This window comes from Brevundimonas sp., from assembly GCF_013912005.1.
Taxonomy (GTDB): Bacteria; Pseudomonadota; Alphaproteobacteria; order Caulobacterales; family Caulobacteraceae; genus Brevundimonas.
In genome coordinates, this window is the sequence record NZ_JACESB010000010.1 from 1 (window position 1) to 56,064 (window position 56,064).

Consider the following 56,064-nt stretch of genomic DNA (forward strand, 5'->3'; position numbering starts at 1 on the left):
GCCCTGCGCGGGGCCTACGCCGACTTCCTCGCGCGCGATCGCCACCCGGCCGCCGTCCTCTTCCTCGAGCTCGACCCGCTCTACGTCGACGTCAACGTCCACCCGGCCAAGGCCGAGGTGCGCTTCCGCGATCCCCAGCTGGTGCGCGGCCTGATCGTCGGCGCCCTGCGCCACGCCCTCGCCGCCGCCGGCCACCGCGCCTCGACGACCGTCGCCGCCGACGCGCCGGCGTGGGGGCGGAATCCCGCCAGCGCGCCCGCCTTCAGCCCCTCCGCCCCCTCGGCCCAAGGCTGGTCCGGCTGGCAGGGCTGGGCCGCGCCCGCCGCCGCCGCCGCCCAGGTCCTGCCGGGCCTCAACGAGCGGTCCGCCCGGGTCGAGACGCTGGAGGCCGAGCCTCCCTCATCCCTCATCCCGGATCCCTCATCCCTCCCGGCCGACCTGCTCGACTATCCCCTCGGCGCCGCCCGCGCCCAGCTGCACGGCACCTACATCGTCGCCCAGACCCGCGACGGCCTCGTCGTGGTCGACCAGCACGCGGCCCACGAGCGCCTCGTCTACGAGCGGATGAAGGCGCAGATGGCCGAGGGCGCCGTGACCCGCCAGGCCCTGCTGACCCCCGAGGTGGTCGAGCTCGACCCCGCCGAGGCCGAGCGCGTCGCCGCCCGCGCCGACGAACTGGCCGAACTCGGCCTCGTCGTCGAACAGTTCGGGTCCGGCGCCGTCCTCGTCCGCGAGACCCCCGCCCTGCTCGGCGACACGGACGTCCAGGGCCTGATCCGCGACATCGCCGACGACCTCGCCGAACACGGCGCCGCCCTGTCCCTGAAGGAGCGCATGGCCGAGGTCTGCGGAACCATGGCCTGCCACGGCAGCGTCCGCGCCGGCCGGGTGCTCAGCGCTCCGGAGATGAACGCCCTGCTCAGGCAGATGGAGGCGACCCCGCACTCCGGCCAGTGCAACCACGGCCGCCCGACCTATGTGGAGCTGAAGCTGGCGGATCTGGAGCGGTTGTTCGGGCGGCGGTGAGCAAGGCGCGTTGCGGCGGCTTTGCGCCAAGGGCGGACAGCGGTCCCGGCGCCTGAGGGGAACGTCGGATGCGCCCCTAGGCCGGCACGGGGCCAGCGGGGCAGACCCGGGCGACATAGTCGCCGTGATCCGGCATGACGGCGACGCATTTGCGGATCACCCCCTCGACATTGCCGAGGAAGGCCTCGATCTCGGCGTCGGTCTTGAGATCGACCAGGGGATCGTAGCCGCGCGGGATCACGCCCTGGCCGAGGAAGACCTGGATCCAGCTTTCCTCGGCGAACAGCTCGTCGTCCTCGCGAAAGATGCGGCCGTTGGCGGCGAACAGGTCGATCTTGCGCTGCAGGGTGTCGGGGACCTCCATGTCGCGGCAGTATCGCCAGAAGGCCGTGTCGTCCCGCGCCGTCGCCTTGTAGTGCAGGATGATGAAATCGCGGATCCGTTCGAACTCGAAGTCGGTCTGGCGATTGAACTCGGCGATGGTGGCCAGGTCGAAACCGGCGTCGGGCAGCAACCGGACCAGGCGGATGACGGCCGACTGGATCAGGTGAATGCTGGTCGACTCCAGGGGTTCGAGAAAGCCGCTGGAAAGGCCGACGGCGACGCAGTTTCGGTTCCACGTTCGCCGGCGCTTGCCGGTGACGAAGCGGAGGCGGTTCGGTTCGGCCAGTTGCGCCCCGTCGAGGTTGGCCAGCAGCAGCGCCTCGGCCTCGGCGTCGTCCATGTACCGGCTGGAGTAGACGTGGCCGTTGCCGGTGCGGTGCTGCAGCGGAATCCGCCACTGCCAGCCGGCCGGCCGCGCCGTCGACCGGGTGTAGGGCGTGAACGGCTCGACGCGGGCGCAGGGCACGGCCATGGCGCGATCGCACGGCAGCCAGTGCGTCCAGTCCTCGTAGCCGGTCTTCATCGCCTGTTCGATGATCAGGCCGCGGAAGCCCGAGCAGTCGATGAACAGATCGGCCTCGATGACCTCGCCGTCCTCCATGGTCACCGACCGGACGAAGCCGTCCTCGCCGCCCAGGGTCACGTCGGCGACCTTGCCCTCGCGGCGCCGCACCCCCCTGCCCTCGGCGAGGCCGCGCAGGTAGCGGGCGTAGAGGCTGGCGTCGAAATGGAAGGCGTGGGCGATCTGGCCGATCGGCGAGTCGACCATCTTCGGGTCGGCCCGCATGAATTTGTTCTCGAGGGCCGCGGCGGTGTTGATCGAGAAATTGGCGAAGTCGGAGGCGCGGCCCAGGCCCTGCATCTTCAGCCAGTACTGGTGACAGCGCAGCCACCCCAGATCGCGGCCGATCAGGCCGAAGCCGTGGATGTAGCTGCGACCCGGTTTCCACCAGTCGACGAACTGGATGCCCAGCTTGTAGCTGCCCTGGGTCTTGCGCATGAACTCGGCCTCGTCGAGGCCGAGCAGCTCATTGTATTTCTTGATGGCCGGGATGGTCGCCTCGCCGACCCCGATGATGCCGATGGCCTCGGACTCGATCAGGGTGATCTCGTAGCGGCCCTCGAAGAGCTTCGAGAACAGGGCGGCGGTCATCCAACCGGCCGTGCCGCCGCCGACGATCAGGATCTTCTTGATCTGCTGCATGCCTCCCCGCCGTCGGCTCCCTAGGTGTCGGGACCTTCGCAGGCCGCGGGCGTCGCCGGCGCAGGCAGGCGGCCGACCGGCGCGGGCGCGGCGTAGCTGAGGCCATAGCCCCGGGGGAACTGGACCAGGTTCCCCGGACCGTCACCGGTGCTGCAGGCCGAGCCGGGCCAGGCGAAGGACAGCCGGCCGGTGAAGTCGTGGGCGCCGCCGACCAGGACATCCGCCAGCCCGGCCGCCTCGGTGCCCGGCAGGAAGGCGGCGACGAAGGCGTCCGACAGGTTGATCAGGTCGTTGGCGTAGGCCGGGCGGCCGGAATAGAGGACCGTGACCACCGGCGCTCCCTTGCCCGAGACCGCCTGCAGGGCGGCCAGGTCGGCCGGGTGCTGAAGGCTGTGCTGGACCGGCGTCGGGAAGCGGACGTCGCCGTTGTATTCGGCGTAGGGGGTCTCGCCCAGCACCGCCACCACGGCGTCGAAGTCCGACACCTCGACGCCGGAGCCGTCAGCCGAATAGACGACGTTGTCGGCGCCGAGCGCCTGGCGCAGGGCGGCCAGCAGGGTCTGGCCGGTGGCGAAGTCGGCGTTGACGTTCTCTGTCCCCTGCCAGGTCAGCGACCAGCCGCCGGTCTGGTTGGACAGGCTGTCGGCGCTGGCCCCGACGACGAGGACCTTGCGGCCCGCCCGCAGCGGCAGGGCGGCGTTGTCGTTCTTCAGCAGGACCACCGACTTGCGCACAGCCTCGCGCGCCAGGGCGGCGGCGTTGAGCGCCTCGGCCCGGCCGGTCAGGGGGCTGGCGTCGGCCGGGCGGTCGAACAGGCCGGACCGCATCTTGACGCGCAGGATGCGGGTCACGGCGTCGTCGATGCGGGCCTCGGGGATGCGGCCCTCGCGGACGTCGGCGACGGTGTTGGCGATGAAGGCGCGCCAGTCCTCGGGCACCATGAAGACGTCGATGCCGGCGTTGACCGCCTGGGCGCAGCGGTCCTTGGCGCAACCGGCCACCTGTTCGATGCCGTTCCAGTCCGAGACCACCAGGCCGTCGAAGCCCAGCTGGTCCTTGAGCACGCCCGCGATCAGGTCGCGGTTGCCGTGCATCTTGCCGTGGTCCCGGCCGGCGGCGGTGTCGTACCAGCTGCTGTAGGAGATCATCACCGTCTGCACGTCGGCGTCGAGCGCGCCGAGATAGCCGGCGCCGTGGCGTCCCAGCAGCTCCTCGCGCGTGGCGCGGGTCTGGCCCTGGTCGACGCCGTTGAAGGTGCCGCCGTCGCCCAGATAGTGTTTCGCCGTGGCCAGGACGTCGGCGTCGCCGGTCAGCCCGCCCTGAAGCCCGCGCACCATGGCCTCGCCATAGGCGCGCACCTGGGCGGGATCGCTGGACCAGCTCTCATAGGTGCGGCCCCAGCGGCGGTTCTCGCCCACGGCCAGGGTGGGGGCGAAGGCCCAGGTGACGCCGGTGGCGCGCACCTGCCGCGCCGTGGCCCGACCGATCCGTTCGATCAGGTCCGGATCATGGGCGGCGCCCAGGCCGATGTTGTGCGGGAAGAGGGTGGCGCCCGAGACGTTGTTGTGCCCGTGCACGGCGTCCGTGCCCCAGAGCAGCGGGATCTTCACCGTCATGTCCGTGGCGAGGGCCGCCTCGGCATAGGCGTCGGCCCAGGCCGCCCAGTCCGCGACGGTCGAGCGCTTGTCCATCTCCGGCCAGGCGCCGCCGCCGTTCAGCACCGTGCCGATGTAGTATTGGCGCACCTCGTCCGGGGTGATGTAGCGGACGTCCGGCTGGGTCATCTGCCCGACCTTCTGCTCCAGCGTCATGCCGGCGACGATGGCGGCGATGCGCCGCTCCATCGCCGGGTCGAGCGCCGGGGACGCCGCCACCGCCGCCGGAGTTACATGGGCGGACGCCGGAATCAGGGCTGTGGGGGCGCAACCGGCCAGCAGCAGGAGCGAAAGCGAGAGCTTCAGGACGGGGCGCTTCATACGTCTACTCGACTGCACACGGGGGGAGGAAGGCCGCCGTGGCGCGGGGCGACGAGGCGCCCCGTCCACGGCGGGTCAGGTTCGGCGCGTCGGAAGGCGCGCCGGCGGTCAGAACCGGTAGTTGACGCCGAACAGGAACTGGCGGCCGTACTCCTCGTAGGTTTCCGGCAGGAAGCTTCCGTCCGCGGTGGTGGTGCCGCCGCCGTCGATGCCGAGGCGCGTCCGGTACGGCGAGTTGGTCAGGTTGTTGACCTGGAACAGCACGCCCAGGCCTTCCAGCCGACCGTCTTCGAAGGTGTAGCCGATCTGGGCGTCGATCTGCTCGTCGTCCATGATCTCGGTCTGGCCGCGGGTGGCGAACAGCTGCACCACCTCGCCCTTGAAGGCTTCGCGGAAGCGTTTGCTGATGCGCGCCTGGAAGCCGCCGCGCTCATAGTAGGCGGTCATGTTGTAGACCATGCCGGACAGGCCCGGGATGCGGACCGGGGACCCGTCCGGACTGGGGTTCAGGTCGGATTCCGTGAACGAGACGCTGCCCAGTACGCCGAAGCCGTCCAGGGGCTCCCAGACCGTGCCGAAGTTCAGGGCGCCGCTGATCTCGATCCCCTGGATCGTGCCGCCGTCGCCGTTCGCCGGCAGGGTGATCTGACCGATCGGGCTGATCGTCACGCCCGGCGGGATCTGGCTGGCTCCCGAAGGCAGGGGAATGCCCGTGAAGTCAAAGGTGCCGGACTGCTGGTAGATGTAGCTGTCCAGCTCCTTGTAGAAGCCGGCGATCGACAGATAGGTCGTCGGGTCGACGTACCATTCATAGGCCAGGTCGAAGGCGGTGGCGCGCCATGGCTCGAGGTTCGGATTGCCGCCGCTGGCCGACCACGGGTTGACTGTGGCCCCGGGCGGGCAGGGCTGGGCCCCGCTGCAGACCAGCGCATTGAAGCCGGGCGTGACGTTGGCGCGCATCTCGTCCATGCGCGGCCGGGCCATGGTCTTGGACGCCGCGAAACGGATGCGGTGACCGCCGCCCAGATCATAGATCATGTTCAGGCTGGGCAGGATGTCCGTATAGTCCTCGCCGTCGGTGATGGAGATCGGCACGATCGGCTGGCCCTGCTCGGTGCCGTTGATGATCACGCCGGTCGATTCCTGCGACTGCTGGACGATCTGCAGGCCGAAATTGCCCCGGACGGCGCCCTTCTCGAACTCGGCCCGCGCGAACCAGGTGATGACCTCTTCCTCGATGTCCCAGTTCTTGTCGAAGAAGTTGGCGTCGAGGATCGGGGCGCGGTCGTAATAGACGTCCAGCGCCCGGGTCAGATCGACGCTCAGTACCTCCCCGAATCCGGCGAAGTCCAGCGACGTGGGCTCCACCAGGTACTGCGCATCGACCAGCACCTGCTGACGCCCGTTCTTGAGGAACAGATCGAAGTCGTCGACGCGCTTGGTCTTGTTGCGGTTGGCCAGGTTCACGCCGGCGCTGACGGTGTGAATGATCCCGGAGAGGTCGCGTTCGAACTTCAGGTCGGCGGAATAGATCCGCTCCTCCACGTCGGGGAAGCGGATGGCGCCGTCGTGACCCCAGCCGCCCCAGGGCGCGCGGTCGCCCAGCGAGACCTGGGAGGCGTCGGCGTAGTTCAGGCCTTCGCTGTAGGTCGGATAGCCGTCGTCATTGACCTCGAAGGTGATGGTGTCGAGCGTCCGCCCCCCGCCCTGCGGTCCCAGGCCGTAGCCGGCGTAGGTCTCGAGGATCTGCTCGCGCCGCTGGTTGGTCGAGTACGACAGGTCAGCCTCGAACCGGGTCCGCTCGTCGATCTCGTATTCGGTGTTCAGCCCGGCCGAGAACAGCTCGTCCTCGCGGGTGTTGTAGTCGTTGCGGATGATCGGGACGCCGCCGTTCAGCGTGCCGCTGCGGGCGAACAGCGAACCGCCGCGATCCTCGGTCTCGACATTGGTGAAATAGGCGCTGTCGGCCCAGGCGTTGGAGAACCACTGCGCGCCGCGCATGGTCTCTTCCTGGTCGAATTTCGAATAGTAGAGGTCGAGGGTCGAATGCAGGCGGTCGTTCGGCCGCCATTCGAGGATGCCGATCACCGCATCGCGCTTGTTGAGGCGCGAGGTCGCGAACAGCTCCTGGCCGTTCAGGATCAGGGCGTCGTCGGCGCTGTCCGGGGTCACCGATTCCGGCGAGCAGGGATTGGCCGGGGTCGGCTCGCACACGCCGCCGAAGGCTTCGTAGCCGTAGGCCTTGTAGTGCCGGTTCTGGGACGGGGAATTGAGGTGGGCGTAGCCAAGCGCCAGGCCCAGGGTGTCATCCGCGAACTGGTTGATATAGCTGATCGAGAAACGGCCGCCGAAATTGTCGACGTCGTCATTCAGGCTGCTCCCCTCGACCGTCTCGCCGCGCAGGTTCACCGCGGTGGCCCGGCGGCCGAATTCGAGCGGGCGAACCGTGCGCAGGTCGGCGGTGCCCGACAGGCCCATGCCGGAAATCTCGGCGTCCGGCGTCTTGTAGATGACCACGCCGGACAGCAGCTCGGACGGATACTGGTCGAACTCGACCGCCCGGTTGTCGCCTGAACTGGCCTGCTGGCGGCCGTTCAGCAGGGTGGTGGTGAAGTCGGGCGCGAGACCGCGAATGGAGATCACCTGGGCGCGGCCGTTGACGCGCTGGGCGGCGAGGCCGGGCAGGCGGGCGATCGACTCGGCGATCGAGACGTCCGGCAGCTTGCCGATATCCTCGGCCGAGACGGCCTCGACGATCGAGGTCTCGTTGCGCTTGATGCTGATCGAGTCCGCCAGACCGCGACGCAGGCCGGTGACGATGACCTCGTCAATCTCCGTGACCGGCTCATCCTGACCGCCGGTCGGATCCTGTGCGACCGCGACGCCCGGCGCAGCCAGCGCCAGGGCGAGAGCGGACACTGTCAGACAAAGCCGTGACGGCGAGACGGCGCCGAATCCCCGAGCGGCTGCGAACTGGCTCCGCATGAATACCCCCTGTTGTTTCCCCGGCGTGGACCCTTGAGCCGCACGTCCCTTTTTGTTTCGCCGCCGATCCGCCAAGGACGGAGTTGGAAGCGCTTCCAACGGGTAACCGAATTGACTGTGCGGCGCAATCCGAATCCCGGTTCTGCAGATCACGCCCTGCAACAACCGGCGGGGCGAGACGCGCCGGGCCCGTCAGTCGAGCGCTTTCCAGACGTAGGTAGCGGCGGTCTGCGGCGGCAGTTCGGCGGCGGCGCCCTGATCGCCCTCGCGGATTTCGAACGCGACCCGCTCGGTCCCTTCGTTGAGGACGATCAGCGCCCGCTCGCCGTCAGGATTGACGAAGGCCACAGCCTGCAGGCCCCCGGTCACGGCCGAGGCCACGCGCCGTGCGCCGGGGCGAACGAAGCGGCTGGCGTGGCCGAAGGCGTAGTATTCCTGGTTCCGCCTGACCTCGCCGGTGCGGCTGTCGATGGTGACCACGCCCCGGCAGTCGCCGCAGCCGCCCGCATGGGGCCCGTAGTTCTCGTCAAGGGCCAGATTCCACATCAGCACGCCGCGCGCCCAGTGTCCGGTCGACCCGATGATCAGGGTCTTCATCGTCCAGGTGAAGCTGTCGGCGAAGGCGGGAGTCCATTCGCCGCCCGAGCATTCGGTGAAGAAGACGTCCTTGTCCGGCCAGGCGTCGCGGACATGGCTCTGGGCCGCGACGTCGCCGGCGTAGCAGTGCCAGGCGACGCCGGCGACGAACTCGCGGGCCCGCCCGTCGGCCAGCACGGTCAGGGGCTGTTGCGGCTGATCCCAGTTGTGGTCCCAGTCGAGAATCCGGGTTTCGACGCCGGCGCTCCGCAGCAGGGGCCCGAGGTGTCCGCCCACGAACTCGGCCCGACCCTCCGGTCCCCAGCGCATGCCGGGGTAGCTGTCCGGCTCGAAGTCGGGCTCGTTCTGGATGCTGAGATAGTCCGTGGGCACGCCGTGCGCCGCCGCCGAGTCGATATAGCGGCGGAAATACTGGGCGTAGACCGGATAGAATTCCTTCTTCAGCTGGCCCTGGATCATCGATCCGGTCGTCTTCATCCAGCCCGGCGCGCTCCACGGCGAAGCCATCACCTTGAGGTCGGGATTGATCGCGATCGCGGCGCGAACCGTCGGGAAGACGTACTCTTCCATTCGCGCCGTCGAGAAGGTCGCCAGGGTCGGGTCCGGCGTGTCGGCGAGGCTGTAATGGTCCAGCGAGAAGTCCGAGGCGCCGATGGTCACTCGGGTGAAGCTGAACCCGAGTCCGCCCTCCTCCCGGCCGAACAGTTCGTGCAGCAGGGCGTCGCGCCGGTCGGGGTCCAGCCGCGTCTGGATCAGCCAGGCCGAGGCGTCGGTGATCGCCGCGCCGAAGCCGACCATCTCCTGAAACGGACGGCGCGGATCCACGACGACGGCGGCGCCTTCCGCACCCGGAGACGCCGCGAAGCGCAGCGGGGCCTGTTCCGACAACAACCGGCTGCGATCGCCGGAGGTCATCCAGACCCGGGCGGACGGCTCCGCCGCAGCGCTGGCGCAGGCCGTCATCCCCAGGGTCGCGACAACCGCGCCTGCAACCAGCGTCCGGCGCGCGAGCGATGCCATGCGCTTCGTCATGGGCCTGCCTCCTCCGTTGATCGGTCGCTCCGGCCTTGCGGCGGCGACCGTTGATCCGTCGCTTCCTGTTGGAAGCGCTTCCAATAGGAAGCCGCCTGAACGCCGCGTCAAGCGTTGGCGTTGGCATTGGCGGTGGCGGTGGCGAGCCGCGGCGCCGCCCGGCCTGCGGAGGCGCGGTCGACCACCGCGTGGGGCAGGACCGTGAATCGCCAGTCTGAGCCTCGTCGCGCCCCTGCGAGCCGCGCGGCGATGAGCCGGACCGCCTCGCCGCCCATGTCCTTCAGCGGTTGGTGCACGGTGGTCAGAGGCGGCCACACGATCTCCGACACCGGGGTGTCGTCGAAGCCGGTGATCGACAGATGCCCCGGCACGTCGAGGCCGCGTCCATGGGCGGCCGACAGGGCTCCTGCCGCCATGTCGTCGTTGGCGCAGACGAGGGCGGTGGGCGGATCGGGCTGATCGAACAGCCGGGCGGCGAGCACGCTGCCGGACCGGAAGGTGAAATCCCCCCCCACCACGGTCACGGCGTCGTCGTCCAGGCCGCGCTCGGCGAGGGCCCGTTTCAACCCGTCCAGACGCTGCTCCGCCGACAGGTGGCCCTCGATGCCGCTGATGAAGGCGAACCGCCGGTGTCCGAGATCCAGCAGGCGCCGCGCGATGTCGTAGCCGCCGGCCTCGTCATCGATGCCGACGCCATCGGCGACCGACCGGCCGGGCCCTCCGGGAGAGATCGCTGCAACCTCGCAACCCTGTCGGCGGATGTCCTCGATCAGGGTCGCGTCGTCCGCGAACGGCGGCGTCAGGATCACGCCCTGGCAACGCTGGGTGGTCACCAGCTCGAGCACCTGTGCGCGCCGGTCCGGGCTCTGTTGCGCCACGTGGCGGGTCATCAGCTGAAAGCCGAGCGCCAGGCACTCGCGCAGCGCGCCCAGCTCCAGCGCCGAGGCGTAGAAGGAATTGGGCTCCGCCTCCAGGTCCGAGGCCAGGATCAGGGCCAGCATGCGGCTGCGTCCGCCGGCGAGGGACCGGGCCTGCGGGTTGACCCGGTAGTTCAGCGCCGCCACCGCCGCCAGCACCCGGTCGCGCACCTCGGGCCGGACATTGGGGCCCCCGTTGAGCACGCGCGAGACGGTGGTGCGGCCGACCCCGGACTGTCGCGCCACGTCGTCGATGGTCGGCTTCCTGGACGTCAAGCTCCCTCCTGAAGACAGGGGCGCGCGCCTCCGCGCCGCGCAGGCTCTACAATAGGTCGACGCGACGCGCAGGGCGACCTCATATGTCGGCATGATCGCCCCCGCCGCCGAGTCGACGCCATCCCATCGGTCCCGCTGGTTCATCCTCGGTTACGGTGCGGCCCAGGCCGGGGCCTTCATCTCTTTCATTCCGGTGCTGACGCTGCTGCTGCCGGGCAAGGCCGAGATGATCGGCGGCGCGGACAAGGCCCTGCTGCTCAGTCAGATGGCCATTCTGGGCGGGCTGACCGCCGCCGGGGCCAATCTGTTGTTCGGCAGCCTGAGCGATCGCACGCGGAGCCCTCTCGGCCGGCGGCGGCCATGGATCCTGGCCGGCCTGTCGCTGGTCGCCGCGGCCCTGGCCCTGATCGGCGGAGCGACCGGTCCGCTGCAGCTGGCCCTGGGCGTGGTGGCCTTTCAGCTGGCCGTCAACGCCGTGTACGCGCCGCTCACCGCCCTCGTCCCGGACATGGTGGCCGACGACCAGAAAGGCCTGGTCTCGGCCTGGGCCGGGGCCGCCCTGCCCGTCGCCAACCTGTTCACGGCGGTGGTCGTGACCCGGCTGGCGGGCTCGCCCGCCCTGCAGTTCGGGGTCGTGATCGCCGTGGCCGCGATGATGATCCTGCCCTTCGCCCTCACCCTGCGCGAACCCGCGGCGCCGCGCGTCGCCGCCGCGGCGCCGCGGCTGTCTTTCGAGGCCCTGGGGGACAGACGGTTCTTCTGGACCTTCGTCTCGCGCCTGCTGATTGAGAGCGCGGTGGCGATCAACACCCTCTTCCTGCTGTTCCTGCTGCAGGAGCTGCCCGGCGGACGGCCGCAGGGATGGTCCGCCCTCGAACTGTTCGGCGCGCTCCTCGTCGCCTCCACCGGGGCGGCGGCGCTCGGCGGCTTCGTCGGCGGCGTGGGCTCCGACCGGCTGCGGAGACGCCGGATCTTCGTCGTCGCCGGCGGCCTCGGCATGGCCGCGGCGCTGGCCCTGATGGTGATCTGGCCGGCCTGGCCGGGGCCGCTGGCGGGCCAGCTGCTGTTCGGCGCGGCGCACGGCCTGCACGCCACCACGGTCGCGGCCATGACGGCCGAAATCCTGCCCGACCGGACGGCGGCCGGGCGCGATCTGGGGGTGATGAACATGGCGATCGCCCTGCCGCAGAGCCTGGCCCCGGCCTCGGCCGCCGTCCTGCTGGGTCTGGGCCTGCCGCTGACCGCGGTCTTCCTTGCGGCCGCCGTCGCCGCCCTGGTCTCCGCAGGCGTCCTTGCGCCCCTCAGGCGTCTGGCCTGACCGACCGCGAAGTCGCCGGAACCCACGACCTCAACGCCGCACCGGCGACGGCGAAATCAGCGATTCCCGCCGTCAGCTTCGGGTCATGTCCGGCCTGTCGGGCGGCGCCGACACCGGGTATCGAGAGCGGACGATCTGAACCGCCGCAATGAGTCAGAAGCGCGCCTGACCGAATCGCCAACGCCCTCTCGCCCCTCACCCATGCCCTCCATCCTCTTCGTCTGCCTCGGCAACATCTGTCGCTCGCCCCTGGCCGAGGGCGCGCTGCGGGCCGAGGCGCGGCGCCTGAACCTCGACCTCCACATCGACTCCGCCGGCACGGGGAACTGGCACGCCGGCGAGCCGCCGGACGCGCGGGCGATCGCCGTGGCGGCGCGGCATGGGGTCGACATCTCGGGCCTGCGGGCGCGGCAGGTGCGGCGCGCCGATTTCCGCCGCTTCACCCATGTGATCGCGCTGGACCACGACAACCTCGCCGACCTGCGCCGCCTGGCGCCCTCCGACGCGACCGCCGGGCTCAGCCTGCTGCTCGACCACGTCCCCGGCCGCGAGGGCCAGGCCGTGGCCGACCCGTGGTTCGGCGACGCCGCCGGCTTCGACGCGACCTGGGCCGAGGTCACGGCGGCGGCGCGGGCGCTGGCGCGGCTGGCGGGCTGAGCGGGCGCGCGGCGCCGATCAGCCGGCCGGCGCCTCCAGGGCGGCCAACCCCTCCTCCGCGAGGGCCCGGCGTACGCCCTCGGCGTCCGCCAGTATGGCGTCCAGCGCCAGACGGTGCGCCCGCGCCAGCGCCTGTTCGGCCGGCGTCTCCACGTCGGGCCTGACGCCGACGCCCTCCCAGTTCGCCCCGGTGGCCGTGTGGGTGACGACCTGCATCGGGATGAAGGCCGCGAAGCCCTCCGCCAGCGGCCGGAACCCGCCCGGAGTCGCCGCGCCGTAGGTGGTCTGCCCGACCAGGGTCGCCCGGCCCATGGCCTGAAGGTCGTAGGCGAACTCCTCCGCGCCCGAGCCGGTGTTTCCGTCGATCAGCACATAGACGGGCTTGCCGACGTAGGCCGGCGTCCTCGGCTCGGCGTGATAGATGCGGGCCTCCGCCGGCGCGAAACGCTCTTCCGCCCTGACCGTCGGCGTGCGCTCCGCCACCAGATGGCCGATCGCGTTCGCCACCCCGGCGGGCTCGCCGCCCGGAGCCCCGCGGACGTCGATGATCAGCGCCTCCGTGTCGGCCAGCAGGCCGATCGCCGCCGCCAGCTTCTCCGCGGCGGGCGGAGCGTCGAGGAACATGTTGATGCGCAGGTACCCCACGTTGCCGGCCAGCCAGCGGACCTCCGGGACCTCCCCGCCGCGCAGGCGCACTTCCTCATGGAAGGCCGCCACCTCTTCCGGCGGAGGCGGCCCTTCGCGGAATCCGGCGGTGACATCCGGCCCCAGGTAGCGGACGGCGAAGTGCCGGTCGTTGACGAGGGGTGCGACCTTGCCCTCGATCAGCGCCAGGAGGGCCGCGGCGTCGGCGGCGCTGCGGAACTCGCCGCGCGCCTCCATCGCCTCGATCTCCCGCGCGGCGGCGGCCCCGCGCTCGGGAAAGGCGAAGCGCTCGCGCAACACCTGCGCCAGCGACAGGACCACGGCGCTGTTGCGCTCCGGACTCATCGTCACGCCTTGCGGGTCGGCGGACTGGGCCCCGGCCGCGGCCGGCGCCAGCACCAGGGCGATGACGGCCGCGCAGACGGCCGGAATTCGTCGAATCATGATCCCTCCCGAAATCTCGCCATCGAGAGGCGTCCGGAGCGGCCAGCGGATGCAGCCCGCCGCGAAATTTCGCTGGTCCGCGCCTCGTCCTCCGGCGGGCCGGCGCCGGGGGGCTGACGATCAGGCGTGGTCCCGGAGCCGCAGCGCCTCGACCACCCCGGTCGCCCGGCCGCCCGAAACCACGGCCCCGCCGGCGAGGGCGTAGACCACCCCGTCCACCGCCGCCGCCGCCAGCCCGTGCCGGGGCGTGGCCATGTCCGGGCCGGCCTCCCAGCGGTCGGCCGCCGGGTCGTAGATCCAGGTCTCGGGGAACACCCCGCCGCCGCCGGGCGCGAACCACTCCCCGCCGAAGGCGACCAGCCGCCCCCCGACCGCCGCCACGGCCAGACCGCCGCCGACCTGCTGTCCGGTCGCCGGCGAGGCGGGGATCGGCGCCCGCGTCTCCCACCGGTCGGCCTGCGGGTCGTAGCGGTCCAGCCGCCCCGTGCCGCCGCCGCTCACCGTGCGCCCACCGGCCACCCACAGGGCCCCGTCCAGCACCGCCCCGGCGGCGCTGTTGCGGGCCATCGGACAGGGCGCCGCCGTCTCCCAGCGGCCCTCCGCCGGGCGGAAGACCCGGTGCGTCGCCACGTCGACCTGGTGGTTCCACTGGCCGTTGGCGGCCCCCGGCGAGCGGCCGGTGGCCAGGTGGATGCGCCCGTCCAGTTCGGCCCCGACGGTCTCGGCCAGCGGCGCCGGCAGCCGCCCCGCCTCGACCCAGCGGTCGCCGTCCAGGGCCCAGACCTCGGTCATCGAGGTCCACTCGCCGGCCTCCGACCGGCCATAGCCGCCGAGCGCATAGACCCGGCCCGCGGCCTCGGCCGCGATCATCGGATGGTGCCGCGGCGCCGGCAGGCGCGGGCCCTCGCTCCAGCGGTCGGCGGCCGGGTCATAGACGCCCGTGCGGTCCTCGATCTCCGTCACGCCCCCGGCCCGGCGCAGCCCGCCGGCGACCACGATCCGCCCGCCCGAGACGGCGCAGTAGACCTCCTGCATCGCCCACGGCAGCGTCGCCCGGGCCGTCCAGGCGGGGGTCGGCTCCTGCGCGCAGGCGGCGAACGGAACGGCCGCCGAGGCTCCGGCGGCGGCGAGGAAGGCGCGGCGATCGAGCTGGGTCATGCGCCCAGCCTGCCCCGGAACCGCCCCCCGCGCCAGACGGCTTCAGGCCGCCGCGGCGGCCCTCAGGAACAGCACCCGCGCCGCGCCGTAGTCGCGCGCGTCCAGCCGGTCATAGCCCGGCGTGTCGATCTCCGGCTCGTCCGAGCCGCGCTCGAACACCACGATCGCCCCCGGCTTCAGCCAGCTCCCCTCCAGCAGCCGCGCCAGCGCCTGCTCCCCCAGCCCCTTGCCGTAGGGCGGGTCGAGGAAGGCCAGGTCGAAGGCCTCGCCGGCCGAGCCCGGCCGCACGCCCAGATCGGTCGCGCTGCGCCGGTGCACCCGCGTGCGGCCCATCAGGCCCCAGGCGTCGGCGTTCTCGCGGATCGCCCCGCGCGCCGCGTCGTCGGTCTCGACGAACAGGGCGAAGGCCGCGCCCCGGCTGATCGCCTCGAAGCCCAGCGCCCCCGAGCCGGCGAACAGGTCGACGACGCGCGCCCCCTCCAGCGGCTCGGCCCAGGCGGCGTGCTCCAGCACGTTGAACACGGCCTGCCGCGCCCGGTCAGAGGTCGGGCGCGTGCCCTGCCCCTCCGGCGCCACGATGGTCCGGCCCTTCAGGCTTCCGGCGACGATGCGCATGGATCAGCCGCCCGTGCGTGGTCTGCGCGAACCGCCGGGACGCGATCCTCCCGGCCGCGGCCCCGCCGGCTTGCCGAAGCCGCGACCGGCCGGCTTGCCGCCCGCCGCCGGGCGTCCGCCCGGGCGCGCCCCGAAGGCCGGCTTGCCGCCGCCCCCGCTCTTGCGCGGGCCGCCGGCGCCGCGCGGCGTGTCGATGAACTGGTCCTCGCGCGGCTTGAAGGTCCGCTTCGGCCGCTCCGGGCGCGCGGCCGCCTCGCCCTCGGTCGCCTCCGGGCGGGCGCGGGGCCTGAAGCCCTTCTTCGGGTGCTCGAACTTCGGCTTCGCCTTCGCCCAGCCGTCCTTCTTCGGCGCCCGCCGGCCCGTGTCGCCGCCCTCGGCGACCGCGGCCTCGGCGGCGCGGACCCGGCTCGGCTTGCGCGACGGGTCGGACATGGCCGAACCCGAGCGGCCCTTGACGATCGGCGCCGAGGTGCGGCGGCCGGGGATCGGCGCCGGCGTCTCGACCGTGTTGCCGGTCGGCAGGTTCTCGGGGCGGATGTACTGGCCCAGCATCTCGCGGATCACCCGCGGCCCGACCTCCTCGACCGCCCCGACCGGCAGCGTCCCCAGCTGGAACGGGCCGTAGGCGAGGCGGATCAGCCGGTTCACGGTCAGGCCGAGGTGCTCCAGCACCTTGCGGACCTCGCGGTTCTTGCCTTCGGTGATCGAGACGCTGATCCACAGGTTGGCCGAGGCCTTCTCGCCCTCCGCGGCCGGCTTCGCCTTGTCCAGCGTCGCCTCGACCGGGCCGTAGCGGACGCCGTCGACCGTCACCCCGTCCTTCAGCGTGTCCAGCTGGGCCTGGGTCACCCGGCCGCGGGCGCGGGCCCGGTACTGGCGCACCAGCTCGGTCGAGGGCAGCTCCAGCGCCCGGCTCAGCTCGCCGTCGTTGGTCAGGATCAGCAGGCCCTCGGTGTTGAGGTCCAGCCGGCCGACCGAGATCACCCGCGGCAGGCTGCTCGGCAGGGCGTCGAACACCGTCGGCCGCCCCTGCGGGTCGCCGTGCGAGGTCACCAGGCCCGACGGTTTGTGGTAGCGCCACACCCGCGTCGCCTGGGCCGCGCCGATCGGCTTGCCGTCGACGGTGATGACGTCCTCGCGGGTCACCAGGGTCGCCGGGGTGTCGAGGATCTTGCCGTTCACCGCCACCCGGCCGAGGCCGATCAGCCGCTCGACCTCGCGGCGCGAGGCGATGCCCGCCCGGGCCATGGCCTTGGCGATGCGCTCGGTGCGCTTCGGCTCGGCCGGCGCGGCGCCGGGCTTGCCGCCCTTCGGCGGCCCCTTGGCGGCGCCCTCGGCGTAGGGTTTGCGGTGCCCGGGCTTCCGGTCGTCTTGACGCGGGCGGGGCTTCTTGTCGTTGTCATTCGGATGGCGGACCATGATGAGCGGTTCATGCGCATGGCGCTGGACCAAGCGCAAGCGGCGGCGGACGAGGGCGAGACGCCGGTCGGCTGCGTGATCGTCGACGAGAGCGACGGAAGCGTCGTCGCCACGGGCCGCAACCACCCGATCGGCGCCCATGATCCGACCGCCCACGCCGAGATCGCCGCCCTCCGCGCCGCGGCGGCGCAGCGGGGCAACTACCGGCTGACCGGCCTGACCCTCTATGTGACGCTGGAGCCCTGCGCCATGTGCGCCGGCGCGATCAGCCACGCCCGCATCGGCCGCGTCGTCTGGGGCGCCGACGACCCCAAGGGCGGCGCGGTCGCGCACGGCCCGCGGTTCTTCGAACAACCCACCTGCCACTGGCGCCCGGCGGCGGAGGGCGGCGTGCTGGCGCCCGAGGCCGCGACCCTGCTGCGCGACTTCTTCCGCGCCCGGCGAGGGCAGTCTCGTCAGAAGTTCTCCTCATAATCGAGGTCAATAGGCTGGCCGTCGCGGTACCGGAGGGTCCAGCCGGGGAACCGGTGGATGAGCTTCACCCGCATTTCGAGGATCGCCCATCTCACAGTCCTGAGAGGGTCGTGACCGACGACTGCCCCCTTCAAACCGATCGGCTGAACCTCATAGGCGCATCGGAACTCCCCCATGCGTCCCGCAAGCTCAACGGGAGCTCCTATGCGGAAGTCCAGTGCAGTCCAGTCCCCGGACGGCGATGTGGCCGAGACGGCAAATCGCATCAGCTCATTGGCGGCATCGTCTATAGCAGTTTCCCCAACGTTCCCGCGCGACCGCCTTGCATACCACCTTGGATGCGTAGTCCGGGGCCACAATGTCGCAGAAGATATACTCGCCTTCCAACGTCCAATCACATGCGTCGTAGCATTCACTGATCGTCTGATGGTCCGCCGGGGGACACTGGGCTCCGAGGCAGGTTTGAGCAACCGCCTCCCCCGAACAGGCGCCTGATCCGGGTGAGTTCGGAACCAGAGCTAAACCAAGCACGGCCGTAAGGAGTTTCAACTTCATCGCGGAGCACCTCCCAGGAGAATACCATCATGCGTACGTCCGGATTGCAAGTTAAAGTTGCGACACTCCTGATTGGCGCGCTTTCCGCCGGATGCGGCTCCAACTCCGGCGAGGCGCCGACCGACGGGGACGCCGTCCGGGAGCGGGCGGAGCAGGCGCAGACCGCCCGGCGGCGGACCGGCGCCGAGCTGCGCGAGCGCGCCCTCAACCGGGTGATCCGGGCCGTCTACCTCTGCAACGACAGCGAGCGGCTGTCGGTCGACTTCGACAACCCCCGCCAGATGGCGACGGTGCGCACCTCCAACGGCCAGGCCGTCGACCTGCACCAGGAACGCGCCGCCGACGGCATCTGGTACCGCGCCTCGGGCTACGAGCTGCGCGGCCGCGGGGTGATGGCGACGTGGAGCGCCGACGGTCGCCCGCCGACCGAGTGCCGCGCCGTCGACTGAGGCTCAGCCGCCGAACGCCTGCAGCCGGGCGTCCAGCCGGGCGCGCACCTCCGGCCAGTCCTCGTCGAGGATAGCGAACTGCGCCGTGTCGCGGATCCGCCCGGTCCAGGTGATCTTGTGCTTCCGGAGCACCCCCTCGTCGCGGGCCCCCAGCTTGCGGATCGCGGCCTGGCTGCCGGGGTTGATCGCGTCGGTGATGATCTCCACCCGCACCGCCCCGGCGGCGAAGGCGTGCTCCAGCAGCAGGCGCTTGCACGCCGGATTGACCGGACCGCCCCGCGCCTCGGGCCGGTAGAAGGTCGAGCCGATCTCGCAGCGGCGGTGCTCGGGCCGGATCTCGTAGAGGCTGGTCGTGCCCACCACCCGGCCGTCCGTCTTGCGCCGCACCGCCCACGCGATCCGGCTGCCGGACGCCATGGCGGCCAGGGCCGAGGCCCACCAGCCGTCGAAGTGCGGCCCCCAGGCGGCGCCGACCATGATCTCCCAGGCGGCGGGATCGCAGTCCAGCGCCGCGCGGACCTCCGGCTTCAGCGCCTCCGCGAACGGCTCCAGCCGGACGAAGGCGTCCTCGAGGGGGATGGCGGCCAGGCGCATCGCCGTCATGCCGCCCCCTCTGCTTGCAGGAACCGCGACAGCGCCGCCCGGTCGACATCCTTCGCCACGACGGCCTCCCCGATCGCCCGCGCGAGGATCAGGGTCAGCCGGCCGCCTTCCGCCTTCTTGTCCCCCTCCATTCGCCGGAGCAGACGGTCGGCCGCGAACCGCCCCGCCGCATCGAGGCGCGTGGGCAGCCCGGCGGCGGCGACCGTCTCCGTCACCCGGCGGGCCTCGCCGGCGTCGCACAGGCCCTGCGCCGCCGAGAAGCGGAACGCCAGGGCGCAGCCCAGCGCCACCGCCTCGCCATGGGTCAGCCGGGTCTCGTCGAAGTCCAGCTCCGCCTCAAGGGCATGGCCGAAGGTGTGGCCGAGGTTCAGCAGCGCCCGGCGCCCCGCCTCCCGCTCGTCCTCGCCGACCACGGCGCTCTTGATCTCGACCGAGCGGATCACCGCCCGCTCGAGCGCCGCCGGATCTCCGGCCGCGCCGGCCGCCCCGGCCCCCGCCAGCCAGTCGAAGAAGGCCGCATCGCAGATCAGGCCGTGCTTCAGCACCTCGGCCCACCCGGAACGCAGCTGGCGGGCGGGCAGCGTCGCCAGGGCGTCGATGTCGGCCAGCACCAGACGCGGCTGGTGGAAGGCGCCGACGAGGTTCTTGCCGCGCGGCGTGTCGATGGCGGTCTTGCCGCCGACCGAGGAGTCCACCTGGGCCAGCAGGGTGGTCGGGACCTGCACGAAGTCGACGCCGCGCATGTAAAGGGCCGCCGCCAGGCCGGCGAGGTCGCCGACCACGCCGCCGCCGAGGGCGACGATCACGTCCGTCCGGTCCAGGCCGAAGGCCGCGAGCCGGTCCAGCACCCGCTCCAGCTCGGCGAACGACTTGGAGCCCTCGCCGGGCGGGACGGTCAGCAGGCGCGCCCGCACCCCGGCCGCCTCCAGCCCCGCCAGCACGGCCGGGCCGTAGAGGGCCGCGACCGTCTCGTCGGTGACCACCGCCGTCCGGCCCCGCGCCAGCGGCGCGAGCCGGCTCCCAAGCGACGCCAGCACGCCGCGGCCCACCACCACCTCGTAGGGACGGAAGCCCGATCCGGACACGGGAATGCAGGTGCTCACGGGCGATCCTTGACGACGCCGTGCGCGGCGAGCGCCCGGACGATGGCTTCAACGGCCTGCTGGTGCGCGCCTCCGGTCACGTCCACCACCAGGTCGGCCGAGGCGTACAGCGGATAGCGCGCCTCGGCGAGTTCGCGCAGCGTCGCCAGCGGATCCCGCCCGCGCAGCAGCGGCCGGGTGTCGCGCCGCTGCACCCGCTGGGCGACGATCTCCAGCTCCGCCCGCATCCAAACCGTCACCGCCCGCGCCTTCATCAGCGCCCGGGTCTCGGGATTGAGCATCGCCCCGCCGCCGGTGGCCACCACCCGCCGCGGCCCCTCCAGCAGGCGGCGCATGACCCGCGCCTCGCCGGCCCGGAACTCGCCCTCGCCGTAGCGGGCGAAGATGTCGGAGACGGTCATCGCCGCGGCGGCCTCGATCTCGACGTCGCCGTCCGCGAACGGCAGCCCCAGACGCCGCGCCAGCCGTCGGCCCACGGTCGATTTGCCCACGCCCATCAGCCCGACCAGGGCTATGGTGCGCTCCTGGACGGGAATCGGTTCGAGGTCGGTCACAGGCATGGCTCCGCCACCCTCTACACGAAGCCGCGCGGCCGCAAAGCGCGCCGCGCCATGACTACGCCCCAGATCGAGGCCTTTCTCGAGATGATGGCGGTCGAGCGCGCCGCCTCCCCCCACACCCTCGCCGCCTATGGCCGCGACCTCGCCGATGCGGAAGCCGGGGTCGCCGGCGGACTCATGGCCGCGGACGAGTCGGTGATCGAGGCCTGGTACGCCGGTCTCGGCGCCCGCGGCCTGTCGCCCGCCACCCAGGCCCGGCGGCGCGCCGCGGTGCGCCAGTTCTACCGCTTCGTCCTCGGCGAGGGCTGGCGCAGCGACGATCCTTCGCGCCGGCTCGACGCCCCGAAGCAGGGCCGGTCGCTGCCGAAGTCCCTCTCGCGGGAGGAGATCGAACGGCTGCTCGCCGCCGCCGCGGCCCGGGACGGCGCCGCCGGGCTCCGTCTGGTCGCGCTCGTCGAACTGGCCTACGCCTCGGGCCTGCGCGTGTCCGAACTGCTGGCCCTGAAGGTCGAGGCGGTGCGGCGCGACCCGGCGTACCTGATCGTGCGCGGCAAGGGCGGCAAGGAGCGGCTTGCGCCCCTCAACGCCTCGGCCCGGGCGGCGACGAAGGCGTGGCTGGCGGCCCGGGACGCCGCCCGCCGGCCGGAGGCCCCGGACAGCCCCTGGCTGTTCCCCTCCCCGGCCGGCCGCGCCCATCTGACGCCGCGTCGCTTCGCCCAGCTGCTCGACCAGGCGGCGATCGACGCCGGCGTCGACCCGGCCCGCGTCAGTCCGCACGTGTTGCGCCACGCCTTCGCCACCCACCTGCTGGAGGGCGGCGCCGACCTGCGCGTGGTCCAGACCCTGCTCGGCCACGCCGACATCGGCACCACCCAGATCTACACCCATGTGGCTGTAGACCGGCTCACGCAGACGGTGCGGGAGAAGCATCCGCTCGCCCGCGACGGCTGAACCGCCGCTTGCTCCCCGGCGTTGACCTGACTAGGTTCCGCCGCCTTCCGATGCGCCTCGCGGCGCGACCTGACCGGACGCCTCGATGGCCACGCACTACCTCGACTTCGAAAAGCCCATCGCCGAGCTCGAAGCCAAGATCGAGGAGCTGTCCCTGCTCTCCTCGTCCGCCGGCTCGTTCGACGCCGAGATCGAGGGCCTGCGCCGCAAGGCCGAACAGCTGCGTCGCAAGACCTATTCCGCCCTCGACCCGTGGATGAAGACCCAGGTCGCCCGCCACCCGCAGCGGCCGCACTTCGTGGATTACGTCGGCGGCCTGTTCACCGACTTCGTCGAGCTGAAGGGCGACCGCCAGTTCGGCGACGACCAGGCCATCCTCGGCGGCCTCGCCCGCTTCCGCGGCCGGCCGGTGGTGATCATGGGCCACGAGAAGGGGCACGACACCCAGACCCGCCTGACCCACAACTTCGGCATGGCCCGCCCCGAGGGCTATCGCAAGGCGGTGCGCCTGATGGATCTGGCCGAGCAGTACGGCCTGCCGGTGCTCAGCTTCGTCGACACCGCCGGCGCCTATCCGGGGCTCGGCGCCGAGGAGCGCGGCCAGGCCGAGGCCATCGCCCGCTCGACCGAGCGCTGCCTGACCCTCGGCGTCCCCTCGATCGCCACCATCACCGGCGAGGGCGGCTCCGGCGGCGCCATCGCCATCGCCGCGGCCAGCCGCGTGCTGATGCTCGAACACTCGATCTACTCGGTCATCTCGCCGGAGGGCGCGGCCGGCATCCTGTGGCGAGACGGCGCGCGGGCGCGGGACGCCGCCATGGCCATGAAGATCACCGCTCCGGATCTCGTCGAGCTCGGCGTCGTCGACCGCATCATTCCCGAGCCGGTCGGGGGCGCCCACGCGGATCCCGCCGCGGCCGTGGAACAGGTCGGCGACGTGCTGGCCGAGGAGCTCGAGGCGCTGTCGCGCCTGTCGGCCGACGAGATCCGCAAGGCCCGCGCCGACCGCTTCTACGCCATCGGTCGCGCCGCCTGATCCGACGGCTCAGGCGGGCTGGGCCAGCCCCCGCGCGCCCCGGGTCTGCTTGCGCCACAGCGCCGCGTACTCCCCGCCCTGGCGCGCCACCAGCTCATGGTGGGCGCCGCGCTCGACGATGCGGCCGGCCTTGAGCACCAGGATCTGGTCGGCGTCGGCGATGGTCGACAGCCGGTGGGCCACGACCAGGGTGGTGCGGCCGGCCCGCACCTTGCGCAGGGTCTTCTGGATCGCCGCCTCGGTGCGGCTGTCGAGCGCGCTGGTCGCCTCGTCGAGGATCAGGATGCACGGATCGGCCAGCAGGGCCCGGGCGATGCCGACGCGCTGGCGCTCGCCGCCGGACAGCTTCAGACCGCGCTCGCCGACGACGGTGTCGAGGCCCTGCGGCAGGCCGCCGATGAAACCGGCCAGTTCGGCCGCCTCGGCGGCGGCCCAGATCGCCGCCTCGTCCGCCTCCGGACGGGCGAAGCCGATGTTGGCGCGCAGGGTGTCGTTGAACAGGGCCACGTCCTGCGGCACCAGGGCGACCGCGGTGCGCAGCGACTCCTGGGTCACCGAGCGAACGTCCTGCCCGTCGATCAGCACCCGCCCTTCCTGGGGATCGAGCAGGCGCAGGGCCAGCTTGACGATCGTCGACTTGCCCGAGCCCGAGGGGCCGACCAGCGCCGTGGTGGTGCCGGCCGGGGCGACGAAGCTGACGTCCTCCAGACCGTTGGCGCGGGCGTCGTGGCGGAAGCCGACGTCCTCGAAGGCCAGCGAGGCGCCCTGCACCCCCGCCGGCCGGGCCAGCGCCGCCGCGCCGGGCGCGTCGGCTACCTGCGGCGTCTGTCGCGTGACCTTCAGCATCTCCTCCATGTCGATGAAGGACTGACGGATCTCCCGGTAGGCGAAGCCGAGGATGTTCAGCGGGGCGTAGAGGGAGATCATGATCAGCACCGCGGCCGTCACGTCGCCGGGTCCCATCCGGCCGGCCGCCGCCTCGAACCCGGCCATCACCGCCATGGCCCCGAGGCCGACGTTCATGATCACCGCCTGCACGGTGTTCAGCAGCGCCAGCGAGCTGTTGGCCTTCAGGGCGGCCCGCGTGTAGTCGCCCAGCGCCGCGTCATAGGCCCGCGCCGCCCGCGCCTCGGCGCCGAACGACTTGACCGTCTCGTAGTTCAGCAGGGCGTCGACCGACACGCCGGCGGCCTGGGTGTCGGCGGTGTTCATCTCCCGCCGGTGCTCGATGCGCCAGTTGGAGAGGGCGAAGGTCGAGACCGCGTAGATGGCCACCACCGCCACCGCCAGCGCGCCGAAGCGCCAGTCGTACTTGCCGGCCAGCACCCCGGCGGCGAGGACCAGCTCGACCCCCGTCGGCACCAGGTTGAAGGCGAGGATGCGCAGCAGGAAGTCCACGGCGCGGGAGCCCCGGTCCATGGTCCGCGAGAGCGCCCCGGACCGCTTGGTCTGATGGAAGTCGAGCGACAGGCTGAGGGCGTGGGCGAAGGTCTCGGCCGCCGCCGTGCGCTGGGCCGCCGCCCGCACCGGCGCGAACACCACGTCCGACGCGTTCGGCGCCACCGCGGCCAGCAGGCGCACGAAGGCCCAGCCGAGGGCGAAGGCGGCGAAGCCGAGGCCGAAGGCGACTCCCGCCCCCTGCCCCGCCGCCAGATGATTGACCGCCGCGCCCAGCACCAGCGGCGCCAGCACGTTCAGCGCCTTGCCGCCCAGCGTCATCGCCACCGCCGCGGCGAGCCGGATTCGCAGTTGCGGCGCTCCGGACCGGCCGACCAGCCGCGCCAGATCCAGCAACGCCGGAAGCGTGCCGGGTCCTCCGGATCGTTCGGGCGTCCCCGCGCCCGCCGCCTTCGCCACCGGGTCGGACCTGCGTCCCGACCGCTCACCTCGCATCGCCATGGCCCGCATATGGCCCGGCTTCCGGGCGAAGCAATGGCGTCGGGATCAGCCGCGTCCGCTGCGCGCCGCGTACTCCAGCCGGGCGATGGTCCGGTTGTGCACCTCGTCCGGCCCGTCGGCGATGCGCAGGGTGCGGACCATGGCGTACATCTCGGCCAGCGGCGTGTCCGCCGACACCCCGGCGCCGCCGAAGGCCTGGATGGCGTCGTCGATCACCTTCAGCGCCATGCGCGGGGCCGCGACCTTGATCTGGGCGATCTCGGACTTGGCGTTCTTCGCCCCGACCTCGTCCATCATCCACGCCGCCTTCAGCACCAGCAGCCGGCACATCTCGATGTTGGTGCGCGCCTCGGCGACCCGCTGCTCCCACACCGAGTGCTCGGCGATGGTCTTGCGGAAGGCCGTGCGCGACAGCAGCCGGTCCACCATCAGCTCCAGCGCCCGCTCGGCCGCCCCGATGGTGCGCATGCAGTGGTGGATCCGGCCGGGCCCGAGCCGGCCCTGGGCGATCTCGAAACCGCGCCCTTCGCCGGCGATCAGATTCTCCGCCGGCACGCGGACATTCTCCAGCACCACCTCGGCGTGGCCGATCGGCCGCTCGTCGTAGCCGAACACCGACAGCATGCGCTCGACGCGGAAGCCGGGCGCATCCACGGGCACGATGATCATCGACTGCTGGGCGTGGATCGCCGCATCCGGATCGGTCTTGCCCATGACGATGGTCACCGCGACGTTCGGGTGGGCCATGTTGGTGGACCACCACTTGCGGCCGTTGATCACATAGTGGTCGCCGTCGCGCTCGATGCGGGTGCGGATGTTGGTGGCGTCGGACGAGGCCACTTCCGGCTCGGTCATAAGGAAGGCCGAGCGGATTTCGCCGGCCATCAGCGGCTCCAGCCAGCGCCGCTTCTGCGGTTCGTCCCCGTAGAGGTGCAGGACCTCCATGTTGCCGGTGTCCGGCGCGTTGCAGTTGAACACCTCCGCCGACCACAGGGCGCGGCCCATGATCTCCGCCAGCGGCGCATACTCGAGGTTCGTCAGGCCCGCGCCGTGCTCGCCCGGCAGGAACATGTTCCACAGTCCCGCCTCGCGGGCCTGGGCCTTCATCTCCTCCATGACCGGCGGCTGCCGCGTGTGATCCTCACGCACCTGGGCCCAGTATTCGGCCGAGCGCGGCAGCACCCGCTCGTCCATGAAGCGGCGCAGGCGGTCCTGCCACTCGAGGGCGCGGTCGGTGTGACGGAAGTCCATGGCGTCAGTCCTGTCCCGAAAAAGAAACGGCGCGGCATCCGTGGGACGCCGCGCCGCGAACTTCGTTGCGTCGAAGCAAACTCAGCGCTTCAGCAGCGGCGCGAGCTTCTGGGCGATCATCATGTCGCCGGCGATCTTCAGCTTGCCCTGCATGAAGGCCATCATCGGGTCCAGCCGGCCTTCCGACAGGGCGATGAAGTCGTCCCACGACATCGAGACGGTGGCGTCGGCCGGCTTGTCCTCGTTGGTGACGGTGTTCGGAACCGAGGCGCCGTCGATGAAGATCTTCCCGGTGTCGCCCAGGTCGAGCTTCACGGTCTTGCCCAGACCGGAGTTGTCGCCGACGGCGCCGCGGATGTGTTCGGTGACAGAGGCCAGATCGGCCATGAGCGTCTCTCCCTGGGGACGATGAAGGCTTCGACCTAGACCGCAGCGGCCCGCCTGCCAAGATCACGCCGGGTCAAGTTCGCGTGGCGCGCCCGCGCCTCAGTAGAAGACCGACTCGCGCGGCAGCTCCGCGACCGGCCGCCAGTCCGGGTCGGGGCGCGACGGGGCCCGTCGCCACGGCGCTTCCCGGCGGTAGGCGAACCGCTCCCGCTCGCGCTCGATCCGCTCGAGGCGCTCCCGCCGGGCCGCGCGGGCGGCCGCATAGTCCGGTCGCGGCGCGTCGAAGCCATAGGGATCGCCGCGCCGGTCCTGATACGCGGGCTCCGCCGGTCCGGAAGCGATCATCGCCGTCTCCACGGGGCGCGCCCTCTCCCGTTCCGGCGGCTCGGGACGCGGCGGCGGCGCGAGCGGCTCCAGCCAGGCGAAGAGTTCGTCGGCGGCGGAGTCGTGTCGGCGCTGCGCCGCCGGAATGTGCCGGTAGCCGTCGACCAGTTCGCCGACGCCCATCCTCGGGCCTTCCTGGATGCGGGGCGCCGGGGGTTGCACCACCTCGATCCGGAGCGTCCCGCCGCCGGTCGCCGGCGCGGCCGGCGCCGGGAGCCGGGCCATCGCGGCCGCGCCGAGCCCCACCGCCAGCACGCCGGCGACAGGAAGGGCGACGAGCCAGCGACGCCGGGCCGGCCCGGCGTTAGACTCGAACCATCGCGGTGGCAGGGACATGGGGCGACTCCTCGAACTTTCCGGTGTGGGAATCCCTCGGCGCGGCTTTGGTTCGATCCGGACCCGGAGTCATGATCCTGCGCCCGGCGTGAAGGGGGCGCCCCGGCGGAGGACGGTCAGCTCGCCGACGCGAGCGGTTCGCCGCCCGTCCGTTCGGCGACGGCGACCTCGGCGCCCGTCGGCAGGCCGCCTTTGCGGGCGAGGGCGGCGAAGGCTCCGTCCCGTGAGATCAGCTCACGGAACGTTCCGCTTTCGGCGATGCGCCCCTTGTCCATCACCACGATCAGGTCGGCGTCGATGATGGTCGAAAGCCGGTGGGCGATCAGGAAGGTGGTCCGGCCGGCGGCCGCCGCGTCCAGCGCCTGCTTGACCTTCATCTCCGTCACCGTGTCGAGGGCGCTCGTCGCCTCGTCAAGGATGAGGATCGGGGCGTTCTTGAGGATGGCCCGGGCGATGGCGAGCCGCTGGCGTTCGCCGCCGGAGAGCAGACGACCGCCTTCGCCGATGACAAAGGCGTAGCCGCCGGGTTTGGCGACGATGAAGTCGTGGGCCTCGGCGGCCCGCGCCGCCGCCTCGAGTTCCGCGTCCGTCGCGTCCGGCCGCGCCAGCCTCAGGTTGTCGGCGATCGAGCGGTTGAACAGGCCGGCGTCCTGGAACACCACCCCGATCGCCTCCCGCAGCGAGGCGATGGTCACCCGGCGGATGTCCTGGCCGTCGATGAGGATGCGGCCGGTGGCCGGTTCACGCTGGCGCTGAAGCAGGTTCATCAGGGTCGTCTTGCCCGCCCCGCTCGATCCGACCAGCGCCACCTTCGAGCCGGCGGGCACGCGCAGGTCGATGTCGAACACGCCCATGTGGGTGTCCATGAACCAGTGGCTGACGCGCTCGAAGACGATCTCACCCCGGACGTCGACGAGGGGAACGGCGTCCGGGGCGTCCGCGAACTCCTGGCGGGTGTCCATCAGATCGAACAGGCCCTGCAGCGTCGGCGCCTGCACGAAGACGCGGGCGAACGACGCCGAGAGCTGGTCCAGACGGCCGATGAGCAGTCCCGCGAAGCCGATGAAGCTGACGATCTCCCCGACCGTGACGCGCCCCGCCGCCAGCAGGAGGGCCCCGGTCGCGAACAGGCTGACCATCGCCAGGGTGGAGGCCCCGCGGGTCATCACCATCAGCACCGCCCACCAGCTGAGCACCGGATACTGGGCCCCCAGCAGGCGGGCGGTCATGCTGCGCAGATCGGCCCCCTCCGTCGGGGCGCGCATGTACGCCTGGATCACGCCGACGTTGGCGATCACGTCTCCGATGCGGCTGGAGACGGCCTGGTGGTGCTGTTCGACCTGCGCCTGCCCGGCCTCCGTCTTGCCGACCACCAGCCAGCTGACGGCGACGTAGACGACGGCCAGGGCCACGAGCACCGAAGCGAGGATCGGATCGATCCAGAAGGCCAGCGGCAGGAGGAGCACCAGGCTGACGAGGGCGGGCTGCTGCTCCCTGAAGAAGGACAGGATCAGGGCGAACAGGGCGTCGCCGCCCGTGAGCATGGCCCGGATGATGCGGCCGGTGCCCTTTTCGGACACGAAGGGGGCCGGCAGGGTGACGGCCCGGTCGAAGGCCTCGTTCATCGCCGCGAGCCGCCGACGGTGCGACATCCGGTCGGCGAGAAGCGAGACCAGGGCCGACCCGGCGATGCTCACCATGCCGAGCGCCGCCCACAGGCCGATGAGCCGCCACGGCCCGGCGCCACGCGTCAGGGCGTCGACCACCCGCCCGAACAGCACCGGCTCCACCACGGCGAGGCCGCCGAGGACGAGATTGCCGACGGCGAGCGCCGTCGCCCGGCGCAGATCGGGGCGCAGCAGGCGGAGCGCGCGAAGGTAGAGGCGGAGGATCATGCAGGCTCCGGTGTCCCGCCCGCCAACCGTCCGCCGGGCGAATGGTTGCTCCGACGCGCGTCTGCGTCGGGCCGCCGACACAGGAACCACCGCCGGGGCCGGGGGTTGGCCCAGCCTTCGACGGGAGTAAGGCATGAGCGACGGACGGCGGGTTCTCGTGACAGGCGGCGCGGGATACATCGGCTCGCACACGGCCAAGGCGCTTGCGCGGGCGGGGCACACGCCCGTCGTCTTCGACGACCTCAGCAACGGCCACCGGGAGGCGGTCCGCTGGGGACCTCTGGTCGTCGGCGACATCCGCGACCGGGCGGCCGTGGAGGCCTGCCTGCGCGAACACCGCATCGACAGCGTCATCAATTTCGCCGGTCTGATCGAGGTCGGACGCTCGGTCCACGACCCGGCGGTCTTCTGGGACGTCAACCTCGGCGGGGTCGCCGTCGTGCTCGAGGCGATGCGGGCCTGCGGCGTCGAGCGGCTGGTGTTCTCGTCGACGGCGGCCGTCTACGGCCAGCCCGACGCGGCGTCGCTGGCGCCTCTGCGGGAGACGCTGCCGACCCAGCCGATCAATCCCTACGGCGACAGCAAGCTCGCCGCCGAGCGCCTCATCGCCGCCTCGGCCCGGGCCTACGGCGTCCGCGGCGTGGCCCTTCGCTACTTCAACGCATGCGGGGCGGACGCCGAGGGCGAGATCGGCGAGGCGCACGCGCCCGAGAGCCATCTCATTCCGCTGGCGATCGAGGCGGCGCTGGGATTCGGCCCGGCGCTGACCGTCTTCGGACAGGACTTCCCCACCCCCGACGGCGCCTGCATCCGGGACTACATCCACGTGTCCGATCTGGCGCGGGCGCATGTGCTGGCGCTGGACGTCGACCCCGGCCCCGACGGCTTCGTGGCGATGAATCTCGGCACGGGCCGGGGCTTCTCGGTTCTCGAGGTGGTCGAGGCGGTGGCGCGGGCGGTGGGCCGGCCGACGCCGTTCTCCGTCGGCGCCCGCCGACCGGGGGATCCGGCCTGCCTCGTCGCCGACGCCGGCCGCGCCCGCGAGCGGCTCGACTGGCGGCCGTCCTTCACCAGTCTCGACGAAATCGTGGCCACGGCCGTGGCGTGGCGGCGCCGTCCGGCGTTCGGCGACCGGCTGCTGGCGACGACGCGGGAGGTTGCGTGAGCGGTCTGGAGCTCTGGGGCGGGCATGAATGCACCGTCAACCGCGTGGGCGACGCCTGGCTCGACCAGACCCGCCTGTCGGGCCACCAGGAGCGGCCGGGCGATCTCGACCGCTTCGCCCGGCTCGGCCTGAAGGCCCTCCGCTATCCCCTTCTGTGGGAACGCACCGAGGTGGAGCCCGGCCGCTTCGACTGGAGCTGGGCCGACGAGCGACTCGGGCGGATGCGCGCGCTGGACCTGCGCCCGGTCGCCGGTCTGGTGCACCATGGCTCGGGGCCGGCGTGGACGGACCTGCTGGACCCCGGCTTCGCGCCCGGACTGGCGCGATACGCAGCCGCCGCGGCGCGCCGGTATCCATGGGTGGAGGACTGGACGCCGGTGAACGAGCCGCTGACCACCGCCCGGTTCAGCGCCCTGTACGGCCACTGGCACCCGCACGCCCGGGACGAGGCGTCCTTCTGGCTGGCGCTGCTGAACCAGATCGACGGCGTCCGTCTGGCGATGCAGGCGATCCGCGAGGTGAACCCGGCGGCGCGGCTGGTGCAGACCGAGGATTTCGGCTGGACCTGGGGCACTGACCCGTGTGCGGCCCAGGTGCGGCACGACAACGCGCGACGGCTGATGACATGGGATCTTCTGACCGGACGGGTGGTCCCGGAGCATCCTCTGTGGCTGCGGCTGGAGCGGCTGGGCTTCGGACGCCGGCTCGACGCGATCGCCGAGGCGCCCTGCCCCCCGGACCTGCTGGGGCTCAATCACTACGTGACCAGCGACCGCTTCCTCGATCACCGCCTCGAGCGCTATCCGGAGCGCTCGCACGGCGGAAACGGCGAGATCGCCTTCGCCGACGTCGAGGCCGTGCGGGTGCTGGCCGACTATCCCTGCGGCTGGCGGCGCAGCCTCGAGGCCGTGTGGGGCCGGTACGGCCTGCCGGTCGCCGTCACGGAGTGCCACCTCGGCTGCACCCCGGACCAGCAGCAGCGGTGGCTCTCCGCCTGCTGGCGCGCCGCCCTCGAGGCGCGGCGGGAAGGGATCGACGTGCGGGCGGTCACCGTCTGGGCGCTGCTCGGAAGCCATGACTGGGACAGCCTCCTGACCCGCTGGGTCGGCAGCTATGAAGCCGGGGTGTTCGACGTCTCGACGGGGACCCCGGAGGCGACGCCGCTGGCGGCGCTGGTGCGCCGGCTCGCCGCCGGCGAAACCCCGCCGGTCGGCGCCGCCGGCTGGTGGGAGCAGGCGGAACGGCTGCTCTACCCCCCGTGCGAGGCTCCGCCGGAAATGTCGGTGGGCCGACATTGACGTCTGCAAAAGACAAGCTTTTTCAATAGCGTGCAACCAATGTGCGTGTCAGCGGTTGGGGGAGTCCATTCCCTCCCGCGAAAGAGCCCCCATGGACCGCACATCGAGCCCGACGCAGAGCGCAGTCGTTATCGAACTGGGCAAGCCGCACGAGCGGGCCGATCCGATTGTCTGCCTTTCGCACCTGCGTTGGGACTTCGTGTTCCAGCGGCCGCAGCACCTGATGTCCCGCTTCGCCGCCAACCGGACCGTGCTGGTGTTCGAGGAGCCGCTGCCGGCGGAACCCGGGGCCGCCATGGGGATCGATCTCCGGACCTGCGCCGAAAGCGGCGTGATCGTCGCCACCCCGCGGCTGCCGGACGGCCTCGAGGGCGCCTGCCGCAACGCCGTGCTGCGCCAGCTCCTCGACGAGGCCCTCGCCGCCCACCGGATCGAGCGGCCGGTCCTGTGGTACTACACGCCGATGATGCTGCCGCTGGCGCGGCACATCGAAGCTGCGGCGGTCGTGTACGACTGCATGGACGAGCTCGCGAACTTCAGGTTCGCCCCGCCGGAGCTGACCACCCTGGAAGGTGAGCTGTTCGCCACGGCCGACGTGGTGTTCACCGGCGGCCACAGCCTGTTCGAGGCCAAGCAGCACCTCCACGGCAACATCCACCCGTTCCCCTCCAGCGTGGATCGCGCCCACTTCGCCACGGCGCGCGAGCTCAACCGCGCCGGCGGCGACCGGCGGCCCCGGTTCGGCTTCTACGGGGTCATCGACGAGCGGATGGATCTCGAGCTGATCGCCGGAGTCGCCGACGCCCGCCCCGACTGGGATCTGGAGATGGTCGGTCCCGTGGTGAAGATCGCCCCGGAGAGCCTCCCCCGGCGGGCGAACATCGCCTGGACGGGCCAGAAGACCTACGACGACCTGCCCGACTGCCTCGCGGACTGGGACGTGGCCCTGATGCCGTTCGCGATCAACGAGTCGACCCGCTTCATCAGCCCCACCAAGACGCCGGAATACCTCTCCGCCGGCCGGCCGGTGGTGTCGACGCCTGTCCGGGACGTCGTGCGCCACTACGGCGACCTGGAGGCGGTGCGGATCGCCGCCGACGTCGAGAGTTTCGTCGAGAGCTGCGAGACGGCGCTGGCTCTCGCTCGCGGCGAAGAGGCGGGCTGGCTTGAGGACGTCGATGCCGTGCTCGCCAGCCTGTCGTGGGACCAGACCCAGCTTCGCATGTCGGCGCTGATCGACTCCGCGGCCGAGCGGCGGTCGTTCGCCATCCAGCGGCCGGCGGTCGCCGCTCCCTCGGTCTGGCCGGCGTTGCGCCGCTCCCACTACGACGCCCTCGTGGTCGGCGCCGGCTTCGCCGGTTCCGTGATGGCCGAGCGACTCGCGTCCCAGGGCCAGAAGGTGCTGCTCATCGACCGTCGGCCGCACATCGCCGGCAACGCGTTCGACCGGCTCGACGCCGCCGGCGTGCTGATCCACCAGTACGGGCCGCACATCTTCCACACGAACTCGGCCGAGATCTTCGACTATCTGTCCCGCTTCACCGAGTGGCGGCCGTACGAGCACCGGGTGCTGGCGCAGGTTGGCGAGCAGCTCGTGCCGATGCCGATCAACCGCACCACGCTGAACGCCCTCTACGAGCTGGACCTGCGGTCGGACGAGCAGGCCGAGGCCTTCCTCGCCTCCCGCGCCGAGCCGGTCGAGCGCATCCGCACCTCGGAGGACGTGGTCGTCAACGCCATTGGCCGCGAGCTCTACGAGACCTTCTTCCGCGGCTACACCCGCAAGCAGTGGGGCCTGGATCCGTCGGAGCTGGACAGGTCGGTGACGGCGCGGGTGCCCACGCGGACCAACACCGACGACCGCTACTTCACGGACGCCTTCCAGGCCATGCCGCTGCACGGCTACACCCGCATGTTCGAGAACATGCTCGATCACGACGGGATCGATATCGAGACCGGGGTGGAGTACCGCGACGTCGTGGACGAGGTCCTGCACGACCGCCTGATCTTCACCGGCCCGATCGACGAGTTCTTCGACCACCGCTACGGCGAGCTGCCCTACCGCTCGCTGAGGTTCCGCCACGAGACGCTCGATCAGGAGTGGTTCCAGCCGGTCGCGACCGTGAACTACCCGGCCGAGACCACCCCCTACACCCGGGTCACCGAGTACAAGCACCTGACGGGCCAGACCCACGACCGCACGAGCGTCACCTACGAGTATCCGGCGGCGGAAGGGGATCCCTACTATCCGATCCCCCGGCCCGAGAACCAGGCGCTCTTCAAGAAGTACGAGGCTCTCGCGGCCACCCGGCCCGAGGTGGCGTTCGTGGGCCGGCTGGCGACCTACCGCTACTACAACATGGACCAGGTCACCGGGCAGGCGCTGGCCGCCTGGCGCCGTCTCCCCCCGCTCGGCCAGTCGGCCGCGGCGTCCGGAGAGGCGGCGATCGCGGGAGGCTGAGCGGGGCCGGGGCCGCCGCGCGGCCCCGTTTGTTCCCGGGAAGCGGCGGCCTGCCGGTCCGACGCGGCGTCGCCCGCGTCGGGTCACCGGGGGCATATGAGGCGGGTTCCTACTTCTTCGAGTGGGAACGGGAATGGCGGGTGCTGGGAGACTTCAGATTCAATCCGGAGAACGTCGCGTTCCTGATTATCCCTGAAGAACTCCACGAAGCGGCACGCTCGTTCTTTGAGTCGGTGCGCGATGACAACACCGGCCCGGTTTACGAATGCCCCTACATCGATCCCTATTGGACGGAGTTACCAGCGGACCTTCCCTTCTAACGGGAGTCAGCTCCCGCCATCACCATCTAGTCCTCGACCTCGTTAGCCCCGGAAGGGATCGGGTCATCGGCGAACATCACATAGTGGATGTGTTGCACCGCTCGGCTAAACCGAGCGGCTCGGACCGCGACCGCTTCAAGTTGTCCGGGCCAGTAGTTGCTGATCCGGTGGGTGATCCGGCCTCCATCGATCACGATCTCGTCGAACGTCGTCGGCCCACGCGGGAGAACTTTCATGTCAGAGTGAGCCATCCGATTCCGGATGGCTCGGCTCGCCTCGTAGCGGTCCAGAATGGCTGTTCCCAGCCGTTGAAAGCGCGACAGCGGTCCGTCGGTGGCTAGCACCTTCCGGAGATAGCTGATCCGGGCTGCGCTGCTGAAGGGCGGTGTCTCCCGAAGATCACGATACTCTGGGACCATTGAGCATCGGATCGCCACGTCCGTTAGCTTCTGCTCAACGTGGCTGTAGCTCCAGAGGATCGAAGAACGGAGGATGAGGACACGGGCGAGATCGGCGTCCTGAACCCACGGATTGATGACGGCTCGCCATTCGTAGGGCACCAACTGACTCGGCTTCAATCTACGCCCCATCACAACCCCAACTGCTCGCGCGCGACGGGGTTAAAGCCCGCCGTTCTCGATATCGGCGATGAGCTTCACATATTCCGCCTCGCTGGCCTTGAGACTCGCGAGGTGCTGCGGGGTGTAGTCTCGGAACGCCTCGCCGGGCCTCTGCGAACCGATCTTCGCGTTAGGCTGGGACCAGAACCAGATGCTTTGACGGATCGAGGCAAGCTCATCGCGAAGTTGCTGAAGTTCGTTGTCCAAATCGTCCCCCTTCATCTGACTGGATCGGGTGGCAGACCGAATGCGCGCTCATCCCAATCCCCTGCCGCCCGGACGAGAGCTTTTCGCCCTTCGCTGAGATTGTGGAAGAGAGCGTAGCGTTCATACAACCGCTTCGCACCCTCCCCTTCGCGCGTCAGCACGTTCAGTGCGATAAGGAATAACTCACTGTCTGACAGCTGTGATCGGAGCAGGCGCACATACTGATACGACAAGTCGTCTCGAACGATGATGCGGTCATCACCGGTCTTCCCATCGAAGTGCCTCTCGGCATAACGGACTATGTGATAGATGAAGCGGAAGAGGTTCGAGTGGTTCTTTACGTGGGCCATTACGCGCCCATACGCCTCCATCACCGTGAGCTGAGGGTCGGAGCGGGGCGCACTTTCGATGAACCCGGCTATCCTATCGACCCCGAACTGACCCTCGTGGTGATGACTTCCGTAAGTGTAAGCGACCTTCTCCAGTAGGTCATACCGACGTTCCAAGAGGTCTAAAAAGGAGGGCTCCGCACGAAGTCGGGCGGCCTCCGCTCGCTCCCGCCGTAGCAACTGCGTCTCTTCCGACTGAGCTTGGTAGGTCCGGTAGGCGAAGTAGGCGGCAAGCGCGGCCATCATCGCGCCAATGAAACCAAAACTGTCGCCGAACTGGCCAGTGACCGCGAAGTTTGGGGCGCCGCCATTCCGCATAGGCAGAAGTCCCGTCACCACGACGAAATAGAACCAGAGCGCGGCGGCCCCGATTGCAGCCCGGACGATCTTCGCGAACTTCTTGTTGTCGGTGCCCGTCAAAGCCGCTCCTCCCGAGCGCCATCCTGACGAGATTCGACGGCCCGGAAACGGCGATCCTGCGCGTCACACAAAGCGTCACACAGGCTCACTCTGTGACGAGCCAACTTGCTGTTTTCAAGGCGTTTATGAAGAAATGGCGGAGACGGAGGGATTCGAACCCTCGGTACCCCTTACAGGGTACGACGATTTAGCAAACCGTTGCCTTCAGCCACTCGGCCACGTCTCCGGCAGGCGGCGTGCTTACCGGAGCGCGCGGGCGGGCGCAACGGGTCTGGCGACGCCGCCGCCCGTTAACGCGACAGTGAGGCGGACGCGGCAAGCTCGGGCCAAACCTTCCGCCCGGACGCATGACCCACGCCGCCAGCCCTCTGACCGTTGACGACGCTGCGCCGGCGCGGCCGCCCGCGCGGACGGCCGGCGACGGCGCCGCGCGACGGGGACCGTTCCGGCCCGAGGTCTGGCTCAACGCCCGTCAGCGGCACGCCTCCCGCCTCGCCGCCCACTATTTCCGCGCCTTCGACGTGCTGGCGGTGCTCGGTCTCACCCTGGTCTGCGCCTGGGCCGCCGCCTCCGGTCCGCTCGTCCGCGCGCAGGTCGCGGACGTGGCGCCCTATGCGGTCGGGGCCGCGACGATCCTCGGCCTGATGCGCGCCACCGGGCGCTACCGCTTCGCCCGCGGCGAACGACAGGGCCCGCGTCTGCTCGCGGTTTTCGCCATCGTCGCCGCCGGCGCGGCGGCCGCCTTCGCGACCGGTCTCCTCGTGGACGGCGAAGGCGCGTCGACGCGCGCGCTCGCCCTGTGGGCCGTGTTGACGCTCGGCCTCCTCGGGACCATGCACCTGGGCTGGAGCCGCCTCGTCGACCGCTGGCGGACTTCGGGCGCCCTCACCCCCAACATCGTCCTTGTCGGCGCGACCCGTCACGCCGAGAGTCTGATCCGCGAAGCCCTCAAGCGCCGCGACCTGAACGTGCTGGGAATCTTCGACGACCGGCTGGCCCGGGCCCCGCGGGCCGTGGCCGGAGTGCCGGTGCTGGGCGCCGCCGACGACCTGCTCGCCCACCGCATGACGCCGTATGTCGATCGCGTGGTTCTGGCCATCGATCCGCGGGCGGAGGCGCGGGTGCGGGAGCTGACCGCCCGCCTCGGGACGCTGCCGAACGAGGTCACCCTGCTGGTCGAACCGGACGGCCCGGCCGAGACCGCCTCCGCCCTCGACCGTCTGGCCGCCGCCCCGCTCGCCGACGTCAGCGGGCCGGCCGATCCCGATCGCCGGGCGTTCAACAAGCGCCTGCAGGATCTGATCCTCGGCCTCCTCGCCCTCGTCCTGCTCGCCCCGGTCATGGCCCTGATCGCCCTGGCCATCCGCCTCGACAGTCCCGGCCCGGTGCTGTTCCGCCAGCGGCGGCACGGCTTCAACCAGGAAGAGATCGTCGTCTGGAAGTTCCGCTCCATGCGCCACGAGGCGGCCGACGCGACCGCCAGCCGCCAGGTGACCCACGACGACGACCGGGTCACCCGCATCGGGCGCTTCATCCGCAAGACCAGCCTCGACGAGCTGCCGCAACTGATCAACGTGCTGCGCGGCGAGATGTCCCTGGTCGGCCCGCGGCCGCACGCGATCGGCATGAAGACCGGCCACGTGGAGTCCGCCCGACTGGTCGGCGAGTACGCCCACCGCCACCGGATCAAGCCCGGCATGACCGGATGGGCGGCGGTGAACGGCTCGCGCGGGCCCCTGCACACGGCCCAGGACGTCCGCCGCCGCGTCCGCCTCGACATCGAGTACGTCGAGCGCCAGAGCCTGTGGATGGATCTGTGGATCATGGCGATCACGGTTCCGGTCCTGCTCGGCGACCGCGCGGCCGTCCGGTGACCCGGAGCGGCTGATGTTCTGGAAGGGCGTCTGGGGCTACCTGCCCGCCAACATCGTCCAGGGCGTGGTCGGCTTCCTGACCATCGTCCTGTTCACCCGCCTGCTCGACGCCGAGGCGTTCGGCCGCTACGCCCTCGCCTTCTCGGTGGTGACCCTCGCCCATGTGGCGGTGTTCAGCTGGCTCGAGGCGGCCATGGCCCGCTTCTGGGCCGCGGAGACCGCGGGCGCCGGGCTGGCGAGCCATTTCGCCAGCCTCTACCGCATCGCCTTCGTCCTCTCCGCCGGCTTCCTCGTCCTCGTGGGGGCGGTTCTGTGGCTGTCGCCGGTCGAGCCGCTGTTCCGCCTCGCCCTCGCCGCCGGCCTCGCCGGCGTGCCGGCCCGCTGCCTGGTCAAGCTCGCCCAGGAACGCTACCGCGCCGCGGGCGAGGTCGGTCGGGCGGCGGGGCTGGACATCGCCACCACCATCGGCGGTCTCGTCATCGGCGTCGGCTTCGCCCTCGCCGGCGCCGGCGGGGCCGCGCCCCTGCTGGGCCTCGGTCTCGCGCCCCTGCTCGCCCTGCCCTTCGTGCTCCCCGCCGAACTGCGCGAGGCGCGCGGCGGCCGGCTGGAGCCCGCGCGGCTGCGCGGCTACGCCGTCTACGGCTATCCGATCGCCGCCTCCCTGGCGCTCACCGTGGTGCTCGCCTCCACCGACCGCTTCCTGCTCGCGGCCTTCCTCGACGAGGCGGCGGTCGGCGCCTATCACGCCGGCTATTCGATCGCGAACCGGACGCTGGACGTGCTGTTCCTGTGGCTCGGGGCGGCCGGGCAGCCGGCTTTGGTCATGGCGCTGGAGCGCGGCGGCGCCGCCCGGCTGCAGGCCGCGGCCCGGGAGCAGCTGTCCACCTTCCTGCTGATCGGCCTGCCGGCGGCCGCGGGCGTGGCCCTGGTGGCCCGGCCGCTGGCGGAGGTGCTGATCGGCGAGGAGCTGCGCACGGCGGCGGCGGCCATCACCCCGTGGATCGCCCTCTCCGCCCTGCTCTACGGCCTCACCGCCTACTACTTCGGCCAGGCCTTCACCCTCGGCCGGCGCACCGGTCGGCTGCTGGCGGCCATGAGCCTGCCCGCGCTCGTCAACGTGGCCCTGAACCTCGTCCTCGTGCCGCGCTTCGGCGTCATGGGGGCGGCGTGGGCGACGGCGGCGAGTTTCGCCCTCGGGCTCGCCGCCACCCTGACGCTCGGCCGCGCCGTGCTGCCCCTGCCCGTGGCCTGGGACAGCCTGCTGCGCTGCGCCGCCGCCACGGCCCTGATGGCCCTCGTCGTCCGCGCCCTGCCCCCGCTCGGCGGCGCGGCCGAACTGGTCCTCGACGCCGGCGTCGGCGCCCTCGTCTACGCCGCCGCGGCCCTGACGCTGAACGCCGCCGGCGTGCGCGACGTGGCGGCCCGTCTCGTCCGGCGGTTCCGGGCCCGGAAGGCCGCCGCATGAGCGCCGCCGTCGTCGAGAACGCCGCCTGGGCCGGAGCCGCCCCCTCGCTGTCGGTGCTGACGCCCTTCCTGCGCGACGACCCGTCCGACCTGCTGGAGCGGCTGGAGACGGAGGCGCCGGCGCTGGGGGACGGCGTGGAGGTGGTCCTGCTGGACGACGGCACCGCCGACGCCGAACTCACCGCGCGGCTGACGGCTCTCATCCGCCGGATGACCCTGCCGGCGCGCCTGATCACCCTCGCCGCCAACGAGGGCCGGGCGCCGGGCCGCAACCGCCTCGCCGCCGCCGCCCGGGGCGAGGCGCTGCTGTTCCTCGACAGCGACATGCGGCCCGACAGTCCCCACTTCCTGCAGGACTGGGCGGCGCTGGTGCGGCGCGAGCGGCCGGCGGTCGCCTTCGGCGGCTTCTCCCTGCTGCAGGCGCCGGACGCGCCTCGCTTCGCCGTCCACCGCGCCCTGGCGGCGAAGTCGGAGTGCGTTCCCTCGCCGGAGCGGGCGAAGCAGCCGGCCAAATACGTCTACACCTCAAACCTCCTCGTCCGCCGCGACGTGTTCGAGGCCGAGGCCTTCGATCCCGGCTTCACCGGCTGGGGCTGGGAGGACGTGGAGTGGGCCATCCGCGTCGCCCGCCGTTTCCCGGTGGTCCACGTCGACAACCCGGCGACGCACATGGGCCTCGACACCGTCCCGGCCCTCGCCGCCAAGTACGAACAGTCGGCGCCCAACTTCGGCCGGATGGCCGCGCGCCACCCGGAGATCGTCGCCGCCTACCCCAGCTATCGCGCCGCGCGCCTGCTGCGCCGGCTGCCGGCCCTGCGGCCGCTCCGTAGCCTGCTGAAGCGGGCCGCGACCGCGGAGTGGCTGCCGACCGCCGCCCGGGCCTTCTCGCTGCGCCTGTACCGGGCCGCCCTCTATGCGGAGGCGGTGTGATGGGCGACGTCGCCGTCCTCGTGCCCACCCTGCGGCGGCCGGACAGCCTCGCGCGCGCCCTCCGCTCCCTGTTCGCCCAGCAGGGGGTGGACGACCGGATCGCGGCGATCGTGGTGGTGGACAACGATCCGGCCGGCTCGGCCGCGTCGATGGTGGAGTCGCTGCGCTCCGCGGCGCCCTGGCCCCTGGTGTACCGGCATGCGCCGACCCCCGGGGTGGCCACCGCCCGCAACGCCGGCCTGGCCGCGACCGACGCCCCCCTGATCGCCTTTCTGGACGACGACGAGGCCGCCTCGCGGGGCTGGCTCGCCGCCCTGCTCGACGCACAGGCGGCCACGGGCGCCGATGTGGTGTTCGGGCCCATCACCGGCCGCGCGCCGGAGGCGGCGCCGTGGCTCCAGCCCTATCTGGAGCGCTTCTTCGGCCGGGCGGGCCCCGCGGAGACCGGTCTGATCGACCGGCCCTACGGCTGCGGCAACTCCCTGATGCTGCGGCGCACGGCCCTGCCCGGCGCCGCCCCCTTCAGCACCGCCGCCGACGACATGGGCGGCGAGGACGACATCCTGTTCGCCGGACTGCAGCGCCGGGGCGGCCGGTTCGGCTGGGCGGCCGACGCCCGGGTGGAGGAGTTCGCGCCGGCGCACCGCGCCACCCTCCGCTACACCCTCGCCCGCGCCTTCGCCTACGGCCAGGGCCCGAGCCAGACGGCCGCCGCGGCGCGCGACTGGCCGGGCGTGCTGCGCTGGATGGTGATCGGCGCGGGCCAGACCGCCATCTGGGGTTCAGTCGCCGCCGGCCTGTCTGTCCTGGGCCATCCCCGCCGGGCCGAGGCGCTGGACCGCGCCGCCCGCGGTCTCGGAAAGCTTTTCTGGATGAAGGGTCTGGAGCCGCGTTTCTACGGCGCCCACGAAGTGGCCCGGCTGGATCGTCAGCGATCGCTCAGCCGGTGAGCCGGCGCAGGAAGGCGGGCGGCTGGTAGGTCGACCGGTTGACCACCACCCCGGCGATCCGTCCGCCCACCGCCTCGATCTCGTCGCGCAGGATCATCGGCTCGCCCGGGGAGGCGCCGCCGGCGGCGACCACCAGCACCGTCGCGTCGACGAACGGCGCCAGGGTGATGGCCGTGTCGCTGCGGTCGGCGGCCGGAGAATCGATCACCACCGTATCCGCGTGCCGGCGCAGGGCGTCCCAGTAGCGCGCGTCGCCCAGGACCTCCGCCCGCTGGCCGGAACGCAGGTTCTCGCCCGCGAAACGGGTGGCCCACAGACGGCCGCCGAGGAAGGGCCGCGCCGTCACCAGCCGGGCCGGATGGACGGGCTTGCCGTCCCGGTCCGTCACCCGCGGCGTCACGGCGAAGAAGATGGATCCGTCCGGCGTCGCCGCCGCCGCCTTGCCCATCCGCCCGAAGCGGTCCGGCTGGGCGGCGATCGCCTCCACCTGCCCCTGCTGGGACAGGTCCGCATCGATGAGCCAGACGGGCTTGCGGGCCCGGACGGCGGCGAGGCGGGCGTACTCCCGCGCCACGGTGGAGACGCCCTCGCCGGTCGTGGCGGCAGCGATCTGGATCACGCGGCCGCGGTGACCCGGCGCGGGCCCCAGCGCGGCCCAGAGGGCGGCCATCTCGGATGTCAGATCGACCATCGAATCGCTACGCGCCGTTCACCACACCCTACGGTAACACGGGCGGGTCAGCGGGCCTTCACCGGAGCGACGGCGAGCACCGGAAGATCGAGCGTCCGCCCCGTTGAGGCCGGCGTGGCGTAGCCCCGGCGCGTGAACACCCGCAGCAGGCCGACGCACAGGGCGGTGAAGGCGGCGAACAGGAACACCACCGCCAGCAGGGGCGCCTTCAGGCTGCTGCCCCGCGTCGGGGCCTGGGCGCGCTCCAGAACGGTGACGTTGTCCGCGCCGGCGGCGACGAGGGCGCGATCCGCGCGGGACTGGCTCTCGCGCTGCTGGAAGTCGCGGATGGCGGCCGTCAGCGTCTCGCGGTTGCCGGCGAGGGTGGCGTGGGTCGACTCCAGCCGCGTCAGCTCGGCCAGCCGCCCGCGCAGGGTCGTCAGCTGCCCTTCGAGCACCCGCAGGCGGGCCGCCAGCGCGTCGCGGTCGGCGGCGGCGTTGATCCGCGCCGTCTCGATTTCGGTGAAGATCGCGCTGGGGCCGGTGCGGACCTCCTTGGCGCCCACCGCGGTCCCGGTCGCCACGAAGGCCTGGAGCTGGGCGATCTGCTCGTCGATGTCGCGCACCGGCTGGGCGTCCTCGGTGTAGCGGGCGAGCAGGTTCTCCCGCTGGGTCCGCAGCTGCAGGATCTGGTCCTGGGCCGAGATGTTCAGGTCCTGCTGCAGCACGACCTCCGCCGGCTGCTGCGCCAGCTGCGCCTCCAGGGTGGCGAGACGCTGGCTGGCCTGCTGCAGCTGGGCGCGCACCGACAGCGTCTCGGCCGAGACCGTCTGGAAATTGGCCGCGAGCGTCGCCTTGGCCGTGGCGAAGTCGCCGATGTCGTTGGACTGCAGGAAGGCTTCGTAGGCGGCGTCGGCCGAGGCGAGGTCGTCCTCGAAGGCCTCCCGCTGCGCCGCATAGGGCGCGGGGTCGGCGCGGTCGCGGAACACTTCGCGGCGCCGCACGAGGTACTGGTCGACGAGGGCGTTGAGCACCCTCGCCGCCCGCTGCGGATCGCCGGAGCGATAGGAGACCGAGATGATGGCGCTGCCGGGCGTGACCCCCACCCCGAGGTTGTTGTCGAGCACCTTGAGCGCCGCGGTCTCCTTCTCGGCCGCGGTTCCGGCCGCGTCGTCCCCGAGGATCGCCGCCGGGCCCACCGCGCGCACCGTGCGGCGCTTGACCTCAAGGCTGCCGAGGATGGCGGCTTCCGACTGCGCCACCGCGTCCGCCTCCAGCGGCTGGCCGCCGCGGTCCTGCTGGGCCCCGACGCGGGGCTGGTAGACGTACTCCTGCCCGACCCCGGCGTAGACGCTGGCGCTGGCCGTGTAGGACTTCTTGAGCGTCAGCACGGCGGCCGCCCCCAGCGCGAAGATGGCCAGGAACACCACGATCATCAGCAGCAGTTCGCGGAACAGCAGGCCGACGACGTCAGCGAAGCCGTAGCGCGGGCGGACTGTGGTGTAGGCCGTCGTGCGCATGCGGGCGGACTGATTCCATCGAACGGGACTGACCGGCGCAGCCTTCGCCCACCGGCGTTAACCATGGGTTACCCATAGCCGGACCACCCTGCCCTCGACGCCGCTGCACCGGAGCGATTCCGCCATGTCCATCCATCGCCGCACCCTTCTCCTCGGCCTCGCCGGGGTCGGCGGCGCGATGACCGCAGGATGCGGTGGCGTGGGCGATCCCTGGGGCGGGGAGCCGGCCTGGGCCTCGTCGCCGGCGCCGGGCGCCGCCCGGGTGCGACAGACCGGGCCGCACGCCTTCCCCGAAGTCGCCTTCGCCGACTGGACCGACGCCGAGCCCGAGTACGTGCTCTATCCCGGCGACGAGATCGAGATCGCCACCCCGACCGCCCCGGAGTTGACCCGCACCCTGCGCGTCGGCCCGGACGGGCGGGTCTCCCTGCCGCTGGTCGGACAGATCATGGCCGCGGACCGCACCCTGGCGGAGCTGGAGGCGGATGCGTCCGACGCTTTCGCGGGGCAGCTGCGCCGACCAGTGGTCGAGATCACCCTGAAGACGGCCGGGCCGATCCGCGTCTGGGTGGGCGGCGAGGTGCGCACGCCGGGCATGATCGAGATGACGGGGGACCTCGACGCCTACCAGGCGATCATCCAGGCGGGGGACTTCCTGCCCTCGGCCCGGCCGCAGGAAGTGGCGCTGATCCGTCGCGGGCCGGGCGGGGTGCGCATGATGCGCCCGCTCGACCTGCGGCCCCGCCGCGGCGAGGTGGCGGCCCTGCGGCGCGGCGACATCCTCTACGTCCCCCGCTCCACGCTCGGCGAGGTCGCCAACTTCGTCACCCAGTTCCGCAACGCCCTGCCGATCGGCTTCAGCTACGCGATCGGCGGGCAGTACCAGTCGTTCTGAGCGGCTGGCGGCGGGCGGCCCTCAGGCCGCCAGGGTCACCACGCCGGCGTCGATCCAGCGGCGCGCGGCCTTCTGGGCTTCGCTGATCTCCTCGCGATCCATCTCCTGGCTCATCTCGCGGCGGTAGACGCGCGCCTCGATGGAGCCCTTCATGGCCGCCAGGTTGAAGATCATGTGGGCCGAGACCCGGTCCATCGGGCAGCCGCCCTGGCCGGTCGAGTACATCATGCCCAGACGGAACAGGTCGTCGCCGCTCATGTCCGCGGTCGGCAGGGGCAGGCCCTGCTCCTCGCTGATCGCCGGCGCGTGTTCTTGCGCGTTCATCACCGTATCTCCCGAACCGGAGCCCTTCTGGCCCCGCCCTCTGACACGGATGAAATGCCCCGCGGATTGAAGTTAAAGTTAACAACGAAGGCCGGATGGTACGAATTCAGACCCACGGGAGCGAATACTTCGCCGCTGTAAACACCTCTGAAATGCTTCGGTAATCTCCGCTTCACGCGGCCTAACAAGGAGTCAGCGAGAGCTTGCGGACTGGTTACCGGCCTCTCTGGCCGAACAGCACCTTCCGCGCCTGCTCCGCCTCCTTGCCGGCGGCCGCCAGGTTGCGGCGGAGGTCGTCGCCGAGCGCCCGGCCCGCCCTGACCGCCGGCCGCGCGCCGACCCGTTCGCGCCACGCCTTCAGGTGGGGAAACTCCGCGAGATCCTGCCCCTGCAACGCCGGCAGGATCCACGGCCAGATCGTCATGTCGGCGATCGAATAGTCGCCGGCGACGAAGTCGCGGTCGCCGAGCCGGCGGTCCAGCACCCCGTAGAGCCGGTGCGCCTCATCGGTGTAGCGACGGACGCCGTAGGCCAGATGCCGCTGGTCGAGGGTCAGGGCCGGCGCATACTGGCGGAAGTGGTGCGTCTGGCCCGCCATGGGCCCCAGACCTCCGACCTGCCAGAACAGCCATTGATCAACCTCCGCCCGGCGCCGCGGCTCCTGCGGATAGTAGCGGCCCGACTTGAGGCCGAGGTACTGCAGGATCGCCCCCGACTCGAAGATCGACAGCGGCGCGCCGTCAGGTCCCTCCGGATCGACGATGGCGGGCATGCGGCCGTTCGGGCTGATGGCCTGGAAGTCCGGCGCGAACTGCTCGCCCGCGCCGATGTTCACAGGGCGCATCTCGTAGGGCAGGCCCATTTCCTCGAGCGCGATCGAGATCTTCCAGCCGTTCGGCGTGGGCCAGTACCAGAGCTGGATGGGGCGGGTCATGGCGGCTCCTTTCGACCGGAAGTGGCCCTGCCGCCCCTCGCGCGCAACCGTAGCGGCCGGCGCCCCGTTCAGGGGCAGTTCATCCGCGGGCGGACATCGTTCGGCAGGCAAACCGGTCGGCCGCCTGTCGGGCTCCGGCCCGGAAGGAGAGTGACATGAACCGCTTCACGAGGGCCGCCGTCGTTGCACTGGCGCTGGCCACCACCGCCGCCCCGCTCGCCGCCGAGGCGCAGAGCCGCGGCGATCGCCGCGAATGGCGCCAGGACCGCCGCGAGGATCGGCGCGAGTACCGGCAGGACCGCCGCGAGGATCGGCGCGACTTCCGCCGCGAGCGCCGCGACGATCGCCGTGACTGGCGCCGCGGCGAGTACGACAACCGGCGTGACTACCGTCAGGATCGTCGCGAGGACCGGCGGGACTTCCGGCGCGAGCGTCGCGACGACCGGCGCGACTTCCGCCAGGAGCGCCGCTGGGACCGCAACAACAGGGACTGGTGGCGCGGCCGCAGCGACTTCCGCGACTACCGCGGCGCCCGTCACGGCTACTGGTACGCGCCGAGCTACGGCTACTACCGGGTGGAGCCGCGCTATTACGGCTATCGCTGGCAGCGGGGCGGCTACCTCCCGCCGGCCTACCGCGGCTATTACGTCCGCGACCCGTACGTCTACGGCCTGCGCCCGGCGCCCCGCGGCTACCGCTATGTGCACGCCGGCGACGACATCGTGCTGATCGCCATCGCCACCGGGCTGATCGCCAGCGTTCTGTACGACGTCTTCTAGGCGAGACCCGCTCGCGCCGACCCGAACGCCCCGCGGTTCCGCCGCGGGGCGTTTCTGCATGCATATCCATGCCGCCGTTCAGTCCCGGTTCAGCCTGCGCCGACGAGGCTTTCCACAAGCCGTCTGACAGGGGCGTGCGGAGAACATACGAGAATGAAACGCTCATTGATGGTTGCAGCGGCGATCGCGTCCTTCGTCGTCCCCGCCGCCGCGCCGTTGACCGTCCTCGCCCAGGACGGGGAACACCGGGGCGGGCGCCGCGGCGCCGCCCTGCAGAACGGGGCGGAGGAAAGGGTCCAGCGGCAGGCGGAAGCCCGCCCGGAACGCCCCCGCCCCCCGCGCGCGGAACCGCCGCGTCAGGAACGTCGGGAGGACCGGCAGGAACGCCGCGAGGAACGGCGGGACGATCGCCAGGAGCGGCGCGAGGACCGGCGGGGGCAGCGGGCCGATCGTCCGACCCCGCCGCCCCAGTGGCGACAGGACCGGCAGGAGCGTCGCGAAGACCGTCGGGACGACCGCCAGGAGCGCCGCGAGGACCGGCGCGACGACCGGCAGGACCGCCGCGAGGGCAGGCCCGAAGACCGGCAGGAGCGCCGCGAGTGGCGTCAGGATCGCCGCGAGGATCGCCGCGACTGGCGTCAGGACCGGCGTGAGGACCGGCGTGAGGACCGGCGCGAGCGACGGGAAGACCGGCGTGAGTACCGGGAATTCCGCAACCGCTTCAACGCCGATCACTGGCGTCGGGACTGGAACCGCCGGCACGGACGCGACTGGTGGCGGCACGACCGTCGCTGGCGGGGCTTCTCCGGGGTCCGGATCGGCTTCTATTTCGCGCCGGGCCACGGCTACTACAGCGTTCCCCGCAGCTACTGGGGCCAGCGCTGGCATGCCGGCCAGTACCTGCCCTCGATCTTCTGGCGCTACCGCCTCGACGACTGGCGGACCTACGGCCTCGGCTATCCGCCGGTCGGGACGCGCTGGGTGCTCGTCGACAACCACATCTATCTGATCGACGAGTTCGACGGCTACATCATCGAGGTCGTGTACGACGCCTGGAGCTGGTAGTCCGTCAGGACACGGAGTGAACGCCGGCCGGGCAGGCGCCCGGCCGGCGTTCTTCTTTCCGACGCAAGGTTGCGGACGCCCGCGCGCCGCGTCAGAACCGCTGCATGAGCGATGCGGCGATCGGCGACACCACCTCGGGTGCGGAGGTCCCCTCCTCCCGCGCCCCCCAGTTGCAGCTGTCGGAAGAGCTGATGGCTTCGCCGACGCGGTTCTTCAATCGCGAGATCTCGTGGCTGGCGTTCAATGGCCGGGTGCTGGAGGAGGTCGCCAACGCGGCTCACCCGCTGCTGGAGCGCCTGCGCTTCCTGTCCATCTCGGCGAACAACCTCGACGAATTCTTCATGACCCGCGTCGCCGGCCTCAAGGGCCAGGTGCGGGAGCGGGTGCGCGTCGTCTCGGCCGACGGCCTGACCCCGAGCGAGACCCTGGATCGCGTCAACCGCGCCGCGGGCGGCCTGATGACGGAACAGCAGCGGCACTGGCGCCGGCTGCGCAAGGAGCTGGCGGCCGCCGGCATCGAGGTGGTGGACGCGAGCCGCATCACCCGGACGGAACGGGAACGGCTGGAGCCCGAGTTCCTGACCCAGCTCTTCGCCGTGCTGACGCCCATGGCCATCGACCCGGCGCACCCGTTCCCCTTCCTGCCCAACCTCGGCTTCTCGCTCGCGCTCAAGGTCAAGCGACGGTCGGATCGCCGGATCCTGTACGCCCTGGTGCCGGTGCCGACGCAGGTGAAGCGCTTCTGGCCGTTGCCCACGGACGGGCGATCCAAGCCTGGGCGCAAGCGGTTTGTGACCCTCGAGAGCCTGCTGACCCTGTTCATCGACCACCTGTTCCCCGGCTGCGACGTGCTGGAGCGGGGCGTGTTCCGGCTGATCCGGGACAGCGACATCGAGATCGAGGAGGAGGCGGAGGACCTCGTCATGGAGTTCGAGGAGGCCCTCAAGCAGCGCCGCCTCGGCTCGGTCGTGCGCATCAAGATCGAGGCCTCCATGCCCGACGATCTGCGCACCTTCATCACCGACCAGCTGATGGCGGCGCCGGAGGACATCGTCCTCGTCGACGGCATGCTCGGCCTGGCCCAGCTGTCCGAATTGATCCCCGGCGGCCATCCCGACCTGAAGTTCCCCGGCTACGAGCCGCGCTACCCGGAGCGGGTCCGCGACCACGGCGGCGACATCTTCGCCGCTGTCCGCGAGAAGGACATGCTGATCCACCACCCGTTCGAGAGCTTCGACGTGGTGGTCCAGTTTCTCCGCCAGGCGGCGCGCGATCCGAACGTCATCGCCATCAAGCAGACCCTCTACCGGACCTCCCGCGACAGCCCGATCGTGGCCGCGCTGATCGAGGCGGCGGAGAACGGCAAGAACGTCACGGCGCTCGTGGAGCTCAAGGCGCGGTTCGACGAGGAGGCCAACCTGCGCTGGGCCCGGGCCATGGAGCGCGCCGGGGTCCATGTCGTCTTCGGCTTCGTCGAGTACAAGACCCACGCCAAGCTCAGCGTCGTGGTCCGGCGCGAGGGCGACGGGCTGAAGACCTACTGCCACTTCGGCACCGGCAACTATCACCCGATCACCGCGCGCATCTACACGGACCTCAGCCTGTTCAGCAGCGATCCGGTGCTGGCCCGCGACGCCGCCCGGGTGTTCAACTACATCACCGGCTACGCCCAGCCCGACGAGCTGGAGGCCCTGGTCGTCTCGCCCCTGAACATGAAGCAGACGCTGATCGACCTGATCGGCCGGGAGATGACCGCCGCCGCCCAGGGCAAGCCGGCGGCGATCTGGGCCAAGATGAACGCCCTCGTCGACCCGGAGATCATCGACGCCCTGTATCGCGCCAGCCAGTGGGGCGTGCGCATCGAGCTGGTGGTGCGCGGCATCTGCTGCCTGCGCCCGGGCGTCGAGGGCCTCAGCGAGAACATCCGGGTCAAGTCGATCGTCGGCCGCTTCCTCGAGCACAGCCGCATCGTCGCCTTCGCCAACGGGCGCGACCTGCCCAACGACCGGGCGAAGCTGTTCATCTCGTCCGCCGACTGGATGCCCCGCAACCTGGATCGCCGGGTCGAACTGATGACCCCGGTGCGCAACGCCACCGTCCACGACCAGGTGCTGGACCAGATCATGGTCGCCAATCTCAAGGACGACGCCCAGAGCTGGCTCCTCGAGCCTGACGGGACCTACCGCCGGGTGGCTCCGCTGGATCCGGAGCGGCCGTTCTCCGCCCACCGCTACTTCATGACCAACCCCAGCCTCTCGGGCCGGGGCCGCAAGGTGAAGACCCTGCCCGGACAGCTGCGCTACGAACGGCCCGAGCGGAAGCCGGCCTGATGCCCGAGCTCGCCCCGGCGGTCGCCCCGCCGCACGACATCGCGGCCATCGACATCGGCTCGAACTCGGTCCGGCTGGTGCTGTACCGGCTGGAGGGCCGGGCGATCTGGACGGTCTTCAACGAGAAGGTGCTGGCCGGCCTGGGCCGCGACCTGCCGCGGACGGGATGCCTCTCCGCCGACGGCGTCGAACAGGCCGTCGTGGCGCTCAAGCGCTTCGCCGCCGTCATCGAGGGGGTCCGGCCCGCCCACGCCTTCGTCGCCGCCACCGCGGCCGTGCGGGAGGCCGAGGACGGCACGGCCTTCTGCGAGCGGATCGCCGCCGAGACCGGGCTCGTCATCCGCGTCCTGTCGGGCGAGGCCGAGGCCCGCTACGCCGGGCTCGGCGTCGTCGCCGGCATTCCCGACGCGCATGGCGTGGCGGGCGACCTCGGCGGCTCCAGCCTGGAGCTGGTCCGCGTCGAGGAGGGGCGGATCAGCCCCGGGGTGACCCTGCCGCTCGGGCCGTTCGCCATGGGCGACCTGCGCCACCTCGATCTCCCCGCCCGGCAGGCCGAGGTCGCGCGCCGCCTGAAGCCGGCGGAGGCGTTCGCCACGGACACCCTCTATGCGGTCGGCGGCGCCTGGCGCACCCTCGCCCAGGCGCACATGAGCCTGAGCGGCTATCCCCTCCACGTGGTGCACCAGTTCCGGCTCGGCGCCGCCGAAGCCCGCGAGACGGCGCGCCTGATCGCCCGCCAGTCGAAAGGCTCGCTGGAGAAGTGGCCCGGGCTGACGAAGAAGCGGGCCGAGACCCTCCCCCACGCGGCCTTGGTGCTGGAGGCGCTGATCGAGCGCCTCGGGCTGAAGCAGATCGTGCTCTCCGCCTGGGGCGTGCGCGAGGGCCTGCTGTTCGAATCGCTCGACGCCGACACCGCCGCCGCCGACCCCCTGCTCGCGGGGTGCTCCGCGCTCGGCGCGCGGCAGGGGATCTCCCCCACCCTGCCCGGGGCCCTCCACGCCTGGGTGGAGCCGGTGCTCGGCGGCCTGGCGCCGTCGTTCGACCGCGCCCGCGACTCGGTTCTGATCGACGCCGCCTGCCGGCTCGCCGACGTCGGGGCCCGGCTGCACCCGGACCACCGGGTGGAGCTGGCCTTCGACCAGGTGCTCCGCGCCCCGGTGCCGGGCCAGACCCACGCCGAGCGGGCCTGGCTGGCGACGGCGGTCAACGCCCGCTACGGCGGTCCCTCGGCCACGCCCGAGCCGGCGACCGTGGAACGTCTGCTGACGGACGAGCAACGGCAGGGGGCGCGCGCCGCCGGGCTCGCCATCCGGCTGGCCTGCGATCTCTCCGGTCGCTCGCCGCAGCTCCTGGTCAACGCCCGCGCCGGCGTGCGGGACGGACGGCTGGTGCTGTCCGCCGCCGAGGGCTACGCCGACGTGCTGCTGGGCGAGCAGACGCGGCGGCGCGGCAAGGCCCTGGCCGAGGCCATGGGGCTGAAGCTGGACATCGAGGCGGGCTGAGCCCTCAGTCGCCCATCCACCAGCGCAGGCGCACCGCCTGCGGGCGTGCGTCGCCGATCTTCAGCGAACCGGTCAGGACCGCGCTCTCGTCGCCGAGATTGCGCCGCGCCGTCGCCAGAGCGCCCTGGTCCAGACGGCCGTCGAACCGGACGAGGCCCAGTTTCGCAGAGCGGCCCTCGAAGCGCACCTGCACATCGCTGACCTCGTAGGAGGTCGGCAGCACCCGGGCGACATCGGCCGCGGCCTCGCCCGGCGCCGATCCGGCGGCGGAAGAGCCGGCCTTGTGGAACTGGAGCATGACCGGCGCGAAGCTCGCGCTGCGCTCGCCGGCCGCCCACGCCTGGAATTCCGGGGCCTGGCCGACGAAGACGTGGTCCAGCTTCCACGGGCCGGCGCGGACCTCGCCCATCGGCATGAAGTAGCCCGACAGGTCCCCGGCCGCGGCGTAGGTGAAGGCCGGCGCCGCGCCCGGGGCGCGGCCTTCCGACGGAGTCTCGCCGCACCCCGAGAGGGCGAGGGCGGCGACGGTGGCGATCAGGGCTGTGCGGTGCATCGTCTGTCCGGAACGGCCGGGGGGCCGGCGTGATCTAGGGAAGGTGCGCCAGCACCTTGAGCCAGTGGGCGGACTGACCGGCGTCGATGAGTTCGAACAGCGGGATGGCCAGCAGGAAGACGAGGCCGTCGCGGATCGTCAGCAGGAACAGGGACGGCCGGATGGTCAGCTCATCGGCATCGCGCCACAGGTCGAAGCGCGGCCAGAAGCGCGGGGTGCGACGGGCGTAGGCGGCGTAGGCGGCGCCGAACTCGCGCTGCAGCCAGGCCTCTTCGCGCCGGACGGTGAAGTGGAACACCAGCATCGCCGCGAGCACGAAGGCGACGGCGATCGTCAGACTGCCGCTCTGCGCCCCGATGCCGAACGCGCCGAAGAAGCTGAAGACGTAAAGCGGGTTGCGGGTGATCGAATAGGGCCCGCGATCCACCACCACGGCCTTCTTTCGCCCGCCGATGTAGAGGGTGCACCAGGCGCGGCCAACGATGGAGAACACGATGGCCGCCAGGCCCGCCGCCTCCACCGATTCGTGCCAGGCGCCGTCCACGCCGCCGATCGACTGGCTCACCAGCGACAGGCCCAGCAACAGCAGCAGGGCCATGGCGACGGCGACCTTGCGCATCTTCTGGATGACGCCGAGGTCCAGGGCTTCGAATGGGGTCGGGTTCATCGGCGCCTCCTGCGGCCAGCGAACGCTCAAACCTTGACCATTTCAAGCCTGTATCCGCCGGCTGCCGGCGTCGTCGCCTAGCGGTCGAGGCTCCGGTCCAGCGCCCGGAAGGCGTCGATCGACAGGCGCGTGGCGCTGACGAACACCTCCGGCGTGATCCGCTCGAAATCGTCCGACGGCCGATGGTAGTCCGGGTGGTAGTTCACGCCCAGATAGAGGAACGGCACGCCCGCCCGGTGGAAGGCCGCGTGGTCGGAGGCCTCGACCCAGTTGTCCTCGCCGGTGTCCTGCGGCGTGTCCTTGCCGAAAGCGAGGGCCACCGCCCCGTCGGTGGGGAGCGGCTCGAGGATCGGCCGGAGATCGGGATGCTGGTAGGTGCCGGTGACCCAGAGCTTGCCGTCCGTCTCCGCCCGCGCCGTCATGTCGAAGTTCAGGTTCAGGGCGATCGAAGCCAGCGGGACCGGCGGAGCCTCGACGAAATGCTTCGCCCCCAGCAGCCCGCGCTCCTCGCCATCCAGGGCGACCAGGATGACGCTGTGGTCCGGCGCCTGCCGCTTCAGCTCCGCGGCGAGGGCCAGCATGGTCGCCACGCCCGAGGCGTTGTCGTCGGCGCCGTTGTAGATCTGGCCGCCGGAGACGCCGACGTGGTCATAGTGGGCCGTGACCACGATGTAGCGGTCCGCCGCCCGCGTGCCCGGGATCACGCCGAGAATGTTGACGCCGTTGAAGGTGCGCGGCCCCTCGCGGGTGCGGCCGGTCATCTCCCAGGGCTGCAGCCGCCCCATCATCGGCGGCTGGACGCCGAGCGCCTCCAGCCGGCCGACGATGTAGTTCCGCGCCGCCTCGCCGCCGGCGGAGCCGGTGTCACGCCCCTGCATCTCGTCCGAGGCGAGGATCCGCACGTCCTCCAGCAGCTGGGCCTGGAAGGCGGGCGCGGTGGCCGACGGCGCCGGCGGGGCCCCGGCCGGAGCGGCGCAGGCCGCCAGCAGCAGGGCGACGGCGGCGGCGACGGGGGACGAACGGAACACGCGCATGGGGACTCCTCGGCAGGCGGCGACGCTAGCCGCCCGCGCCCCGCCCGTCAGATTAACTCTCTGTCATGACGGCGGGCGCCGCGACGCGGCGGCCGATGCTAGAAGGATCGCCCGATTCCGGAGCCGTGGATGTCCGAGCAGCCCGTCGACCAGTTGAGCGAAAGCGAGGCCCGCGCCGAGCTGGACCGCCTCGCGGCCCTCCTCCGTCACCACGACGCGCTCTACTACCGGCACGACGCGCCGGAGATCCCGGACGCCGAGTATGACGCGCTGAAGCGGCGGGCGCTGGAGATCGAGGACCGGTTCCCCGACCTCACCACGGCCGAGTCGCCGTCGCAGACCGTGGGCGCCGCGGTCGCCGCCCAGTTCGCGCCCGTGCGGCACGGCGTGCCCATGCTGTCGCTGGACAACGCCTTCGCGCCGGAGGAGGTGACGGACTTCGCCGCCCGCGTCCGGCGCTTCCTCAAGCTCGCGTCGGACGAGCCCGTCGCCTTCGTCGCCGAGCCCAAGATCGACGGCCTGTCCGCCAGCCTGCGCTACGAGGATGGCGTGCTGGTCACCGGCGCCACCCGCGGCGACGGCCGCACGGGCGAGGACGTGACCGCCAACCTGCGCACGCTCGGGGATATCCCGCCGCGCCTCGCCGGATCGGGCTGGCCGGCGGTCATCGAGGTGCGGGGCGAGGTCTACGCCCCCAACGACGCCTTCGACGCCTTCAACGCCGCCGCCGAGGCGGCGGGAACGCGGACCTACGCCAATCCCCGGAACTTCGCCGCCGGCTCGCTGCGGCAGAAGGATCCGGCCGTCACCGCGACCCGCCCGCTGCGCTTCTTCGCCTACGCCTGGGGCGAGACCTCGGCCCCGATCGCCGCGACCCAGTGGGAGGCGCTGCAGGCGCTCCGGTCGTGGGGCTTCCCGGTCAACGACCGGTCGCAGCGGGTCGAGAACGCCGAAGGGCTGATGGCCCTGTACGAGCGGCTGCAGGCCGACCGGGCGACGCTGGGCTATGACATCGACGGCGTGGTCTACAAGGTCGACCGGCTGGACTGGCAGGCGCGGCTCGGCTTCGTCGCCCGCACCCCCCGCTGGGCCATCGCCCACAAGTTCCCCGCGCAGCAGGCGCAGACGGTGCTGGAAGGCATCGACATCCAGGTCGGCCGGACGGGCTCGCACACCCCGGTCGCGCGCCTGCACCCGGTGACCGTCGGCGGCGTCGTGGTGCGCAACGCGACCCTGCACAACGCCGACGAGATCGCCCGCCTCGACGTCCGCCTGGGCGACACCGTCGTCCTGCAGCGGGCCGGCGACGTGATCCCCCAGATCCTCGGCGTCGTCGACCCCGGGCGGCCCGGCCGCGGAGCTCCCTACGAATTCCCCCGGACCTGCGCCTGCCCGCTGGAGACGGCGCTGGTGAAGGAGACCACGGCCTCGGGCGCGGAATCGGTGGTGCGCCGCTGCACCGGCGAGCTGGCCTGTCCGTTCCAGCGCATCGAGCACCTCAAGCACTTCGTCAGCCGTCGCGCCTTCGACATTGAAGGTCTTGGCGAAAAGCAGCTCACCGCCTTCCACGAGCGCGGCTGGATCCGGGAGCCGGCCGACATCTTCCGCCTCGCCCGCGATGAGGCGCGGCTGGCGGAGCTCCGCGCCGAGGAGGGCTATGGCGACACCAGCGTGCGCAACCTCGTCGCCGGCATCGAGGGCCGGCGCTCGATCGCGCTGGACCGCTTCATCTACGCCCTCGGCGTCCGCGACATCGGCGAGCAGACCTCCCTCGTCCTCGCCCGGGCGTTCGAGACCTGGACGGCGTTCGAGACGGCCTGCGTCGCCGCCGCCTCGGGCGTGCCGTCGGAGGCGTGGACGCGGTTGGCCGAGACCCACGCCGTGTCGCCCCGCGTGCTCCAGACGCTCGCCGCCGCCAGCCCGCCGCCGCAGGACCCGTGGCCCGAGGCGCCGCTGGACCAGAAGATCGCCCTCGCCTTCCCCGGCCTCGCCGCCCCCGCGCGGCGCGGCCTCGCAGGCCTTGCGGAGGACTGGACGGCCTTGGTGGAGCTCGCCCGGGTGGCGCGCGAGGAAGGCCCGTCCGACGCCCTCGGCCAGATCGCCGGCGTGGCCGGCGTCGGACCCGTGGCCGCCCGCGCCCTCGCCCTGTTCTTCCGCGAGCCGCACAACCGCGCCATGGTCGACGCCCTCGTCGGCGAACTCGACCGGATCGAGGACGCCGAGCGGCCGAAGACCGACACCGCCGTCGCCGGCAAGACCGTCGTCTTCACCGGCGCCCTGGAGCGCTTCACCCGCGACGAGGCCAAGGCCCGCGCCGAGGCGCTCGGGGCCAAGGTCTCCGGCTCGGTCTCGAAGAAGACGGACTACCTCGTCGCCGGCCCCGGCGCCGGCTCCAAACTGGCCGACGCGCAGAAGCACGGCGTCGCGGTGCTGACGGAGGACGAGTGGCTCGCCCTCATCGGCGGCTGATCAGTAGAAGTCGCGGCTCTGCAGGGTGCGGGTCTGGCCGCCCTCCAGCGTCAGGGACACGATCCGGCCGGCGGGACCGGTGACGACCGCCCTCAGCGCCGCCGCGTCGAGGCCCGCCGCCGGCGCGCCGTCGATGGCCGTGATCCGCTCGCCGCCGCTCCACCCGGCCTCGGCGGCGGGGGAGTTGGGCGACACCCGCTGAACCACCACCGCGTCGGCCTCCTTGCGCAGGCTGAGGCCGAGCCGGTCCTTGGCGAACGGCCGGGCCAGCGCCGCCGGATCGGCGCCGATCCACAGCCGGTCGCCGGCGAAGTCGGTGACCAGGCGGAAGCGTCCGAGCACCCCCATGCCGACGTTGCCGACCGTGCGGTCGCTGTCCACAGCGGACAGGCCCGGGGGCGGGAAGACGGCGGGCACGTCGTGCAGCTCGAAGCCGGCCAATGACACGCTGGCGATGCTGGCGATGGCGCTCTCCCGCAGTCCGCCGACGGCGCCGGACATCACCGTCGACTGCGGCCGCCCCTCCAGCAACCCCTCCGCCGCGGCGTAGGCCGGGTACACCAGCAGCGCCCCGCCGTTGCCGGTGTCGAAGTCGAACAGCGCCGGCGCCCTCCCCTCCACCGACAGCGGCACGGCGCGGATCGAACCGGTCGACACCAGCGGGATCTCCACCAGCCCCTCCGGGGCG

48 protein-coding genes and 1 tRNA gene (1 of these 49 only partly in view) are annotated in these 56,064 nt (G+C 71.8%); 20 read left to right on the forward strand and 29 right to left on the reverse strand.

All coding sequences use genetic code 11. From position 1 onward, the window contains the following. On the forward strand, positions 1-1,026 hold a 1,026-nt coding region (mutL, locus tag H2038_RS08590), incomplete at its 5' end, for a DNA mismatch repair endonuclease MutL (protein ID WP_292111685.1). A gap of 76 nt (positions 1,027-1,102) precedes the next feature. On the opposite strand, the gene H2038_RS08595 is transcribed toward mutL, so the two are convergent. From H2038_RS08595 to H2038_RS08615, 5 genes are all read right to left on the reverse strand, one after another. Then, positions 1,103-2,614, reverse strand: a complete 1,512-nt coding sequence (locus H2038_RS08595; RefSeq protein ID WP_292111688.1) for a tryptophan halogenase family protein — start codon at positions 2,612-2,614, stop codon at positions 1,103-1,105. 20 nt (positions 2,615-2,634) lie between these two features. Further along, a complete protein-coding gene (locus H2038_RS08600; RefSeq protein ID WP_292111691.1) occupies positions 2,635-4,590 on the reverse strand; it encodes a glycoside hydrolase family 3 protein in 1,956 nt (651 codons plus the stop codon). A 108-nt stretch (positions 4,591-4,698) separates the two neighbouring features. Then, on the reverse strand, positions 4,699-7,509 hold the full coding sequence (locus H2038_RS08605) for a TonB-dependent receptor (RefSeq protein ID WP_292111694.1): 2,811 nt from the start codon (positions 7,507-7,509) through the stop codon (positions 4,699-4,701). A 258-nt stretch (positions 7,510-7,767) separates the two neighbouring features. Next, entirely contained in the window at positions 7,768-9,204 is a 1,437-nt protein-coding gene (locus tag H2038_RS08610) for a glycoside hydrolase family 30 beta sandwich domain-containing protein (RefSeq protein ID WP_366926493.1), read from the reverse strand. Positions 9,205-9,311: 107 nt separating this feature from the next. Next, positions 9,312-10,397: a LacI family DNA-binding transcriptional regulator gene (locus H2038_RS08615; RefSeq protein ID WP_292111697.1), complete on the reverse strand. Its 1,086-nt coding sequence runs from the start codon at positions 10,395-10,397 to the stop codon at positions 9,312-9,314. 91 nt (positions 10,398-10,488) lie between these two features. On the opposite strand from H2038_RS08615, the gene H2038_RS08620 reads away from it, so the two are divergent. Together H2038_RS08620 and H2038_RS08625 are read left to right on the forward strand one after the other, a co-directional pair. Further along, complete coding sequence (locus H2038_RS08620; RefSeq protein ID WP_292111702.1) at positions 10,489-11,715, forward strand: MFS transporter; 1,227 nt, start codon at positions 10,489-10,491, stop codon at positions 11,713-11,715. A 201-nt stretch (positions 11,716-11,916) separates the two neighbouring features. Continuing rightward, the gene (locus H2038_RS08625) at positions 11,917-12,372 is read left to right on the forward strand and encodes a low molecular weight protein-tyrosine-phosphatase (RefSeq protein WP_292111704.1); all 456 of its coding nucleotides are present in this window, start codon (positions 11,917-11,919) and stop codon (positions 12,370-12,372) included. 18 nt (positions 12,373-12,390) lie between these two features. On the opposite strand, the gene H2038_RS08630 is transcribed toward H2038_RS08625, so the two are convergent. From H2038_RS08630 to H2038_RS08645, 4 genes are all read right to left on the reverse strand, one after another. After that, positions 12,391-13,461 carry a S41 family peptidase gene (locus tag H2038_RS08630; protein ID WP_292111706.1) on the reverse strand — a complete coding sequence of 357 codons (1,071 nt, stop codon included), beginning with the start codon at positions 13,459-13,461 and terminating at the stop codon, positions 12,391-12,393. Between the two features lie 120 nt (positions 13,462-13,581). After that, positions 13,582-14,619: a kelch repeat-containing protein gene (locus tag H2038_RS08635; protein ID WP_292111709.1), complete on the reverse strand. Its 1,038-nt coding sequence runs from the start codon at positions 14,617-14,619 to the stop codon at positions 13,582-13,584. A 42-nt stretch (positions 14,620-14,661) separates the two neighbouring features. Continuing rightward, on the reverse strand, positions 14,662-15,234 hold the full coding sequence (rsmD, locus tag H2038_RS08640; RefSeq protein WP_292111712.1) for a 16S rRNA (guanine(966)-N(2))-methyltransferase RsmD: 573 nt from the start codon (positions 15,232-15,234) through the stop codon (positions 14,662-14,664). Between the two features lie 3 nt (positions 15,235-15,237). Then, positions 15,238-16,653 (reverse strand): pseudouridine synthase, encoded by a 1,416-nt coding sequence (locus H2038_RS08645; RefSeq protein ID WP_292111715.1) that lies wholly within the window; start codon positions 16,651-16,653, stop codon positions 15,238-15,240. Here H2038_RS08645 and tadA point away from each other — a divergent pair. Further along, positions 16,642-17,127, forward strand: coding sequence for a tRNA adenosine(34) deaminase TadA (tadA, locus tag H2038_RS08650; protein ID WP_292111718.1), 486 nt, complete (start codon positions 16,642-16,644; stop codon positions 17,125-17,127). The two genes, H2038_RS08645 and tadA, sit on opposite strands and share 12 nt — an antisense overlap. 584 nt (positions 17,128-17,711) lie before the next feature. Further along, complete coding sequence (locus H2038_RS08655; RefSeq protein ID WP_292111720.1) at positions 17,712-18,131, forward strand: MliC family protein; 420 nt, start codon at positions 17,712-17,714, stop codon at positions 18,129-18,131. 3 nt (positions 18,132-18,134) lie between these two features. Here the strand turns inward: H2038_RS08655 and H2038_RS08660 are convergent, their stop codons facing one another. Genes H2038_RS08660 through H2038_RS08670 form a run of 3 tightly spaced genes read right to left on the reverse strand, consistent with a single transcriptional unit; the run spans position 18,135 to position 20,397 of the window. Further along, the gene (locus H2038_RS08660; RefSeq protein ID WP_292111724.1) at positions 18,135-18,734 is read right to left on the reverse strand and encodes a GNAT family protein; all 600 of its coding nucleotides are present in this window, start codon (positions 18,732-18,734) and stop codon (positions 18,135-18,137) included. Continuing rightward, positions 18,731-19,837 carry a 3-dehydroquinate synthase gene (gene aroB / locus H2038_RS08665; protein WP_292111726.1) on the reverse strand — a complete coding sequence of 369 codons (1,107 nt, stop codon included), beginning with the start codon at positions 19,835-19,837 and terminating at the stop codon, positions 18,731-18,733. Before aroB ends, H2038_RS08660 begins: the two co-directional genes overlap by 4 nt. Further along, positions 19,834-20,397 carry a shikimate kinase gene (locus H2038_RS08670; RefSeq protein WP_292111729.1) on the reverse strand — a complete coding sequence of 188 codons (564 nt, stop codon included), beginning with the start codon at positions 20,395-20,397 and terminating at the stop codon, positions 19,834-19,836. The genes aroB and H2038_RS08670 overlap by 4 nt, the downstream gene beginning before the upstream one ends. 51 nt (positions 20,398-20,448) lie before the next feature. On the opposite strand from H2038_RS08670, the gene H2038_RS08675 reads away from it, so the two are divergent. After that, complete coding sequence (locus tag H2038_RS08675) at positions 20,449-21,348, forward strand: tyrosine recombinase (protein WP_292111732.1); 900 nt, start codon at positions 20,449-20,451, stop codon at positions 21,346-21,348. 85 nt (positions 21,349-21,433) lie between these two features. Beyond that, positions 21,434-22,384, forward strand: a complete 951-nt coding sequence (locus tag H2038_RS08680) for an acetyl-CoA carboxylase carboxyltransferase subunit alpha (RefSeq protein ID WP_292111735.1) — start codon at positions 21,434-21,436, stop codon at positions 22,382-22,384. Positions 22,385-22,393: 9 nt separating this feature from the next. Here H2038_RS08680 and H2038_RS08685 read toward each other — a convergent pair whose 3' ends face one another. The 5 genes from H2038_RS08685 to H2038_RS08705 form a co-directional block, all read right to left on the reverse strand. After that, positions 22,394-24,277 carry an ABC transporter ATP-binding protein/permease gene (locus tag H2038_RS08685; RefSeq protein ID WP_292111899.1) on the reverse strand — a complete coding sequence of 628 codons (1,884 nt, stop codon included), beginning with the start codon at positions 24,275-24,277 and terminating at the stop codon, positions 22,394-22,396. Between the two features lie 51 nt (positions 24,278-24,328). After that, complete coding sequence (locus tag H2038_RS08690; protein ID WP_292111739.1) at positions 24,329-25,534, reverse strand: acyl-CoA dehydrogenase family protein; 1,206 nt, start codon at positions 25,532-25,534, stop codon at positions 24,329-24,331. An 81-nt stretch (positions 25,535-25,615) separates the two neighbouring features. After that, on the reverse strand, positions 25,616-25,921 hold the full coding sequence (locus H2038_RS08695) for an SCP2 sterol-binding domain-containing protein (protein WP_292111741.1): 306 nt from the start codon (positions 25,919-25,921) through the stop codon (positions 25,616-25,618). A gap of 99 nt (positions 25,922-26,020) precedes the next feature. Beyond that, on the reverse strand, positions 26,021-26,641 hold the full coding sequence (locus H2038_RS08700; RefSeq protein ID WP_292111743.1) for a hypothetical protein: 621 nt from the start codon (positions 26,639-26,641) through the stop codon (positions 26,021-26,023). 116 nt (positions 26,642-26,757) lie between these two features. Further along, positions 26,758-28,536 (reverse strand): glucan export ABC transporter ATP-binding protein, encoded by a 1,779-nt coding sequence (locus tag H2038_RS08705; protein ID WP_292111745.1) that lies wholly within the window; start codon positions 28,534-28,536, stop codon positions 26,758-26,760. 133 nt (positions 28,537-28,669) lie between these two features. On the opposite strand from H2038_RS08705, the gene galE reads away from it, so the two are divergent. From galE to glf, 3 genes are all read left to right on the forward strand, one after another. Further along, positions 28,670-29,701, forward strand: a complete 1,032-nt coding sequence (gene galE, locus H2038_RS08710; RefSeq protein WP_292111747.1) for a UDP-glucose 4-epimerase GalE — start codon at positions 28,670-28,672, stop codon at positions 29,699-29,701. Continuing rightward, positions 29,698-30,999, forward strand: a complete 1,302-nt coding sequence (locus tag H2038_RS08715; protein WP_292111749.1) for a hypothetical protein — start codon at positions 29,698-29,700, stop codon at positions 30,997-30,999. The genes galE and H2038_RS08715 overlap by 4 nt, the downstream gene beginning before the upstream one ends. A 91-nt stretch (positions 31,000-31,090) precedes the next feature. Beyond that, the gene (glf, locus tag H2038_RS08720; RefSeq protein ID WP_292111753.1) at positions 31,091-33,460 is read left to right on the forward strand and encodes a UDP-galactopyranose mutase; all 2,370 of its coding nucleotides are present in this window, start codon (positions 31,091-31,093) and stop codon (positions 33,458-33,460) included. A 346-nt stretch (positions 33,461-33,806) separates the two neighbouring features. Here glf and H2038_RS08725 read toward each other — a convergent pair whose 3' ends face one another. From H2038_RS08725 to H2038_RS08740, 4 genes are all read right to left on the reverse strand, one after another. Beyond that, the gene (locus H2038_RS08725) at positions 33,807-34,343 is read right to left on the reverse strand and encodes a hypothetical protein (RefSeq protein ID WP_292111754.1); all 537 of its coding nucleotides are present in this window, start codon (positions 34,341-34,343) and stop codon (positions 33,807-33,809) included. A 57-nt stretch (positions 34,344-34,400) separates the two neighbouring features. Further along, positions 34,401-34,622: a hypothetical protein gene (locus H2038_RS08730; protein ID WP_292111757.1), complete on the reverse strand. Its 222-nt coding sequence runs from the start codon at positions 34,620-34,622 to the stop codon at positions 34,401-34,403. Continuing rightward, a complete protein-coding gene (locus H2038_RS08735; RefSeq protein WP_292111760.1) occupies positions 34,619-35,416 on the reverse strand; it encodes a putative phage abortive infection protein in 798 nt (265 codons plus the stop codon). Before H2038_RS08735 ends, H2038_RS08730 begins: the two co-directional genes overlap by 4 nt. Positions 35,417-35,550: 134 nt before the next feature. Beyond that, positions 35,551-35,642 (reverse strand) — tRNA-Ser (locus tag H2038_RS08740). Between the two features lie 121 nt (positions 35,643-35,763). Between H2038_RS08740 and H2038_RS08745 the strand changes: the two genes are divergently transcribed. From H2038_RS08745 to H2038_RS08760, 4 genes are read left to right on the forward strand one after another with little or no spacing between them, the layout of a single operon-like run. Further along, the gene (locus tag H2038_RS08745) at positions 35,764-37,290 is read left to right on the forward strand and encodes an exopolysaccharide biosynthesis polyprenyl glycosylphosphotransferase (RefSeq protein WP_292111762.1); all 1,527 of its coding nucleotides are present in this window, start codon (positions 35,764-35,766) and stop codon (positions 37,288-37,290) included. Between the two features lie 13 nt (positions 37,291-37,303). Beyond that, complete coding sequence (locus H2038_RS08750; RefSeq protein ID WP_292111764.1) at positions 37,304-38,755, forward strand: lipopolysaccharide biosynthesis protein; 1,452 nt, start codon at positions 37,304-37,306, stop codon at positions 38,753-38,755. Next, positions 38,752-39,684 carry a glycosyltransferase family 2 protein gene (locus tag H2038_RS08755; protein ID WP_292111767.1) on the forward strand — a complete coding sequence of 311 codons (933 nt, stop codon included), beginning with the start codon at positions 38,752-38,754 and terminating at the stop codon, positions 39,682-39,684. The genes H2038_RS08750 and H2038_RS08755 overlap by 4 nt, the downstream gene beginning before the upstream one ends. Then, positions 39,684-40,634 (forward strand): glycosyltransferase family 2 protein, encoded by a 951-nt coding sequence (locus H2038_RS08760; protein WP_292111770.1) that lies wholly within the window; start codon positions 39,684-39,686, stop codon positions 40,632-40,634. Before H2038_RS08755 ends, H2038_RS08760 begins: the two co-directional genes overlap by 1 nt. On the opposite strand, the gene H2038_RS08765 is transcribed toward H2038_RS08760, so the two are convergent. Beyond that, positions 40,624-41,325 carry a hfsB gene (locus H2038_RS08765; RefSeq protein WP_292111773.1) on the reverse strand — a complete coding sequence of 234 codons (702 nt, stop codon included), beginning with the start codon at positions 41,323-41,325 and terminating at the stop codon, positions 40,624-40,626. The genes H2038_RS08760 and H2038_RS08765 overlap by 11 nt on opposite strands. Before the next feature lie 47 nt (positions 41,326-41,372). After that, positions 41,373-42,824 carry a chain-length determining protein gene (locus H2038_RS08770; RefSeq protein ID WP_292111776.1) on the reverse strand — a complete coding sequence of 484 codons (1,452 nt, stop codon included), beginning with the start codon at positions 42,822-42,824 and terminating at the stop codon, positions 41,373-41,375. 124 nt (positions 42,825-42,948) lie between these two features. Here H2038_RS08770 and H2038_RS08775 point away from each other — a divergent pair, with 124 nt between their 5' ends. Next, positions 42,949-43,719 (forward strand): polysaccharide biosynthesis/export family protein, encoded by a 771-nt coding sequence (locus H2038_RS08775; RefSeq protein ID WP_292111779.1) that lies wholly within the window; start codon positions 42,949-42,951, stop codon positions 43,717-43,719. A gap of 21 nt (positions 43,720-43,740) precedes the next feature. Here H2038_RS08775 and H2038_RS08780 read toward each other — a convergent pair whose 3' ends face one another. Together H2038_RS08780 and H2038_RS08785 are read right to left on the reverse strand one after the other, a co-directional pair. Then, a complete protein-coding gene (locus tag H2038_RS08780) occupies positions 43,741-44,043 on the reverse strand; it encodes a sel1 repeat family protein (protein WP_292111782.1) in 303 nt (100 codons plus the stop codon). A gap of 214 nt (positions 44,044-44,257) precedes the next feature. Further along, complete coding sequence (locus H2038_RS08785) at positions 44,258-44,977, reverse strand: glutathione S-transferase N-terminal domain-containing protein (protein WP_292111784.1); 720 nt, start codon at positions 44,975-44,977, stop codon at positions 44,258-44,260. Positions 44,978-45,132: 155 nt separating this feature from the next. On the opposite strand from H2038_RS08785, the gene H2038_RS08790 reads away from it, so the two are divergent. From H2038_RS08790 to H2038_RS08805, 4 genes are all read left to right on the forward strand, one after another. Beyond that, positions 45,133-45,756, forward strand: a complete 624-nt coding sequence (locus tag H2038_RS08790; RefSeq protein WP_292111787.1) for an RcnB family protein — start codon at positions 45,133-45,135, stop codon at positions 45,754-45,756. Between the two features lie 153 nt (positions 45,757-45,909). Continuing rightward, on the forward strand, positions 45,910-46,821 hold the full coding sequence (locus H2038_RS08795; protein ID WP_292111790.1) for an RcnB family protein: 912 nt from the start codon (positions 45,910-45,912) through the stop codon (positions 46,819-46,821). A gap of 104 nt (positions 46,822-46,925) precedes the next feature. Then, a complete protein-coding gene (locus H2038_RS08800) occupies positions 46,926-49,151 on the forward strand; it encodes an RNA degradosome polyphosphate kinase (RefSeq protein WP_292111793.1) in 2,226 nt (741 codons plus the stop codon). Further along, complete coding sequence (locus H2038_RS08805; protein WP_292111796.1) at positions 49,151-50,653, forward strand: Ppx/GppA family phosphatase; 1,503 nt, start codon at positions 49,151-49,153, stop codon at positions 50,651-50,653. The genes H2038_RS08800 and H2038_RS08805 overlap by 1 nt, the downstream gene beginning before the upstream one ends. 4 nt (positions 50,654-50,657) lie before the next feature. Here the strand turns inward: H2038_RS08805 and H2038_RS08810 are convergent, their stop codons facing one another. The 3 genes from H2038_RS08810 to H2038_RS08820 all read right to left on the reverse strand — a co-directional run bounded on the left by H2038_RS08810 (position 50,658) and on the right by H2038_RS08820 (position 52,907). Continuing rightward, complete coding sequence (locus H2038_RS08810) at positions 50,658-51,206, reverse strand: hypothetical protein (RefSeq protein WP_292111799.1); 549 nt, start codon at positions 51,204-51,206, stop codon at positions 50,658-50,660. Positions 51,207-51,240: 34 nt separating this feature from the next. Then, entirely contained in the window at positions 51,241-51,873 is a 633-nt protein-coding gene (locus H2038_RS08815) for an isoprenylcysteine carboxylmethyltransferase family protein (protein ID WP_292111802.1), read from the reverse strand. 77 nt (positions 51,874-51,950) lie between these two features. Continuing rightward, positions 51,951-52,907, reverse strand: a complete 957-nt coding sequence (locus H2038_RS08820; protein WP_292111805.1) for a M28 family peptidase — start codon at positions 52,905-52,907, stop codon at positions 51,951-51,953. A gap of 129 nt (positions 52,908-53,036) precedes the next feature. Here H2038_RS08820 and ligA point away from each other — a divergent pair, with 129 nt between their 5' ends. After that, positions 53,037-55,376: an NAD-dependent DNA ligase LigA gene (gene ligA, locus H2038_RS08825; protein WP_292111808.1), complete on the forward strand. Its 2,340-nt coding sequence runs from the start codon at positions 53,037-53,039 to the stop codon at positions 55,374-55,376. Here ligA and H2038_RS08830 read toward each other — a convergent pair whose 3' ends face one another. Further along, a protein-coding gene (locus tag H2038_RS08830; protein WP_292111810.1) for an aspartyl protease family protein crosses the window boundary here: on the reverse strand, positions 55,377-56,064 show its 3' portion. It continues 1,130 nt past the right edge of the window; the window shows 688 of its 1,818 coding nt (coding positions 1,131-1,818); its start codon lies beyond the right edge, outside the window; the stop codon is at positions 55,377-55,379.

What these genes read in the sequence shown, in the direction of transcription:
- H2038_RS08765 (WP_292111773.1), bottom strand. Translation starts at nt 41,325, where the DNA reads ATGGTCGATCTGACATCCGAGATGGCCGCCCTCTGGGCCGCGCTGGGG.
- H2038_RS08780 (WP_292111782.1), bottom strand. Translation starts at nt 44,043, where the DNA reads ATGAACGCGCAAGAACACGCGCCGGCGATCAGCGAGGAGCAGGGCCTG.
- H2038_RS08760 (WP_292111770.1), top strand. Translation starts at nt 39,684, where the DNA reads ATGGGCGACGTCGCCGTCCTCGTGCCCACCCTGCGGCGGCCGGACAGC.
- rsmD (WP_292111712.1), bottom strand. Translation starts at nt 15,234, where the DNA reads ATGCGCATCGTCGCCGGAAGCCTGAAGGGCCGGACCATCGTGGCGCCG.
- H2038_RS08705 (WP_292111745.1), bottom strand. Translation starts at nt 28,536, where the DNA reads ATGATCCTCCGCCTCTACCTTCGCGCGCTCCGCCTGCTGCGCCCCGAT.
- H2038_RS08815 (WP_292111802.1), bottom strand. Translation starts at nt 51,873, where the DNA reads ATGAACCCGACCCCATTCGAAGCCCTGGACCTCGGCGTCATCCAGAAG.
- H2038_RS08770 (WP_292111776.1), bottom strand. Translation starts at nt 42,824, where the DNA reads ATGCGCACGACGGCCTACACCACAGTCCGCCCGCGCTACGGCTTCGCT.
- H2038_RS08620 (WP_292111702.1), top strand. Translation starts at nt 10,489, where the DNA reads ATGATCGCCCCCGCCGCCGAGTCGACGCCATCCCATCGGTCCCGCTGG.
- tadA (WP_292111718.1), top strand. Translation starts at nt 16,642, where the DNA reads ATGGCGGACCATGATGAGCGGTTCATGCGCATGGCGCTGGACCAAGCG.
- H2038_RS08775 (WP_292111779.1), top strand. Translation starts at nt 42,949, where the DNA reads ATGTCCATCCATCGCCGCACCCTTCTCCTCGGCCTCGCCGGGGTCGGC.
- ligA (WP_292111808.1), top strand. Translation starts at nt 53,037, where the DNA reads ATGTCCGAGCAGCCCGTCGACCAGTTGAGCGAAAGCGAGGCCCGCGCC.
- H2038_RS08745 (WP_292111762.1), top strand. Translation starts at nt 35,764, where the DNA reads ATGACCCACGCCGCCAGCCCTCTGACCGTTGACGACGCTGCGCCGGCG.
- H2038_RS08810 (WP_292111799.1), bottom strand. Translation starts at nt 51,206, where the DNA reads ATGCACCGCACAGCCCTGATCGCCACCGTCGCCGCCCTCGCCCTCTCG.
- glf (WP_292111753.1), top strand. Translation starts at nt 31,091, where the DNA reads ATGGACCGCACATCGAGCCCGACGCAGAGCGCAGTCGTTATCGAACTG.
- H2038_RS08670 (WP_292111729.1), bottom strand. Translation starts at nt 20,397, where the DNA reads ATGCCTGTGACCGACCTCGAACCGATTCCCGTCCAGGAGCGCACCATA.
- H2038_RS08680 (WP_292111735.1), top strand. Translation starts at nt 21,434, where the DNA reads ATGGCCACGCACTACCTCGACTTCGAAAAGCCCATCGCCGAGCTCGAA.
- H2038_RS08685 (WP_292111899.1), bottom strand. Translation starts at nt 24,277, where the DNA reads ATGCGAGGTGAGCGGTCGGGACGCAGGTCCGACCCGGTGGCGAAGGCG.
- H2038_RS08750 (WP_292111764.1), top strand. Translation starts at nt 37,304, where the DNA reads ATGTTCTGGAAGGGCGTCTGGGGCTACCTGCCCGCCAACATCGTCCAG.
- H2038_RS08790 (WP_292111787.1), top strand. Translation starts at nt 45,133, where the DNA reads ATGAACCGCTTCACGAGGGCCGCCGTCGTTGCACTGGCGCTGGCCACC.
- H2038_RS08695 (WP_292111741.1), bottom strand. Translation starts at nt 25,921, where the DNA reads ATGGCCGATCTGGCCTCTGTCACCGAACACATCCGCGGCGCCGTCGGC.
- H2038_RS08660 (WP_292111724.1), bottom strand. Translation starts at nt 18,734, where the DNA reads ATGACGGCGATGCGCCTGGCCGCCATCCCCCTCGAGGACGCCTTCGTC.
- H2038_RS08795 (WP_292111790.1), top strand. Translation starts at nt 45,910, where the DNA reads ATGAAACGCTCATTGATGGTTGCAGCGGCGATCGCGTCCTTCGTCGTC.
- H2038_RS08785 (WP_292111784.1), bottom strand. Translation starts at nt 44,977, where the DNA reads ATGACCCGCCCCATCCAGCTCTGGTACTGGCCCACGCCGAACGGCTGG.
- H2038_RS08700 (WP_292111743.1), bottom strand. Translation starts at nt 26,641, where the DNA reads ATGTCCCTGCCACCGCGATGGTTCGAGTCTAACGCCGGGCCGGCCCGG.
- H2038_RS08805 (WP_292111796.1), top strand. Translation starts at nt 49,151, where the DNA reads ATGCCCGAGCTCGCCCCGGCGGTCGCCCCGCCGCACGACATCGCGGCC.
- H2038_RS08645 (WP_292111715.1), bottom strand. Translation starts at nt 16,653, where the DNA reads ATGGTCCGCCATCCGAATGACAACGACAAGAAGCCCCGCCCGCGTCAA.
- H2038_RS08755 (WP_292111767.1), top strand. Translation starts at nt 38,752, where the DNA reads ATGAGCGCCGCCGTCGTCGAGAACGCCGCCTGGGCCGGAGCCGCCCCC.
- H2038_RS08600 (WP_292111691.1), bottom strand. Translation starts at nt 4,590, where the DNA reads ATGAAGCGCCCCGTCCTGAAGCTCTCGCTTTCGCTCCTGCTGCTGGCC.
- H2038_RS08595 (WP_292111688.1), bottom strand. Translation starts at nt 2,614, where the DNA reads ATGCAGCAGATCAAGAAGATCCTGATCGTCGGCGGCGGCACGGCCGGT.
- H2038_RS08655 (WP_292111720.1), top strand. Translation starts at nt 17,712, where the DNA reads ATGCGTACGTCCGGATTGCAAGTTAAAGTTGCGACACTCCTGATTGGC.
- H2038_RS08635 (WP_292111709.1), bottom strand. Translation starts at nt 14,619, where the DNA reads ATGACCCAGCTCGATCGCCGCGCCTTCCTCGCCGCCGCCGGAGCCTCG.
- H2038_RS08820 (WP_292111805.1), bottom strand. Translation starts at nt 52,907, where the DNA reads ATGCGCGTGTTCCGTTCGTCCCCCGTCGCCGCCGCCGTCGCCCTGCTG.
- H2038_RS08675 (WP_292111732.1), top strand. Translation starts at nt 20,449, where the DNA reads ATGACTACGCCCCAGATCGAGGCCTTTCTCGAGATGATGGCGGTCGAG.
- H2038_RS08690 (WP_292111739.1), bottom strand. Translation starts at nt 25,534, where the DNA reads ATGGACTTCCGTCACACCGACCGCGCCCTCGAGTGGCAGGACCGCCTG.
- H2038_RS08610 (WP_366926493.1), bottom strand. Translation starts at nt 9,204, where the DNA reads ATGACGAAGCGCATGGCATCGCTCGCGCGCCGGACGCTGGTTGCAGGC.
- H2038_RS08630 (WP_292111706.1), bottom strand. Translation starts at nt 13,461, where the DNA reads ATGATTCGACGAATTCCGGCCGTCTGCGCGGCCGTCATCGCCCTGGTG.
- galE (WP_292111747.1), top strand. Translation starts at nt 28,670, where the DNA reads ATGAGCGACGGACGGCGGGTTCTCGTGACAGGCGGCGCGGGATACATC.
- H2038_RS08800 (WP_292111793.1), top strand. Translation starts at nt 46,926, where the DNA reads ATGAGCGATGCGGCGATCGGCGACACCACCTCGGGTGCGGAGGTCCCC.
- H2038_RS08730 (WP_292111757.1), bottom strand. Translation starts at nt 34,622, where the DNA reads ATGAAGGGGGACGATTTGGACAACGAACTTCAGCAACTTCGCGATGAG.
- H2038_RS08625 (WP_292111704.1), top strand. Translation starts at nt 11,917, where the DNA reads ATGCCCTCCATCCTCTTCGTCTGCCTCGGCAACATCTGTCGCTCGCCC.